Annotated in this window: 48 protein-coding genes, 1 tRNA gene and 1 pseudogene (1 of these 50 running past the window's edge); 27 read left to right on the top strand and 23 right to left on the bottom strand. The window is 60.3% G+C overall.

Annotation, left to right across the window (positions count from 1 at the left end):
- Positions 1 to 772: the 3' portion of an HlyD family secretion protein gene (locus P792_RS34625; protein ID WP_023979869.1), read on the top strand. 305 nt of this gene lie to the left of the window's left edge; 772 of the gene's 1,077 nt are visible here — the last part of the coding sequence; its start codon lies off the left edge, out of view; the stop codon is at positions 770 to 772.
- A 5-nt stretch (positions 773 to 777) separates the two neighbouring features.
- The gene (locus P792_RS34620; protein WP_023979868.1) at positions 778 to 2,277 is read left to right on the top strand and encodes an efflux transporter outer membrane subunit; all 1,500 of its coding nucleotides are present in this window, start codon (positions 778 to 780) and stop codon (positions 2,275 to 2,277) included.
- A 44-nt stretch (positions 2,278 to 2,321) separates the two neighbouring features.
- Here P792_RS34620 and P792_RS34615 read toward each other — a convergent pair whose 3' ends face one another.
- Together P792_RS34615 and P792_RS34610 are read right to left on the bottom strand one after the other, a co-directional pair.
- Positions 2,322 to 3,458: a hypothetical protein gene (locus tag P792_RS34615; RefSeq protein WP_235075543.1), complete on the bottom strand. Its 1,137-nt coding sequence runs from the start codon at positions 3,456 to 3,458 to the stop codon at positions 2,322 to 2,324.
- Positions 3,459 to 3,632: 174 nt separating this feature from the next.
- Entirely contained in the window at positions 3,633 to 4,481 is an 849-nt protein-coding gene (locus P792_RS34610) for an SDR family oxidoreductase (protein WP_023979866.1), read from the bottom strand.
- Positions 4,482 to 4,536: 55 nt separating this feature from the next.
- On the opposite strand from P792_RS34610, the gene P792_RS36235 reads away from it, so the two are divergent.
- Positions 4,537 to 5,445, top strand: coding sequence for a tetratricopeptide repeat protein (locus tag P792_RS36235; protein ID WP_023979865.1), 909 nt, complete (start codon positions 4,537 to 4,539; stop codon positions 5,443 to 5,445).
- A gap of 36 nt (positions 5,446 to 5,481) precedes the next feature.
- Here the strand turns inward: P792_RS36235 and rbsK are convergent, their stop codons facing one another.
- On the bottom strand, positions 5,482 to 6,438 hold the full coding sequence (gene rbsK, locus P792_RS34600) for a ribokinase (protein WP_023979864.1): 957 nt from the start codon (positions 6,436 to 6,438) through the stop codon (positions 5,482 to 5,484).
- Between the two features lie 123 nt (positions 6,439 to 6,561).
- Between rbsK and P792_RS34595 the strand changes: the two genes are divergently transcribed.
- From P792_RS34595 to P792_RS36230, 4 genes are all read left to right on the top strand, one after another.
- Positions 6,562 to 7,473 carry a glycosyltransferase family 9 protein gene (locus P792_RS34595; RefSeq protein WP_023979863.1) on the top strand — a complete coding sequence of 304 codons (912 nt, stop codon included), beginning with the start codon at positions 6,562 to 6,564 and terminating at the stop codon, positions 7,471 to 7,473.
- 39 nt (positions 7,474 to 7,512) lie between these two features.
- Positions 7,513 to 9,447: a threonine--tRNA ligase gene (gene thrS / locus P792_RS34590; RefSeq protein WP_023979862.1), complete on the top strand. Its 1,935-nt coding sequence runs from the start codon at positions 7,513 to 7,515 to the stop codon at positions 9,445 to 9,447.
- A gap of 195 nt (positions 9,448 to 9,642) precedes the next feature.
- A complete protein-coding gene (infC, locus tag P792_RS34585) occupies positions 9,643 to 10,164 on the top strand; it encodes a translation initiation factor IF-3 (protein ID WP_023979861.1) in 522 nt (173 codons plus the stop codon).
- A gap of 709 nt (positions 10,165 to 10,873) precedes the next feature.
- Complete coding sequence (locus tag P792_RS36230; protein ID WP_023979860.1) at positions 10,874 to 13,267, top strand: hypothetical protein; 2,394 nt, start codon at positions 10,874 to 10,876, stop codon at positions 13,265 to 13,267.
- 234 nt (positions 13,268 to 13,501) lie between these two features.
- On the opposite strand, the gene P792_RS34580 is transcribed toward P792_RS36230, so the two are convergent.
- The 4 genes from P792_RS34580 to P792_RS34565 all read right to left on the bottom strand — a co-directional run bounded on the left by P792_RS34580 (position 13,502) and on the right by P792_RS34565 (position 15,418).
- A tRNA-Ser gene (locus tag P792_RS34580) sits at positions 13,502 to 13,592 on the bottom strand.
- Between the two features lie 17 nt (positions 13,593 to 13,609).
- On the bottom strand, positions 13,610 to 14,308 hold the full coding sequence (locus tag P792_RS34575) for a phosphoribosylanthranilate isomerase (protein ID WP_023979859.1): 699 nt from the start codon (positions 14,306 to 14,308) through the stop codon (positions 13,610 to 13,612).
- Positions 14,305 to 15,009: an orotidine-5'-phosphate decarboxylase gene (pyrF, locus tag P792_RS34570; protein ID WP_023979858.1), complete on the bottom strand. Its 705-nt coding sequence runs from the start codon at positions 15,007 to 15,009 to the stop codon at positions 14,305 to 14,307. Before pyrF ends, P792_RS34575 begins: the two co-directional genes overlap by 4 nt.
- Before the next feature lie 64 nt (positions 15,010 to 15,073).
- On the bottom strand, positions 15,074 to 15,418 hold the full coding sequence (locus P792_RS34565; RefSeq protein ID WP_023979857.1) for a LapA family protein: 345 nt from the start codon (positions 15,416 to 15,418) through the stop codon (positions 15,074 to 15,076).
- A gap of 178 nt (positions 15,419 to 15,596) precedes the next feature.
- Here P792_RS34565 and P792_RS34560 point away from each other — a divergent pair, with 178 nt between their 5' ends.
- From P792_RS34560 to P792_RS34540, 6 genes are all read left to right on the top strand, one after another.
- Entirely contained in the window at positions 15,597 to 15,887 is a 291-nt protein-coding gene (locus P792_RS34560) for a hypothetical protein (protein WP_023979856.1), read from the top strand.
- Between the two features lie 193 nt (positions 15,888 to 16,080).
- Positions 16,081 to 16,581, top strand: coding sequence for a protein-export chaperone SecB (locus P792_RS0120320; protein WP_023979855.1), 501 nt, complete (start codon positions 16,081 to 16,083; stop codon positions 16,579 to 16,581).
- A 34-nt stretch (positions 16,582 to 16,615) separates the two neighbouring features.
- A complete protein-coding gene (locus tag P792_RS34555) occupies positions 16,616 to 19,591 on the top strand; it encodes a hypothetical protein (RefSeq protein ID WP_023979854.1) in 2,976 nt (991 codons plus the stop codon).
- The gene (locus tag P792_RS34550) at positions 19,584 to 20,975 is read left to right on the top strand and encodes a M20/M25/M40 family metallo-hydrolase (protein ID WP_023979853.1); all 1,392 of its coding nucleotides are present in this window, start codon (positions 19,584 to 19,586) and stop codon (positions 20,973 to 20,975) included. The genes P792_RS34555 and P792_RS34550 overlap by 8 nt, the downstream gene beginning before the upstream one ends.
- A 14-nt stretch (positions 20,976 to 20,989) precedes the next feature.
- Complete coding sequence (gene pdxA / locus P792_RS34545; protein ID WP_023979852.1) at positions 20,990 to 21,976, top strand: 4-hydroxythreonine-4-phosphate dehydrogenase PdxA; 987 nt, start codon at positions 20,990 to 20,992, stop codon at positions 21,974 to 21,976.
- Entirely contained in the window at positions 21,973 to 22,704 is a 732-nt protein-coding gene (locus tag P792_RS34540) for a pyridoxine 5'-phosphate synthase (RefSeq protein WP_023979851.1), read from the top strand. Before pdxA ends, P792_RS34540 begins: the two co-directional genes overlap by 4 nt.
- Here the strand turns inward: P792_RS34540 and P792_RS34535 are convergent.
- The gene (locus P792_RS34535; protein WP_051757643.1) at positions 22,685 to 23,275 is read right to left on the bottom strand and encodes a hypothetical protein; all 591 of its coding nucleotides are present in this window, start codon (positions 23,273 to 23,275) and stop codon (positions 22,685 to 22,687) included. The genes P792_RS34540 and P792_RS34535 overlap by 20 nt on opposite strands.
- 104 nt (positions 23,276 to 23,379) lie before the next feature.
- On the bottom strand, positions 23,380 to 23,865 hold the full coding sequence (locus tag P792_RS34530; RefSeq protein WP_023979849.1) for a hypothetical protein: 486 nt from the start codon (positions 23,863 to 23,865) through the stop codon (positions 23,380 to 23,382).
- 171 nt (positions 23,866 to 24,036) lie between these two features.
- On the opposite strand from P792_RS34530, the gene P792_RS34525 reads away from it, so the two are divergent.
- Both P792_RS34525 and P792_RS34520 read left to right on the top strand, forming a co-directional pair.
- A complete protein-coding gene (locus P792_RS34525) occupies positions 24,037 to 24,261 on the top strand; it encodes a DUF3126 family protein (protein WP_023979848.1) in 225 nt (74 codons plus the stop codon).
- A gap of 413 nt (positions 24,262 to 24,674) precedes the next feature.
- Positions 24,675 to 25,724 (top strand): glycosyltransferase family 2 protein, encoded by a 1,050-nt coding sequence (locus P792_RS34520; protein ID WP_023979847.1) that lies wholly within the window; start codon positions 24,675 to 24,677, stop codon positions 25,722 to 25,724.
- Between the two features lie 132 nt (positions 25,725 to 25,856).
- Here P792_RS34520 and P792_RS34515 read toward each other — a convergent pair whose 3' ends face one another.
- Positions 25,857 to 26,414, bottom strand: coding sequence for a DUF2939 domain-containing protein (locus P792_RS34515; RefSeq protein WP_161630867.1), 558 nt, complete (start codon positions 26,412 to 26,414; stop codon positions 25,857 to 25,859).
- Positions 26,415 to 26,677: 263 nt separating this feature from the next.
- On the opposite strand from P792_RS34515, the gene P792_RS34510 reads away from it, so the two are divergent.
- From P792_RS34510 to pyk, 4 genes are read left to right on the top strand one after another with little or no spacing between them, the layout of a single operon-like run.
- A complete protein-coding gene (locus P792_RS34510; protein ID WP_023979845.1) occupies positions 26,678 to 27,460 on the top strand; it encodes a HesA/MoeB/ThiF family protein in 783 nt (260 codons plus the stop codon).
- A complete protein-coding gene (locus P792_RS34505) occupies positions 27,457 to 27,834 on the top strand; it encodes a hypothetical protein (protein WP_023979844.1) in 378 nt (125 codons plus the stop codon). Before P792_RS34510 ends, P792_RS34505 begins: the two co-directional genes overlap by 4 nt.
- 49 nt (positions 27,835 to 27,883) lie before the next feature.
- Entirely contained in the window at positions 27,884 to 28,876 is a 993-nt protein-coding gene (locus P792_RS34500) for an SH3 domain-containing protein (RefSeq protein ID WP_023979843.1), read from the top strand.
- Between the two features lie 42 nt (positions 28,877 to 28,918).
- Positions 28,919 to 30,391: a pyruvate kinase gene (pyk, locus tag P792_RS34495; RefSeq protein ID WP_081866759.1), complete on the top strand. Its 1,473-nt coding sequence runs from the start codon at positions 28,919 to 28,921 to the stop codon at positions 30,389 to 30,391.
- Positions 30,392 to 30,701: 310 nt separating this feature from the next.
- Here pyk and P792_RS34490 read toward each other — a convergent pair whose 3' ends face one another.
- A complete protein-coding gene (locus tag P792_RS34490) occupies positions 30,702 to 31,589 on the bottom strand; it encodes a prephenate dehydrogenase/arogenate dehydrogenase family protein (RefSeq protein ID WP_023979841.1) in 888 nt (295 codons plus the stop codon).
- Complete coding sequence (locus P792_RS34485; RefSeq protein ID WP_023979840.1) at positions 31,586 to 32,644, bottom strand: lysylphosphatidylglycerol synthase domain-containing protein; 1,059 nt, start codon at positions 32,642 to 32,644, stop codon at positions 31,586 to 31,588. Before P792_RS34485 ends, P792_RS34490 begins: the two co-directional genes overlap by 4 nt.
- A gap of 270 nt (positions 32,645 to 32,914) precedes the next feature.
- Here P792_RS34485 and hpnA point away from each other — a divergent pair, with 270 nt between their 5' ends.
- The 3 genes from hpnA to hpnC are packed head-to-tail and all read left to right on the top strand — an operon-like array spanning position 32,915 to position 35,957.
- On the top strand, positions 32,915 to 33,916 hold the full coding sequence (gene hpnA, locus P792_RS34480) for a hopanoid-associated sugar epimerase (protein ID WP_023979839.1): 1,002 nt from the start codon (positions 32,915 to 32,917) through the stop codon (positions 33,914 to 33,916).
- Entirely contained in the window at positions 33,913 to 35,082 is a 1,170-nt protein-coding gene (locus P792_RS34475; RefSeq protein ID WP_023979838.1) for a glycosyltransferase, read from the top strand. Before hpnA ends, P792_RS34475 begins: the two co-directional genes overlap by 4 nt.
- Positions 35,082 to 35,957 carry a squalene synthase HpnC gene (gene hpnC, locus P792_RS34470; RefSeq protein WP_023979837.1) on the top strand — a complete coding sequence of 292 codons (876 nt, stop codon included), beginning with the start codon at positions 35,082 to 35,084 and terminating at the stop codon, positions 35,955 to 35,957. The genes P792_RS34475 and hpnC overlap by 1 nt, the downstream gene beginning before the upstream one ends.
- Before the next feature lie 230 nt (positions 35,958 to 36,187).
- Here the strand turns inward: hpnC and P792_RS34465 are convergent, their stop codons facing one another.
- Both P792_RS34465 and P792_RS34460 read right to left on the bottom strand, forming a co-directional pair.
- A complete protein-coding gene (locus P792_RS34465) occupies positions 36,188 to 37,369 on the bottom strand; it encodes a pyridoxal phosphate-dependent aminotransferase (RefSeq protein WP_023979836.1) in 1,182 nt (393 codons plus the stop codon).
- Between the two features lie 92 nt (positions 37,370 to 37,461).
- Entirely contained in the window at positions 37,462 to 37,947 is a 486-nt protein-coding gene (locus tag P792_RS34460) for a cupin domain-containing protein (RefSeq protein WP_023979835.1), read from the bottom strand.
- A 124-nt stretch (positions 37,948 to 38,071) separates the two neighbouring features.
- Between P792_RS34460 and hpnD the strand changes: the two genes are divergently transcribed.
- From hpnD to P792_RS34435, 5 genes are all read left to right on the top strand, one after another.
- Entirely contained in the window at positions 38,072 to 38,941 is an 870-nt protein-coding gene (hpnD, locus tag P792_RS34455) for a presqualene diphosphate synthase HpnD (RefSeq protein ID WP_031241613.1), read from the top strand.
- A gap of 3 nt (positions 38,942 to 38,944) precedes the next feature.
- Positions 38,945 to 40,225, top strand: coding sequence for a hydroxysqualene dehydroxylase HpnE (hpnE, locus tag P792_RS34450; protein WP_023979833.1), 1,281 nt, complete (start codon positions 38,945 to 38,947; stop codon positions 40,223 to 40,225).
- A 163-nt stretch (positions 40,226 to 40,388) separates the two neighbouring features.
- A complete protein-coding gene (gene shc / locus P792_RS34445; protein WP_235075548.1) occupies positions 40,389 to 42,311 on the top strand; it encodes a squalene--hopene cyclase in 1,923 nt (640 codons plus the stop codon).
- 1 nt (position 42,312) lies between these two features.
- A complete protein-coding gene (locus P792_RS34440) occupies positions 42,313 to 42,942 on the top strand; it encodes a phosphorylase (RefSeq protein WP_023979831.1) in 630 nt (209 codons plus the stop codon).
- Positions 42,943 to 43,733: 791 nt separating this feature from the next.
- Complete coding sequence (locus P792_RS34435; RefSeq protein ID WP_023979830.1) at positions 43,734 to 44,897, top strand: iron-containing alcohol dehydrogenase; 1,164 nt, start codon at positions 43,734 to 43,736, stop codon at positions 44,895 to 44,897.
- Between the two features lie 26 nt (positions 44,898 to 44,923).
- Here P792_RS34435 and P792_RS34430 read toward each other — a convergent pair whose 3' ends face one another.
- The 9 genes and pseudogenes from P792_RS34430 to P792_RS34390 form a co-directional block, all read right to left on the bottom strand.
- On the bottom strand, positions 44,924 to 46,102 hold the full coding sequence (locus P792_RS34430; protein WP_023979829.1) for a M20 aminoacylase family protein: 1,179 nt from the start codon (positions 46,100 to 46,102) through the stop codon (positions 44,924 to 44,926).
- A 231-nt stretch (positions 46,103 to 46,333) separates the two neighbouring features.
- The gene (locus tag P792_RS34425) at positions 46,334 to 47,692 is read right to left on the bottom strand and encodes an NCS2 family permease (protein ID WP_023979828.1); all 1,359 of its coding nucleotides are present in this window, start codon (positions 47,690 to 47,692) and stop codon (positions 46,334 to 46,336) included.
- Between the two features lie 201 nt (positions 47,693 to 47,893).
- The gene (locus P792_RS34420; protein ID WP_051395969.1) at positions 47,894 to 49,135 is read right to left on the bottom strand and encodes an ectonucleotide pyrophosphatase/phosphodiesterase; all 1,242 of its coding nucleotides are present in this window, start codon (positions 49,133 to 49,135) and stop codon (positions 47,894 to 47,896) included.
- Positions 49,136 to 49,210: 75 nt separating this feature from the next.
- Complete coding sequence (locus P792_RS34415) at positions 49,211 to 51,268, bottom strand: AsmA family protein (RefSeq protein ID WP_235075542.1); 2,058 nt, start codon at positions 51,266 to 51,268, stop codon at positions 49,211 to 49,213.
- Between the two features lie 280 nt (positions 51,269 to 51,548).
- Entirely contained in the window at positions 51,549 to 53,063 is a 1,515-nt protein-coding gene (locus P792_RS34410; protein ID WP_023979825.1) for a glycosyltransferase family 2 protein, read from the bottom strand.
- Between the two features lie 60 nt (positions 53,064 to 53,123).
- Complete coding sequence (lepA, locus tag P792_RS34405) at positions 53,124 to 54,926, bottom strand: translation elongation factor 4 (RefSeq protein ID WP_023979824.1); 1,803 nt, start codon at positions 54,924 to 54,926, stop codon at positions 53,124 to 53,126.
- Positions 54,927 to 55,032: 106 nt separating this feature from the next.
- On the bottom strand, positions 55,033 to 56,040 hold the full coding sequence (locus P792_RS34400) for a peptidoglycan -binding protein (RefSeq protein WP_023979823.1): 1,008 nt from the start codon (positions 56,038 to 56,040) through the stop codon (positions 55,033 to 55,035).
- Positions 56,041 to 56,055: 15 nt separating this feature from the next.
- Entirely contained in the window at positions 56,056 to 57,228 is a 1,173-nt protein-coding gene (locus tag P792_RS34395; protein WP_023979822.1) for a hypothetical protein, read from the bottom strand.
- Positions 57,225 to 57,671 (bottom strand): annotated as a pseudogene (locus P792_RS34390) (OmpA family protein); the annotation flags it as partial. The pseudogene P792_RS34390 and the gene P792_RS34395, both read right to left, overlap by 4 nt.

Genomic DNA, 57,671 nt, shown 5'->3' with positions numbered 1-57,671 from the left:
TCTTGCAGCAGCGCAGCGGCGTCAGTCGGCCCTGATCGACGCGGCGCTTTCCACGATCGAGGCCGATGAGGCCGCCCTGCTTTTCGCGCGGCAGAATGCGGCCCGTTACCGCGCGCTTTCAGCAGGGGGAGCGAGCACGATCGAGCAGCAGCAGGGGGCCGAGGACCGTCAGCGCGAGGCTGTTGCGCGGCTGGCCCGTGACAAGGCGGCTGTGAATGCCGATCGCGCCGGGCTCGCCGTACTCGCTGCAGAAAGCGAGCGTGCGCAGGGTGTCCTGATCCAGACGCGAAGCCTTGTGCGGCAGGCTGAACTCGATCTGTCCTATTGCACCATCACGGCCCCGGTCGATGGGGTAGTCGGGGCGCGCGACGTGCGTGTCGGTATGTATGTCCATCCCGGTACCGGGCTTCTGGCCGTCGTACCGGTGCGTCAGGCCTATGTGATTGCCAATTTTCAGGAAACGCAGATGGCCCGTATGCAGACGGGGCAGAAAGCCGAGATTCGGGTCGACAGCTTTCCCGATGCGGTGCTCCATGCCCATGTCGATAGCGTGGCACCGGCGACGAATGTCGCCTTCGCCGTGATCCAGCCGGACAACGCGACCGGGAACTTCACAAAGGTGGTGCAGCGTGTCCCGGTGAAGCTGGTTTTTGATGACGGGCAGCCTCTGGCACGGCGTGTTCGTGTCGGTATGTCCGTCGAGGCCATGATCGATACGGCCTCGCCGCGAGACGGCGCTCATGGCACCGATGCGCGTTTCGTGTGGGAGTGAGGGAGATGAGACATTTGTCCCGCACGGCAGCGCTGAGCCTTTTCCTGATCCTCGGGGGCTGTTCGGTCGGTCCTAATTTCCATAAACGCGACCCGGTGGCAGCGTCTCACTGGCATGAAAGTGTGACACCCCGGAGAAGCCATCCGGATGAAACCGCGCCGATCGAGGCGCAATGGTGGAAGCTCTACAAGGACCCTGTGCTGACGGCGCTTGAGCAGGATGTGCTCGATGCCAATCTCGACCTCAGGGAAGCGGCCCTTCATTTCGAACAGAGTCGCGCCGAGCGCAGGATCGCAGCCGCGGCGCGTCTGCCCCAGGTGCAGGGCGCCGGCTCTTATGCGCGCGAACGCGCCAGTACGAATGGCATCCTGGGCCTGCTCGGCACGGAAGGGAACCGCGACCCGGCACAGATCGCGGATGGAACACAGGGGTTTGGGCCCGCCGCTGCAGCCGGGCCAAAGGGTAATCCTTCCTTCAACCTGCCCCAATATGGCCTTGGTGCGTCATGGGAGGTCGATTTGTGGGGGCATGTGCGCCGTCAGGTCGAGGCCGCGACAGCCTCCATGCAGGCAATGCGCGAGATGCAGCGCGATACGCTGGTTTCGCTCATGGCGGAGACGGCCCAGAACTATATTGCTCTGCGCAATGTGCAGGCTCAGACCGAGATTACCCGACAGAGTCTGGATATCGCTCGCCACAGTGTCGATCTGACCGTCTTGCGTGTGACCCAGGGTACGGCGACAAAACTCGACCTGGCCTATGCGCGTGGTCAGCTGCATGGTTTCGAGGCCCGTTTGCCGCAACTGCATCGTGAAGAAGTGCATCTTCTCAATGCTTTGGCGTTTCTGATGGCACGCGAACCGGGAACCCTGTCACGGCGTCTTGCAGGTACGGGCAATATTCCACCGCTCCCTGAAACCATTCCGGTTGGATTGCCCTCGCAGCTTGCCGAGAGACGCCCGGATATACGGGCAGCCCAGGCGCGTCTGCATGCAGCGACGGCCACGATCGGGGTTGCTGTGGCTGATTTCTTTCCTCGTATCACGTTGTCCGGCAGTCTGGATGTCCAGGCGCTCCAGTTCAGCGGCCTCGGGTCATGGGCATCGCGTCAGTATGGTTTTGGTCCGACCATGACCATTCCGCTGTTCGAGGGCGGGAAGCTTGCGGGGCAACTTGCCTTGCGCAGGCTTCAGCAGAAAGAAGCGGCCATCGCGCTCCAAAGAACGGTTCTTCACGCATGGGAGGAGGTCGATGATGCCATGGCCGATCTGGGCACAGCCCAGGAGCGCCACGATCGACTGGCTGAGGCGGTCACTGAAAGTGAGACCGCTGTACGGGTGGCGCAGTTGCAGTATGCCCAGGGCGCCGGTGACTTTCTCAACATTCTGACGACGCAGAACGGGCTGCTTGAGAGCCGGAGTGCCCTTTCGGATGCGCGGGCCGATGTCTCGGCGTCGATGGCGCGGCTCTACCGGGCTTTGGGCGGTGGGTGGGCCCGATCATAGCTGAACGGCGTGACGTTTTTTCAGATGCCCCCCGTACACCCAGCCTAGCCTGCGGGAATTGTAATGACGGCGCCGGGCGAATGACTGGTGGCGGCAAGGGCAGCAAGGATCTGCATCATGGTGAAGCTCAGCTTGCTGCGGAAATCGTCATCGCTGATCCAGTACCAGCGGTCCCGGTAGTGCACCTCGTCGTAATTATGCTCGGGTGCGGATTTGCCGGAATGGATCACCACATCGGGGCGTGTCTCGATACCGACCGGGCTGATGGTGGGCAGCGTGCGTCTGGCTCTCACATCCTCCTCGGGCACATCCATCTCATAGGCGATCTGCGACAGCATGGCGAACATGGAGCGCGTGAGGATGGCGATCTGTCCCGGCACCTTGGGATAGGGGCCGTAAACGATTTCGGCCTCTTCAGCATGGGGGTCGAGATGCAGCAGACGGCGCACCTCGGCCTGGATGGTGGTCAGGGCCGGATCCGAGGTGGCGGTCAGAACCAGATAGGCGTGTTCGGGCTGTGTCCCCGCTGGTTTGTTGGCGGAGCCCGAGGGGGGCTGGTCACCTGAAGGTTTGGGGGCATCGGTCGAGATGCGTATGGTCATGGCGCCCTGGATCTGCAACTGGCGCAGATCATGCAGCAGCAGGTAGAATCGTACGGAACCACCGCCCGTAGGGCCAGCGCCAAGAGCGCGGACATTGGACAATCCATCGATCGACTGCGCCGTCAGACGCAAAAGCGTGTCGATGGGCAGGCCGCCAAGACTGAGCGGCATGATGACCACAGGCGAGATGGGCCGGATGACGTTTTCGGCATATTGCTGCCCGGTCTCGGGCTGGTAGGTAAAGGTCGGGCTTTCCTGCAGCGTGGCAGTGCCGCTGCCGAACAGATAGCTTCCTACGCCAGAGGGGAAGGCGTTGAACCCGCCATTGACCGAACGATTGAACTGATAGCCTGCGATGACTTGCGTGGTATCGAGAAAGGTCGGCGGGTCGGCATAGCGTATGCGTATGATGTTCAGCAGCATCGCATGCTTCTCGGCCTCACCCAGAGCACGCGAATAATCGAGCTGATCATGTGACAGGCGTGTCGGCCCGATGGTGATGCAGCCCGTCAGCAGGCAAGGCAGCATGATAGCGCGAAGCGCAGGCAGAAGCGGGAGGAGAAAACGGAGCATGGTCATGGGCGCTTCCGGCTTAGCGTATCCGTGAACAGGGTTGCCAGTCCGGAATGACTTTTTTGCCGGAAATAGAATTTTCAAAGCGGATGTCTCATCGACGCCTTCAGCATCTCATCTCCGGGGGTGGTGTGTGTCACAGGGTATAAGGGACATACCATGTGCAGAGCCTTTTGCCATTCAGGGTGTTTCAGAGGCGTAAATGGCAGCCAGTCCTTCGCGATAGCTGGGGTAAAGCCAGGACCGCCTGAGATGTTGCTGCGTCAGTCTGCTTTGAACAACACGCCTTTCTGACCAGAAACTGCGGGCCATCGGGCTCAGCTCTGCCCAGGCGGCCTCAAAGCTTACTCTGGGGGGAAGGGGATGATGGCTTAGGCGTGCGGCTTCCTCGAACACATCGGCCTGAGGGCTGGGACAGTCATCGACAAAATTCAGGATGCGGGAAGAGGCAGGAGAGGCGGTGGCCATCGCTGCAAGTGTGGCACCGGCGATATCGTCGCGGTGGATACGGCTGAACAGGTGACCGGGTGCATCGACCAGCTTGGCCTTGCCTGAGCGCAGCGTGTCGAACGCCGAGCGCCCGGGGCCATATATGCCGCCAAGCCGCATGATATCACAGGCGATCTGGCGGTCGCGTGCAAGCGCCTGCCAGTCCTGCTCGGCCTGCACACGGGCACGGCTGCGCGACTGACCGGGAGCGACGGGTGCGGTTTCATCAACGCTGCCACCCTGACGGTCGCCATAGACGCCGGTGGTCGAGTAATAGCCGATCCAGCGCAGATGGGGCGCCTCGCGCAGCACGTCTTCATAGCGAAGCAGTGCCGGGTCGCCTGCCTCGGAAGGCGGCGCGCTGATCAGCACATGGGTCGCCTTATGCAAAGCCTCTCCGGCGGCATCGAAAGCGAGCAGAGTCGAGTCCGGCTCGGGCGCGCGTTTCGTACCGGTCACGTGCCAGCCCTGGGCCTTGGCGGGTGCGACAACGGCACTGGCAGAATAGCCCTGACCCAGAATAACGAGGTGAGGTGGCATGAAAGCTCCCATTCGCGCTTGACCGCTGGCGCGATGCCGCGCCAATTCACAAGGTATGAAACATGCTTTTGGTGCCTTGGCGATAGGGAGTGGCCTTTGGGCAGGGGGGGCGCTGGCCTATTCCCCGCCGCAAACCCTTGCGCATTGCCTGGCACCGTTACCCGATACCCCCGATCTGGTGCAGGAAACGGCGCAGGACTGGCTGCATCATGGCGGGGCGCGCAGCGCGCATGAGTGTCTGGCGCAGGCTGATCTGGCACTTGGCGCCTATCGGGATGCTGCGACGGAGTTCGAGGGTCTCGCAGCGCCGGAGGCCCCCCCCGCCATTCAGGGTGGAAAAGGCCAGCAAGGGCATGGCGCGTCGGTGCCGGAAGGGCCTGCCTTGCCCTCGCATGCCGCTACCGCGCAGGACGGGCATGGTGGGGACACCGGTGAGCGTGCCGTTTTTGCCGAGCAGGCGGCCGCAGCCTGGTTGCTGGCAGGGGACGGAAAAGCAGCGGAACGTGCGGCGCGGCAGGCATTGTCGCATGATTCCGGGCCGCTTGGGCGCAGGGTGCTTCTGGCCCGCAGCCTGTCGATGCAGGGGCATTTTGCAGAAACGATCACCGCTCTCGGCGCTCTGCCGGGTGACGGTCTGGCTGTGCCACCAACGGCAGCGGCGGTGGCAAAACCGGAGGCTCTGCCAGACCCCTATCTGGTCGGTGCTTTCGTGGTCCGCGCCACCGCCTATCGGTATCTAGGGCAGAGCTTGAAAGCGATGGCAGATGCCAATCGGGCGCTAGCCCTGTCGCCCGATGATGTCGAGGCCCTGCTGGAGCGCGGGATCCTGAATGTGCGCCTGCGGCAATACGGGCAGGCGCGCCAGGACTGGGACCGTGTGATTACCCTCGCCCCGGACGGCCACGAAGCCTATCTGGCAAGACAGGACGAGGCCGTTCTCGACGCTGACCCCGATCAGGACTGACCTGGCGTCAGCCTCGGTGGTCGGATTTTGTCCCGGTCAGGAAGCCAGTCTGCTTTCGACCATCGTCGTGACATCGTGCCAGTGGGGTGCTGATTCGGCAGCGCCAAGCTGCGTGGTCGCGAGCGCACCGCAAGCTGCAGCAAAATGCACAGATTCGTCGAACGGCTTGCCCAGGGTAAGGGCCGCGGCGAGACCGGCGTTGAAACAATCGCCTGCTGCGACAGTGTCGATAGCCTTGACCGGATAAGGGGGGACAAAGCCTTCCCGACCACCGCTGAGATAATACACCCCTCTTGCCCCCATCTTGACCAGTGCATGGGTGGCACCGAGGGACTGCAATTTGCGCGCAGCCCGCGCAGCGTCTTCCTGCGTCTCAGGGTAGATGCCAGTCAGAAGGCGCGTTTCGGTTTCGTTGGGGGTGACGATATCGAGAGCGCGCCACAGGGCCTCAGGCAGGCCATCGGCTGGGGCGGGGGCCGGGTCGACAATCACAAGCGTTCCTGCGCGCCTTGCGGTCTCGGCGATTTCGATTGTGAGGGCGAGAGGAATTTCGAGCTGAAGAAGCAGCACCGATGCCTGTTCGATCAGGGATCGATGGGCGGCGACATCACTGCTGTCGAGCGCCATATTGGCACCGCCTGCAACGGTAATGATGTTCTCGGCCTTTTCATCAACCGTGATCAGCGCAACGCCTGTCGGGTGAGCGGGGTCCTCTCGCAGGGCTGTGAGATCGACGCCAAAAGGGATGAGAAGCTTGCGCGCCATGGCACCGAAATTATCGGTGCCGGTGCGGCCCGCCATGAAAACGTTCAGCCCGCAGCCCTGTCCGAGACGCGCTGCGGCAGCGGCCTGATTGGCTCCCTTGCCACCAAGCCCAATGGCGTAGCTTGCGGCATGAACCGTTTCGCCCGGATGGGGGATGCGCTCGGCGCGGGCGGTGATGTCGATATTGACGCTGCCGAAGGAAAGGATGTGGGAAGGATTGTCGGACATGGGGGGTTCCTGCACCGGATTCTGGTCCTGCTTGCGGGGCGACACGGGTCCGGGCATGGCCTGACGCCGGGAGAGCAGACAGATGGCGTATCATCGCAGCGCGCCCTCGGCTAGGATGGCCGGATGTTTCGTATACTCGTGATCAAGCTCGGCGCGCTGGGTGATTTCGTGCAGGCCTTCGCCCCCTTTGCCGCCATCAGGGCGCACTGGCCCGAGGCAGAGATCACCCTGCTGACCACCACGCCGTTTGCACCGCTGGCCAAGGCCAGCCCGTGGTTCGATCACGTAACCGTCGATGCGCGACCGCGCTGGTCGGACCTGCGTGGCGTGATGGCCCTGCGTCGCACCCTGCGCGGGCATGATCTGGTGATTGATCTGCAGACATCAGGGCGCAGTACCCGGTATCAGCGTCTGGCCGGGCAGAAACGCTGGTGCGGGATTGCGCCGGATGGGACATTCTTTCACGACAACCCCTATCGTGATGTCATGCACAGCGTGGCGCGACAGCGTGATCAGCTGGCGCGGCTGGGTGTGTCTGAATTGCCCTGCACGGATCTGGAGTGGCTGGGGCGTGGTGGCCCCGATCTGCCTGCCCCCTATGCGGTCATCGTGCCGGGGGCGGCCCCTCATCGGCCCGCCAAACGCTGGCCGGCCCGCCATTATGCGGCTCTGGCGCATGAGCTGCTCGCATCGGGCCTGCATGTCGTCATGATCGGCGCAGCCAGCGAATCCGGTTTGGCTAAAACGATCAAGGCTCAGGTGCCCGCCATGCTCGACCTGACAGGACAGACGGATCTGCTGGCGCTGGGGGGGATCCTGGCGCGCGCCGCTCTGGCGGTTGGTAATGATACAGGCCCGATGCATCTGGCGGCTGCGATGGGTTGCCGGTCTCTTGTTCTGTTTTCTGGTGAAAGTAACCCGCGTCTGACGGCGCCGGTCGGGCGCGCGCCAGGTCAGGTGCGTATTCTGGCCGTTGATGATCTGCGCAGGCTTGACGTTTCCAGGGTTGCGGCCTGCCTTAACTGGGGCCATTAGAACAGCTCAACTTATCTCTTACGCCAGGAGCGCATCTCCATGCCTGCCATTACCCTGCCCGATGGTTCCGTTCGCACGTTCGACGGTGCCACGACTGGCACGGCAGTCGCGGCTTCGATCGGTCCCGGTCTGGCGCGTGCTGCCGTTGCGATGAGCCTGAATGGCAAGCTGGTCGATCTCTCGACGGCCATTGCCGAGGATTCAGGGCTGCGCTTCATCACGCGCAAGGATGATATCGTTCTGGAGATGATCCGCCATGATACCGCCCATGTGCTGGCCGAAGCCGTGCAGGCGCTCTGGCCCGGCACGCAGGTGACGATTGGCCCCTCTATCAAGGACGGGTTCTATTACGATTTCTTCCGCAATCAGCCTTTCACGCCCGAGGATTTCGAGGCGATCGAGGCCAAGATGCGTGAGATCATCGCGGCCAATGCGCCGTTCGAGCGTGAGGAATGGGATCGTGACGCGGCCATTGCCTTCTTCGAGGAGAAGGGTGAGCGCTTCAAGGCGGAACTGATCCGTGATCTGCCCGAGAGCGAGACCATCTCGATCTATCGTCAGGGGGCATGGCTTGATCTGTGCCGTGGGCCGCATATGCGCGGCACCGGCGATATCGGCACGGCGTTCAAGCTCATGAAGGTGGCAGGCGCGTATTGGCGTGGCGACCATCGTAACCCCATGCTGACGCGTATCTATGGCACGGCCTGGCGCGATCAGAAGGAACTCGACGCCTATCTGCACCAGCTGGAAGAGGCAGAGAAGCGCGACCATCGCCGTATCGGCCGCGAGATGGATCTGTTCCATATCCAGGAAGAGGCGGTAGGCCAGATTTTCTGGCACGCCAAGGGCTGGCGTCTGTACACCGTGCTTCAGGACTATATGCGCCGTATCCAGACGCGCTATGGCTATGAGGAAGTGCGTACGCCGCAACTGGTGGACCGTGCCCTGTGGGAAGCCTCGGGCCATTGGGACAAATATCGCGAGCACATGTTCATCGCGACGGTTGAGGATGAGGAAAAGACCCTCGCCCTCAAGCCCATGAACTGCCCCTGCCATGTGCAGATCTTCCGCCATGGGCTGCGCTCCTATCGCGAGCTGCCGTTGCGTATGGCGGAGTTCGGCGCGTGTCATCGTTACGAGCCCTCAGGGGCGCTGCATGGCATCATGCGTGTCCGTGGCTTCACGCAGGACGATGCGCATATCTTCTGCACCGAGGAACAGATTGCAGCCGAGACGGCGACGTTTGTTGCCATGCTCGATGAGGTCTATCGGGATCTGGGCTTCGAGAATTTCCGCGTGAAGTTCTCCGACCGTCCTGACGCGCGTGCGGGTGACGATGCGACCTGGGACAAGTCGGAGAAGGCGCTCAAGGAAGCCTGCGCGTTGGCGGGTGTGACATTCGAGACCAATCCGGGCGAGGGCGCCTTCTATGGCCCGAAACTCGAATTCGTGTTGACGGATGCGATCGGTCGCGACTGGCAGTGCGGCACGTTGCAGGTCGATTTCATCCTGCCCGAGCGTCTGGATGCTTCCTATATCGGTGAGGACAGCGCGCGCCACCGCCCGGTGATGCTGCATCGCGCCATTCTCGGTAGCTTCGAGCGCTTCATCGGCATCCTGATCGAGCAGTTTGCCGGCAAGTTCCCGCTCTGGCTGGCCCCGACGCAGGTTGTGGTGGCAAGCATCGTGACAGATGCTGAGCCTTACGCGCAGGAAGTGGCTGCAAAGCTGCGCCGCGCCGGGCTTCAGGTTGAGGTGGACGGGCGTAACGAAAAGATCAACGCGAAGATCCGCGAGCATTCGCTTGCCCGTGTTCCTGTCATTCTCGTCGTGGGACGCCGCGAGGCGGAAGAAGGCAAGGTGGCCATGCGTCGTCTGGGCGGCGCAGCGCAGGAAATTCTGGGCCTTGAGGAAGTGGTCACACTTCTGGGCGAGGAAGCCAAGGCACCCGATATGCAACGCTTGCAGGGCTGAAACGCAGCAGACAGGCGCGAAAACCTTGCAATCCCGGTGCTTCGTGACTATGTCGGGCACCGGCCTTCCCGCGAACAAGCCGTTAATTTCGTCACGCTAAGGTGATGAAATTTTTGGCCGTATTGCGCGTATTGAAGTGCCGACAAGCACAAGATCTGAAAACGTCGACAGGAGACGACCATAGCTAGACCACCGATGCAGGCCGCACCCACCCGTGAAGGGCCCCGAGTTAACGAGGAAATCCGTGTTCCTCAGGTGCGCTTGATTGACGCCGACGGCGAAATGGCTGGCGTCATGACAACGCGCGATGCTCTTGCACGCGCCTATTCGGTCGGACTCGACCTTCTGGAAATCAGCCCGACGGCTGAGCCGCCGGTCGTCAAGATTCTCGACTACGGCAAGTTCAAATACGAACAGCAGAAGAAGAAGAACGAAGCGCGCAAAAAGCAGAAGGTTATCGAGATCAAGGAAGTCAAGGTGCGCCCCAGCACCAATGAAAATGACTACCAGGTGAAGCTGCGCGCCATGAATTCCTTCCTGGCTGAAGGCGACAAGGTCAAGGTTTCGCTGCGCTTCAAGGGTCGCGAAATGGCCCATCAGGAGCTCGGCATCAAGATGCTTGAGCGTATCCGCACCGAAATGGAAGACAAGGCCAAGGTTGAGCAGATGCCCAAGCTTGAGAACCGTCAGATGATCATGGTGCTCGCACCACGCTGATACTCGCTCTGTCAGTCATCGCCTATGGAAAAGCCCCGGTTCTCACCGGGGCTTTTTTTTGTCTCGCATACGGAGTCGCCATGACTGGTTCTGCCATTACAGGTCATGGCTGACGGGAGACTCTCTGAATGCAGAGGAGGGCGCGCGGTATTCCTGTGGGCAGGCGTCGTGTGCAGTTGGGCAGGCCCTGCCATGAGCCTTGCGGCGGCGCACCCTGAGCGCCCTCGCAAGGCCTTCCTTGCCATTTGACGGTGCTAAACGATCCGGGGACCATCAGAGGATCGCTGGTCATAATCCAAAATGGGCCGTTTCAGTCACTCAAATCAGTACAGAACTCGGTGAGTGTAACATTACGGTCGGAAGGGATGCTCCGACGGATGCTCATATATTGAGTGTATTGATCGCCGATAACGTCTGTAGAGACGGCTCTTAACGAAGTTTGACATCTGTTACGGCTTTATGTCAGCGATTATGGCGATCTTCATATTTTTTAGGCTGGTTCTATCGAACTATATCGATGATTATAATTTTCTACAAAGTAAATCCCAAGAACAGAGCGGTATCATTCTATGTTCGTGATGTATTTTAAGATCACGTTTGAGTGAGAATTTTGTTTGGAAATTAAGACAATTTAAATGCTCAGGGTGCAGACTAGTCAACATACAGAGCATAAAGTCTATTTTAACGACGAAAGAGGGTCGGATTAACGATGAATACGAACAGTACTGGCTCATTGACCAATATCTACACCGACCCTAGTGTGAGTGGGCCCAACCTGCCCATGAATACCCAGCAGGTTGTGAACGGGCAGATCGTCTATAATGCGTCGTCGTCCCAGCTTGATGGTGGTCAGTCACCTGACTGGGCCATCATCCAGTGGAATCAGGAGACAGCGTTCGATCCGACCACTGGCGACGATACCCGCGTATGGGACCCCAATTTCGGCTATTCCGTCGGGCACTGGACGCAGGGCTCCGCAACATCGGCAGCGGGGAAGACAAGCTATAATGTCTTTAAGGACCCGGATAACGGCCATTACATCTACCAGATGGCCGCACAGGGCGGGAACCTGCTCGACGTACAGCTTGCCGCCGTCAAGGCAGTAGACGGGCAATATTCATTCAATCATCAGATCACAGCGTCGTTCAATCAGGGAATCAGCAATTATTCCGGAACGACCGGCGTCTATCAGGCCGGCATTAATTTCACGATCAATTTCCACAGCTCGACCATGAGTTTCGGTCTGTTCCTGCAGTTTGAGACCGTCGACTACAAGGGCGTACCAGAGACCTATATCTCAATACCTAAATCTCTCGGTGGATCCATTTATAACTTCACCGGTATTCAGGCGGATTACATCAACCCCAAAGTCGCTTCGAATAACGGGGTCATGTATCAGACCACGGTTGATGTGAATCAGGGGCTAATGGCCGCGATCAAGGCCATTGTCGGGCTTTACCCCAACCTCGCCAGCGAGGTCGAGAATCTAAGCAACTGGTATCTGAGCGGTTGCTATATCGGTGTCGAGACGATCGGTACGGGTCAGGCGACCGACGTGACCGGTAATTACAATGTCGAAGACCCGACCATTACCTACGACACCAGCAAGACCCTGAGTTATGCCGACCGTTCGACCACGGCTAAGGTCGTGTCCATGACACCTGAAAACAGCGTAACAACAACGACAACCAGCGAGGTTTCCATGCCCAATCTTATCGTCAAGGGTGTCAACAACACCGTCAATGTGGCGTACACCTCCGGCGATACGGCCGGCATGATGGCGAAGTCCTATGCTTCGAGCATTCAGACGCTGCTGGCGGCAGGAACACTCGATAACAGCATTCTCTCGACTGGCTCGAACACCTTCGTGTCTTCCCAGAAGGCATCCCAGGCCATTGTGGATACCGCTGGCACGTATGGCGTGTCGGGTAATTACACCAATATCGTCGTTGCCTCGACCGATACCAGCACGCTCAATGGCGCCACCACGCTTGATACCACACAGAATACTGCCAATTACCTGAATATCGTCTCGAGCAACCAGTATGGCTCGACGGTCAAGGTTGGAAATAATTCCGGCAGTTTCGCTGCCACCCAGGGCAATAACGTGTTCAACGCCGCCGGCTCGACGGGCAAATGGAATATTGCAACGGGCGCAGGCAACGACACCATTTATGGTGCCCAGGGTACGAACACCATCACCGGTGGCACGGGGAACAACCTTATCTATCTCGGGGGGTCGAACAACTTCGTGAATTCGGTCGGGCAGGACACGATTTATGGTGCTGCTGGAGCCATCGATACTGTGTCATTGCAGGGGGGCAATACAACGGCCTCGCTCAAGACCAATGCGGCCGTAATGGATTTCTCCAGCAACAACACGATCACCGTCGGGGACAACAGCACGGTGTACGGAGGCACGTCCTCGGTGGTCAATGTAAGTTCGGGCTCGGCCACAGTGACCGGCACCCAGGGTGATACGATTTCGGCAACGGGAAATCTTCAGGTCGTGCACGGCAGCAATCAGTCGATCAGTGTGAGCGGTGCGCTGAATTTCATCTCCGGCACCGGCAATACGGCCATCTCTGCCGGAAGCGGTACGATCTTCGGTGCTGACGGACTGACTGCGACGCTGAGTTCCTCCTCGCGCCTTCTGTTTACGGCCAACCAGCCCTACACCACAGGGGCACAGACCATTGACGGCCGCAACGTTGCTGGCGGCCTGTCGGCCTGGACCGGTGCTGGCCAGCAGACGGTTATTGGCGGCACGGCCTCCGACCAGTTCTACTTTGGCACGGCTTTCACTGGTACGTCTGACAGCGCGGCATCGGCAACGGTGACGGGCGGCTCCGGCGCAGGCAATCTGTTCGGTATGCTGAGCAACCACACCGCAGGCAGCTTTACGATTACCGATTTCCGGGCAGCCGATAACAAGTTCTTCCTTTATAACTACAAGCCGTCCTCCTCGGATGCCGCAGCTCAAACCATCCTAAGCACCGCAACGGTGTCGGGCGGCAATACTTCCGTCATGATCGACGGGAATGCCAAGATCACGTTCATTGGCGTCACTGACCTCAAGACAAGCGACTTTACCATCAGCTGATGACCCATTCCCGCATTGTCCGCCTTCTTCCCGACACTACGGGATAAGGGCAGGCAGCGCTTTAACCGGCCACACGAGGGGATCGCCTGGTTCTCCTGTGTGGCCGTATTCATGCCGGGCAACTGAACAAGTGTCCGAGAGGGCCAGTTCTGTGCAAGCGCAGAATACAGGACACGACCCATCTGTATGGGGCCATGATGTCATGTGTCCAGAGAGTCGGTTTTTTGGTGGGGGTGGCGGAGAGAGTGGGATTCGAACCCACGGTACGCTATTAACGTACACACGCTTTCCAAGCGTGCGCCTTAAGCCGCTCGGCCATCTCTCCAGCGCGGGCGGACCATATCAGTTTTTATGGGGTGCGCAAGGGCTGCGATACGGAGTACGGGCGTTTTTGATGAAGTTTCGTATCAGCGAGGCTGATTTCTGGCCGGGCGCGGTCTCGACGCCGGATGAGACATCCACGAAGCGTGCGCCACTCTCGGCAATTGCCTGGCCGACATTCTCAGGAGTGAGGCCGCCAGCCAGCATCCATGGAGAAGGCGCGAGCCAGTCACGAAGAACGCTCCAGTCCAGACGCAACCCATTCCCGCCAGGATTGGCTGCCGAGGCTGGGGCACGTGGTTCGATCACGAGTGCGTCCACGTCATTGGCATGAGGGAGATCGTCCTTCGTCGTAACCGGGCATGAAAGCCAGACCGGCCGTCCGAATTTCTCTCTTATGGCAGAGGCACGCTCTGGCGTATCGTAGATCTGCAGGACATCGAGCGCACACGCATCAAGGGCCGCCTCGATAGCTCTGTCATCCGGTTTGACGAACAATCCGACAAGATCGGGCGTGGCACCCTGATGTCGCGCCAGGAGGTTTCGTGCCGATCCGGGCATGATATGGCGTGGTGAGCGGTCATAGAATACGAAGCCGATCCAGTCAGCCTGCGCCGCGCAGGCGGCCTGAAGGGCGAGTTCAGTCGTGATCCCGCAGATCTTCACGCCGACTGACGCCTTACCGTCAGTAGCGCCCTGTTCAGCCCTGCCGGGCTTCATGCCGTGGCCAGCTCGGCCTGGATCGCAGCGGCTGCAGCAACGGGATCGGCGGCCTGGGTAATGGGGCGGCCAACAACAATCCAGTCTGCCCCTGCCTGCGCGGCCTGACGGGGTGTCATGATGCGTTTCTGGTCATTGGCCTCTGCCCCTGCAGGGCGGATGCCGGGCACGACCAGAACGGGTGCGTCACCCAGCGCGTCACGCAGGGGGGCAATTTCCTCGGCCGAGCACACGAGGCCGTCCGCCCCTGCCGTCATGGCCAGACGCCCAAGACGTACTACCTGCTCACGGGGTGTGGCGGGCACACCGATTTCCCGCAGGGCGACCTCATCGATGCTGGTCAGTACGGTCACGGCAAGCAGTACCGGACGGTGGAGCGGCGGGTAACTCGCATCGATTGCCTGCCGCGCTGCCGCGATCATGGCGGTGCCACCACTGGCATGGATGGTCAGGAGCGACGCCCCGATCGGGGCGAGGCTGCTCAGGCCCTTGGCAACTGTATTCGGGATGTCATGCAGCTTGAGATCGAGGAAAAGCGGATTGCGGCCTGCGACCTCACGCAGGGCGGAAAAGCCCTGGGCATAGGTGAATTCCATACCAAGCTTGATCGCATCGACATGACCATCGAGCACGCTCGCCCAGTCACGCGCCTGGTCGAGGCTCTGGGTGTCGAGGGCGGCGATCAGGCGGGTACGTTTCATGAAACTGTCTCGATGCAGGGGCTTGGAACGGGGCAGGCCGCCCGGATCGGGCGGGCTGGTCAAATCAGGGGGCAGGCGGAACGGTGCTGGTCTGGGTCTCGTAGGGCGCGCGGCTCGGGTCGGTTGCGATTGTCAGGCGGTCAATACGCTGGTGAAGGTCAAGCACTTGCGTCTCGAGGGCACGCACCTGCTGCTCGGCCTTGCGGGCTCGTGAGCGCTGCTTGATCTCGCCGATGAACATCACAAAACCGCCAATGAGGAAGCTGGCAGCGCCTACGCCCAGGACGAGCATCCCGACCGAAAACTGCCAGCCATAGGAAACAATCCATAGAGGCTGTGCATCGGGGTTGCTCAAAGCAAAAGTGATGAGAATGACAAGAAAAACGACGATAACGAGCAGGCGAACCATCACAAAGACCCCTTATTTCCGGGTTATCGGCGCAAGAATTTCGTGCCGCGCATTCATCGTATCGCCTTAGCCCGGGTTCCTGTCAGCGGCAAGGTTTGTTGCTTTTTCTTGACCCCAAGGCAGATGGCGTGGTGGCGTGGCAGGCCGCTCATGGTCCTGAGGGAGGCTTAACCCCATCATGTCCCAGCTTATCATGTTCCGACCGCCCCTGCCGAATACGGATCGGTTATGGGCCGTCATGGCCTGGCAGGGGCGGCGCAGTCGTATCGCCAATGTGCATGCCACGCGTGAAGCCGCCCAGGCCGATTGTGAGTGGCGCAGCCGTCAGGTCCACGAATACCGGCATTTTCTGGCTTCTGAGCAAAAGGCACCGCTGCGTTACGATGTCAGGCAAATCGGTCGTGCTGAACTGCCTCGAAGCTGGTCGCCGCTGCCGGCTCTCGGCTTCCTGCGCAATCAGTCCTTTTGACAAGAGCGGATCAGCCTGTTCGTGGGCGGGAGCGTGCAGGGGCGTTAGCCGGATCTGTTTTAAAATATGAACAGAGCCGTGGTTTGGTCTGGTTCATCTGGTCTTGATCGCCAAGTCATGACAGAAGCACTGGCGCGCTATGCTTGTTATTGGCAAGCATAGTCATAGAAAGACATCAAAGGAACGAGACGTCATGTCAAAAAGTGAGAACAAGGAGCAGTCTGGACGTGCAGATCAGGCTGCCTTGGAGACATTGCTCGTCTCTGGAATGCAGTATCTGAAATCTTCCACGATTGCTTCTGTCGGGGCCCCCGAAGTATTTTTCAATCTGCCTGCCAGACCGCATATCGGCCTGCGTATTGATGTGAATGCCCGCCAGCTTGCCGAAGATCAGCCGAATTTCGAAGTCAGCCTGGCACTCCAGGGGCTTGGCTATCGCACGGCCCCCACGCCCGAAACGCCCGAGCCCGAGACGCTGTATAAGATCGAACTGGTGTATTCGGGTATTTTCACCGTGCAGAATGCCAGCCCCGACATGCTGGAGGAACTGCTTCTGGTCGAAGCGCCGCGTCGGCTTTTCCCCTCTGCGCGCCATGTGCTGCTGAGCCTGATCCGTGAGGCGGGTTTCCCGGTGGCCAATATCCAGCCTGTCGATTTTCATGCTCTCATGCTGAGCCGCCGCGCCCAGTCCTGAGACACGTGCGCCCTGATAAGCCCGGACCGGAACGATGACACAGACCCCCGATATCCCCTCTGCGTACGGCCCTGGCGACGAGCCGCGCGCCCATGTCCCGCTCTGGGCCGTTTTCGATCCTGACTGGTATCGGGGGCGGTACCGGGATGCAGTGATCGGCATGGTGGGCAACATGCCGGATGACCGGGGACTTTATGAGTTCTGGCTACGTGACGGGGCTCGTTATGCTCATTCGCCCAACCGGTATTTCGATGAAATCTGGTATCGCAGGGCGCATTTCGATGTTGAGAACGGCATCCGGATGGGGGTGTTTGACTCCGGTTTTCAGCATTATTGCGAGACGGGTCATCGCGGCCGCTCCTGCCACTGGCTGTTTTCAGAAGGGGGATATTTCAGCCTCAACCCCGATCTGACCCCGTCGCTAGTGCGTGAATTGGGCTTTGCCAATGGCTACGACCATTATCTGGCGATTGGGCAGGTGGAGCGGCGTGCCAGTTCCGCGTTCTTTGTCCCCGATCTGCTGCGTGCAGGGATCTTCCAGAATCGCTTGCCGTTCGATCCGGCTACGGGGGAATTCTCCCGTCTGCTGACAAGCACAGATCTCGGAGCCCTGCGTACGTCCTGGTATTTCGATCCGGTCTGGTATCTCGACCAGTACCCCGAGGTCTCGGCGCAGATCGCAAGCGGGGAATATGCTTCGCCCCTGCATCATTATCTCTCCAACGAGACACCTACGGCCTACTCCCCCACCCCGTATTTCGATGAGACTTTCTATCTCGCGCGCTACGAGGATGTGGGCAGGCAGGTCGCCGCGCGTGCGCTTCGGAACGGCTATGAGCATTTCGTGCGCTTTGGTGTATTCGAGGGACGTCGTGCGACCAAGGAGATCGCTTTCCCCCCCTTCTCCTGTGACGGTGACATGCCGGACTGGAAGGCGATCTGCGACAACCCGTACACGGCCTTTGTTAAGCGCGATGGCGAAGCAAACGAAGCGGACATTCCGGAGCTTCCCTCACTGCGCGCGCTGGCATCCCTGCAGGCCTTGCGCGGTGAGAGTCTGTTGCCGCTTCTCGCCCGGACACCGCTCGATTTTCGCTATGTAGGCCAGCCTGCCCTTAGCGTGATCATCAATGCCCCTGAAACATTCCTCGATCTGATCCAGACGCTTGCGTCGCTGCACGATGTCAATTGCGGGGCAATGCAGGTCATTCTGCTCAGTGGTCATGCGCGGGATGAAACGGCCAATGTCGCGCGCTACGCCTACGGTCTCGAGGTAATTTCCTCCGAACAGGGCAATCTGCAGGGGGGCTGGCGACGGGCTGGCGCTGCGATCGCAGCACCTCAGGTTCTTTTGATCGATCCGGGTACCACACTATTTGCCGGGGCACTGAACACAGCTATCGCCCGTCTCGCGCAGCCGGGTGTCATTGCTGTCGCACCGCAGATACTGGGACTGGATCTGCGGGTCGTCGAGGCCGGTGTGAGTGTTGCACGTGATGGGAGTTGCACGGCTCATGGTGCGGGTGAGGACGCTTTTGCCCCGATCGTGAACTTCGTGCGTACTTGTGACGGTGTCGGGGGCGGCGCCCTGCTGTGTCGCACCAGTGTACTACGTGCCATACCCGCAATCGATGACGGGCTTGGTGCGCTGCGTATCGCCGCGCATTCATGGGCTGGCCTGTGCCTGACCCTGCGCCAGATCATGCGTTCCGGTCGTATAGTCTACGATCCTAATTTTCTGATTCGTGTGCCTGAACGCGAGATAGCCGGCGAGGCGCTCGTAGCGCAGGAGGCGTTGATACTGCGTCGCCATTTTGCAGAAGTGCTTCGTGGAAATCAGCCGCATCGCCCTGGCAGTGCGATCATGTTGCACAAGCCGGTTCGCTGGGGGCAGCGCATCCTTCTTGTCAAAAGGGCAATTTCAAGCGCTCAGCCCACGCAGCGCGAGCGCCTGCAATCCCTGTGCCGTGCTTTCGTGGCGCTCGGTCTGCAGTCTACGGTTTTTGCCCTGGATGAGCAGCGCCCGCATACAGAGACGATAAGCGCCACTCTGCCTGACGAAATTGAACACCTTCAGGGGGGTATTGAGTGTTTGGGGCAATTGATCGAGCAGCGCCCGCGCGGCTTCGATCAGATCTGGATCATGGGCGGCCATACGCTCAATGCCGTGTTCCAGCTCTTCAATGACAAGGCCGCCCTTCTGCCTGAGGAAGGTGTGGTTCTGGATTTGCGGTCGCTGGATGCTGTCCAGGCCCGGTTTGACGCCCGCAAGGTGCAGGCGGTTCGCGACAGAATTGACGAGGCCGATTTCGATCAGGTACTGGCGGATGAAGTCGCCAATGCCTGGTTCTGCCAGGACATTGTGGTTGCCGACGTGGCTCAGGAGCAGGTGCTTGGCAAGGTTGGTGTCACCGGCGTGACAATTCTTGGGGATGATCTGCCCCTGCATGACAGTCCGGACTTCGATAACAGACACGGCCTGCTTTTTGCCGCTCAGCCCGCGACGGCGCCGGGTTACAGCGCAACCTTTCTCAAATGGTTCGTGCGCAACGTCATGACGCGCCTCAACGGGCGTCTGGCCGAACCGGTCAGACTGGTTCTGGCCTGTGAAACCACCCAGTCGCATGATCTATCAATGATCACGCATCATCAGAATGTCGCGCCATTGCGTGATGGTCAGGCAGATTTCGCGGCACTCGCTGCGCAATGCCGCCTGTTGATTACACCCGATCAGGTTGAGGGCCATGTGGCATTCGACCGTCTTGCCGCCGGAGCTTGCGGACTGCCTGCCGTCACGGGCGGTGAGGCAGCATTGCAAGGCGCCGCGTCAGCGCCGTTCGATCCAACAGCGTTTGCAGAGGCGATCATCACCCTTTATCAGGATCGGGAGACGTGGCAGCGTCTGTCCGATGAGGCGAGGCAGCAGGCACGAGCGATGACGACCGTCTATCGCGACACGCTTGCCTCCTTGTTGCGACAGAGTTTGGTAAAGGAAGAGATGCGTGACTGACAGCACGGCAGCGGTATTGCAGCAGGTCGACCGGGATCTGGAAAAAAGTCTGGATCGTCTTTTTGCCTTCCTGCGCATACCGAGTGTTTCGGCCCAGCCGAAACATGCTGCCGATTGCAGGACCGCCGCCGAATGGCTGCGTGAGGAGCTCTCAGCCCTCGGGTTCGATGCCAGCGTGCGTGAAACAGCCGGGCACCCGATGGTTGTGGGTCATGAACAGACAGCGTCATCCGGCCCGCATGTGCTGTTTTATGGCCATTATGACGTTCAGCCCACGGACCCGCTCAATCTGTGGAAGAGCGATCCCTTCGACCCCGCCATTGTGACCGAGGCCGATGGCCGCAAGATCATCGTGGCGCGTGGTGCATCGGACGATAAGGGACAGCTGCTCACCTTCATCGAAGCCTGCCGTGCCTGGAAAGCGATCAAGGGCGATCTGCCGTTGAAGATCTCGATCCTGATCGAGGGTGAGGAAGAAAGCGGCGGGGCCAATCTGATGCCGTTCCTCAAGGCCAATGCCGCAGAGCTCAAGGCCGATGTGGCGCTGATTTGCGACACCGGCATGCCCGATCGGCGCACGCCGGCGATCACGACGGGGCTGCGTGGGCTGGTTGGTGAGGAAGTGGTGATCGACTGCGCCACGCACGACCTTCATTCAGGCATGTTCGGCAATGCCGCGCGCAACCCCATCGAACTGCTCTGCAAGGCGCTGGGCAGTGTGCGTGACGACAAGGGCCGTGTGATGCTTCCCGGGTTTTATGATGGGGTGGTGGCACCATCCGACACGGTTCGCGCGCAGTGGCGAGCCATTTTCCCCGATGACGCGGCGACACTTGGCCCGGTGGGGCTGTCGAGCGCTGCCGGTGAGGATGGCTTTACGGCCATCGAGCAGATCTGGGCCCGGCCGAGCTACGAGATCAACGGCATTTCAGGCGGGTATGAGGGCGATGGTTTCAAGACCGTGCTCCCCGCCCGGGCAATGGCCAAGGTTTCGTTCCGCTTAGTACCGGGGCAGAACCCGGAGCGCGTGCGTGAGGCGTTCCGCGCCCATATCCGATCGGTCCTGCCGGTGGATGCCAAGGTCAGCTTTGCCGAGCATGGTGCATCGAGCGGCTTTGCCGTGCCGGAAGAAGGGCCATTTCTGCAAACGGCCCTGGCCGCGCTGGGCGAGGAATGGGGTGTTCCTGCCGTATCGATCGGTTGCGGTGGATCGATTCCTGTCGTTGCCGAGGTCAAGGAAGCGCTCGACATGGACTCGCTTCTTGTGGGGTTTGCCCAGGATGACGATCGTATCCACTCGCCTAACGAGCAATATGGCGTCGAATCCTTCCATAAGGGAATTCGCTCTTGGGTTCGTATTCTGGATGCCTTTTCCACCAAGTGACCCTTGAGGGGGGCATGATGCTGCCTGCACTCACGATGGGCGATCCCGCCGGGATTGGCCCTGAACTGACCGTCAAGGCCTGGGAGCAGCTCAGAACCCAGGGCGAAGGGTTTGTGTGGATCGGTGATCCGGCTCTGATCGAGGGGATCCCCACGCAAATCGTGGACGAACCTGTGCAGGCAGAAGCGGTATTCCCCCATGCCCTGCCTGTCCTGCCCGTGTACCTTCCCGGCCCTGTTTTGCCGGGTCAGCCAGATTCCGCAATGGCAGGTCAGGTGATCGCCTCGATCGAGCGCGCGACCCGGCTGGCGCTTGAGGGGCGTGTCAGTGCCGTCGTGACCAATCCGATCAGCAAGGCGGTGCTGAAAGCTGCCGGTTTCGGCTTTCCGGGTCATACCGAATTCCTGGCCTCGCTTTGCGGCGTGCCGGGTGAGGAAATCATGATGCTGGCCTCGCCACAGCTGCGTGTGGTGCCGGTCACGGTGCATGTCAGCCTGCGCGAGGCGCTGGACAGTCTGACGACGGATAAAATCGTGCAGGTTGGCAAGGCACTTGCTCAGGCTTTGCGCCGTGACTTCGGGTTTGAGGCGCCACGTATTGCCGTGGCTGGCCTGAACCCTCATGCGGGTGAGGGCGGGGTGATGGGCTTGGAAGAGCAGGTCATGATCGAGCCGGCCATCAGGATTCTGCGCGAAGCTGGCATTGATGCCAGCGGTCCGTATCCGCCCGATACGCTTTTCACGGATCTTGCACGGCCACTCTATGACGCGGCACTGTGCATGTATCACGATCAGGCCCTGATACCGCTCAAGACGCTCGACATGGCCAGCGGTGTGAATGTGACACTGGGCCTGCCCATTGTCAGGACATCGCCCGACCACGGGACAGCCTTTGCGATTGCAGGCAAGAACAGGGCCGACCCGACGAGCCTGCTTTCAGCCTTGCGTCTTGCGCGCGATCTTGGCGTGAGACGTGCCTCAGGCAAGGAAAAAAGACCATGATCCGACTTGGCGTGAATATCGATCACGTGGCGACCGTCCGTAATGCCCGGGGTGGCACGCATCCTGATCCGGTCGGGGCAGCCCTTCTGGCAGCCATGCATGGCGCTGACGGCATTACGGCCCATCTGCGCGAGGACCGGCGCCACATACGTGATGAAGACATGCAGAGGCTACGTCGTGAACTGACCGTGCCGCTCAATTTCGAAATGGGCGCGACGGAAGAAATGGTTGGTTTGGCCTGCGCCTTGCGCCCTCATGCCTGTTGTCTTGTGCCCGAGCGACGCGAGGAAGTGACGACCGAAGGCGGCCTCGACGTGGCAGGTCAGATGAATGATCTACGCGCCAAGGTGGCACGGCTGAGAGACGCCGGTATTCGTGTTTCGCTTTTCGTCGACCCTGACCCTGTCCAGATCGAGGCTGCCGCCGCAATTGGTGGACAGGTGGTGGAACTCCATACCGGCGCTTATGCCCATGACGACGGCGAGGCGGAGTTCCGGAGGCTTTTTGCAGGTGCGCAGGCCGCCACGGCGAATGGGCTGGAGCTCCATGCCGGTCATGGGCTTACTTACGCCAATGTGGGACGGGTGGCGGGTCTGCCCGGGCTGAAAGAGCTCAATATCGGACATTTCCTGATTGGAGAGGCAATCTTCAGCGGATTGCCCGCCGCGATTGCCCGCATGAAGCAGGAAATCGCGACCGGAGCGCTGTTCAGGGCCGTGGTACGATAACCGGCTTTGATTTGTCGGTGTAGTTCGGCACGGTCTCGCCGGACTGCTTGTTGTAGGTCGCACTCGTGCTCTGATTAGGCGCCGCAGGGGAGTGGAAAGCGGAGACTGGCCCGAATGGACCACCGCTGACTTTGCGCATGCTGGCCTCGGGCTGTCTGGCGCACCCACGGGTGATGATCGAGCAAATACCGTCGGAGCCGATGATCTCGTCATCATCACCGGCGTAATGGACCTCGGAGACCCGGTCATGGTCGAGGCGGATGATCGCCTTACAGGTCGTGCCTGCCCCGCCGAGGGTGACCTGCGTCATGTTCAAGAGTTGTTGAACTGGGATGATGGTTGAATCGCTTGCCGTGGGCAGGTTCATGGTCGCAGTATACTGATAGATCTGCGTGGTGTCGTTCAGGGTCTTGGTTGATGCCGGAATGCCGGCACAGGCCTGAAGATCGTTCGATGTCATGCCAATCATGGCAAGCTGTGCCCTGTGGGCTTCGCGAGAGTCGAAATAGCCGCAGCCAGTGAGGCCCACGAGCGGTAGAACGCCGAGGGCGAGACGCAGGGTGGAAGTCAAAGATTTTCCTCGATGCGAAAAGGGAGCAGGGAACCCGGAAGGGTTTCGTTATGACAACAGAACTCGAGGGAAGAAGTTCTGTGTGCCTGCTCACGCCACGCGATTCAACGCCTGGAATGTAACCTTAACGCATTTAAACATGCCTCGCGTTGCAACGCATAGACAATGTCGTGCGTCGCCATGACCATGGGCGCAACCTGATGCTTCCAGCGTGCTTCGCCAGCACCGCATATGGCGCGGCCTGAGTAAGGGCTGCGCGAAACCGGCGACAGCACTGCAAGCCCTGACAGCGCATCATTCTGGAGTCTTGCCCGCAGGGCGTGCTGCATGGCGGATCGCTCGAACCGGGGGGTATAATCGAGCAATGCGCGCAGCGTGGCCGAGCTCAGCGCCGGGTCATTTGCTGCGATATTCTGTTCCACCTTGGCCCAGTCATGACTGAGCGTAAGCGACCATGCCACGGCACGGGGGCCGTCGCTTGAAATCTGTTGCGAGAGCGCTGATCCGAAATGGGGCGGCACGGCAGCAGCGAGGCTCGACCCGGTCGAGGCAAGCGCGAGAAGCGCAAAGGCAAAGAGGATGCGGCGCATGGTTCTCCCTGTCTTGAAAGTGCCGGTTCAATGACGAAGGCGTGAACCGTGCCGATCAATCATGGCAGCATCGTGGCCCAATCCGGAATTTTCGACATGCGTTAAAGGTGGTTTCACAGGGGGGCGGGATGTTCTACAGATCGCACAACCTGCCAAATTCCAGGAGTTATCATGGCTGCTATTTCTGCTTCGGAGCTGTCCCGTCTGCAAACGACCCTGCGTCGTCTGCTCGGTTCCCAGCAACTGACGATCAATGCCCCGGCACGCGCTGGCCACACGGTTGAGCTGGCCGTCAATGGCGAAGTGATTGGCACCGTGCACCGGGATGATGATGAAGGCGAGGTCTCCTATGCCATCCACATCACCGTTCTCGAAGAAGACCTTCCTCCGGCCTGATTAAGGGCGTTATCGGGGACGTGATACCCGGCATCGGCTTTTCTTTCTGCAAGGTCGTGCATGAAAGGCAGGCCGTGTCCGTCCCCAACGGGTCCTGACCTTACAGGCAGGCGCAGGGTCACTCCCTTTCCGAAAGATGCCGGATTACCCCGGAGCGTATGAGGGCGATGCCGAGAGGGCAGTGACGCCCAGCATTTTCCTGCCTCAGTTTGGCCTCTGTCCCCACTCACATTATGCGCAATGTCTGAATCATCAGGGCAGGGTTCCCGGCAACGGCAGCGCCTGCACGGTCTGTACGTATGAAAAAAGCAGGTCGGGGTAGCGTATGTGCAAGCAGGGTGCGGAGCCGGGTACTATGCCGCCATGTGCTTGCGTAGCAATGCACGGGCCTGGAAAGTAAGGATTGTTTGTCCATGGCCGATGCAAGGCTGAATTCTGTCGCCGTTATCATCCCTTTCTACAATGGCGCGAAATATATCGAGCGGGCGATACAAAGCGTCCTGTCGCAGACTGTTCCCGCCGACGAGTTCCTGATCATCGATGATGGATCGAGCGAGGCGGAGCGCACCGCCCTGGCTGAAATCGCTGCGAGATCCGGTGTCACGGTGCATCGCAAGGAAAATGGCGGGCAGGGAAGCGCACGCAATCTGGGCGTATCGCTTACTCAATCGGCCTATATCTGCTTTCTCGATCAGGACGACTTCTTCCTGAAGAGCCATATCGAGTTGCTGCTCGAACAGGTCAGGACGAAAGACCCCCATTTCGGCTGGGCCTATGGTGAATTGATGGAGGCCGATGAGGAGGGGCATATTGTCGCCACCTCGATCGCCGCGCGTTACAGCAAGCACCCCAAGATCTCGATTGAGGATCTGCTCGAGCGTGACATGCATGTCCTGCCTTCAGCCTCGATCATCAGCCGGACAGCGTTCGAGGCCGTGGGCGGTTTTGATCCTCAGTTCATGGGTTATGAGGATGACGATCTTTTCCTGCGGATTTTCCGCAAGGGCTATACAAACTACTTTTTCCCGCAAGCTGTAACCGCCTGGTGCATCAACAAGAACAGCACCTCGTACAGCATCCGCATGAGCCGCAGCCGCATGCGCTATATCAGCAAGCTTTGCGGCATGTTCGACTCGGATCCTGAGCGACGCAGCGTGTATGTGCGTGATCTGATCTTTCCGCGCTTTTGCAATCTGATTGCCGGGGAGGCTTTCAAGTCGATCTATTTTTCGCGCTACGAGCACGAAAAGCGCATGGCGCAGCATAGCGACGAACTGGTGGGGATGCTCGATACCTTCGCATCTCTGGTGGCGGCCAATACGCGGTTACGCCTTGAGGACCGTCTCAAACTGCGGCTCTATCAGCTGTGCCTGAGACAAAGGTCGCGCCGTATGCTGGTCGTGCCCTACACGATTGCCCGTGTGCTGCGCCGTCTCGGTTTGGGTTTTCGCGCCAGGCGGTGATCCCGCCGGCGTATAGGAAGTCACCGTCTTGGGTTTGGTGGCGTGCCGAGCGCGATAAGACGGTCAGTCGGCAGTGTCAGGCACAGCGCACCCTTAGCTGCCGCCGGTAAAACCGCGGCAGCGCAGAGGGCGTCAGACTGCCTTGGGAAGATCCAGCTGGGTGATCTTCCAGTGCCACTGCTCGAATTTCATATGCACGATGGCCGGTTTCTGGCCAGGCGTCGTGACGAGCCCGGCCTCGAAGCGCAGAGGCGACACGAAATGAGCCGAGAGCCTGCTGTAGAGTTGGCTCATGCTCAGGGAAGCCGCAGGCTGGTGTCCTGTGACCATCTGGGAGGCGAAGGTCATGAGCAACTCAGGCGTCAGGCGGGTATCGATCGCATGTGAGACGGCGCTGGTCGCGAAAGATGAGCCGAAATCCGGCAGATCGTCAGAAGCTGGTGGCGGTCCGATCAGGGCGTCGATCGCCTCGGTTTTCAGGCTGGTCGTCAGCGCACTCCAATCGATATGCTGGGCAAGGGTCGTCGTATCGTGCGTGCGCAGGGCAGAGGAGAGCGACCAAAGCGCCAGATAAGGCGAGAGCGCATAGATGCAGACGACGGCAACCATCAGGGCGCCAGCGATATGAGGCAGCTTCCTGCTGGATGGCCATGACAGCCTGTCCGGGAACGTTGCGAGTTCTACGGGCATTCCTGCCGGGGGCGATCCTGCGGGGTCTCTCATTTCTTTTCTCTGCAACTGGCGAAAGGGACGTGAACACGCAGCCTATGCGTGCCTTTATCGATCAAGCCGGTAACAAGCCTGGTTCCGAATGGCAGATGCCTCTGTTTTCTTCACTCAACATCACTATGCTATGGGATCACGCAGGCTTTTGTCATCTAAATCCTGAAAGCCGATGAAGTTTTCTTTCCAGCTCGGATTCCCTCTTCGCAATGTCGTCCATCTTGTCTGATCTGACCTTCACCGACGAGGAACTGCACCGCTATTCACGCCATATCCTGCTGCCCGAAGTGGGCGCATCAGGGCAGGCAAAGCTGCGCGACTCGTCAGTGCTCGTGATTGGTGCAGGGGGGCTCGGAAGCCCGCTGTCTCTTTATCTCGCCGCGGCGGGTGTCGGTCGCATCGGGCTGGTGGATGATGACAGGGTGGAGCTGAGCAATCTGCAACGGCAGATCCTGTTTTCCACGCAGGATATCGGGGGTGGAAAGGCCGAGCAGGCAGCTGGAAGGCTCGGCGGACTCAATCCGGGTATTGAGGTCATACCGCATGACCTGCGGGTGGATGCCGATAATCTGCCCTCACTTGTCAGCCAGTACGACCTCGTTTGTGACGGCAGTGACAACTTCACAACCCGATACGCGGTGGCTGATTGCTGTCATGCCTTGGGCAAAACGCTCGTTTCGGGCGCTGTGCAGCGCTTTGAGGGGAGCCTTTCCACCTTTGCTCCCCAACGTGGTGGCCCCTGCTATCGCTGCCTTTATCCCGATGCCGATGAAGACGCGGCGCTGAGCTGCGGTCAGGCGGGCATTTTCGGCGCTGTTACGGGGGTGATTGGTACGCTGATGGCGACTGAGGCCCTGAAGGAAATCCTGAATTTGGGGCGCAGCATGAGTGGTCGTGTTCTCATCTGGCACGCGCTGGAGGCGAGTTTCCGCAGTTTCGAGCTCCCAGCCGATCCCGACTGTCCGTGCTGTGGCCGAGGGGCAGGGTCCGAGAGCGGGATTGAGGGCGTATGATGCGTGTCATGGGCATTACTCTTGCGGATCGCTCGTTCGAACGGGCTCATCACGCTTTTGTGCTCGCCGCAGGGGCTCTGGCTTTGGGGCGCGAAGTCGTCCTCTTCGGTGGGGGGCTGAGTGTTGCGGCGTTATGCCGGGACTGGTCCTCGCTCGACGACGTGGGGCTCGATCAGATGTTTCAGTCGCGCGGGGTTGCTGGCTTCGAAACGCTGCGTTCCGCCATTTTCGAGCTGGGCGGTGAGGTGCTGGCCTGCGAAGCCGGTATGAAGGCCTCAGGTCTGACGCAGGCCGATCTGTGCCCCAGCGTGCGTATCTGTGGGGTGACGACGTTTCTGGAACGCACGATCGATGCCCAGATTCTGAGCCTGTGAAACGGCCCCCCTCTTGCCCCGAACGCCACAACTTGGCACCCATGCACCCATGAAGACATTCCGCATCGTCTACGGCATCGGGCTGGCGATTCTGCTGCCGCTTGGCGCACAGGCAGAAGCCGCGCCCCAGACGACCAAACACGCGACTCACCATCACAAACATGGCGCGGCGCCAGCTTCCGCCAGTGGCAAGAGCTCAGCACACGGTGCTTCTGCCCATCACGGTAAAACGAAAGCGACCGCGGCAAAGGCGACAGACGGAACGACCGCGGGTAGCCGCAAAAAGCGCAAGGCCGCACGTGCGGCGGAGGAAGCCCGGGCGGCTCATGCGCATCATGCGGGCAAGCATCATGTGCGCACGGCCGCAGGTGTCGCTGCCGGTGCCGCTGTAGCGGGTGCGGCGACAGCTGCCGCCCAGCCTGCCACGCCACCTGCCAGTGACGATGCTGCCGCAGCGCCCAATGCACCGCCGCAGGACAAGGGAACCAATACGGGTCTGCCCTTGCCGCGCTTTGCCGCAATGCGTGCCGACAAGGTGTTCATGCGCAAGGGGCCAGGTCAGCGCTATCCGATCGAATGGGTCTATCATCGCCGCGGTCTGCCGGTTGAGGTCGAGCGGGAGTTCGATGTCTGGCGTCTGATCGAGGATTCGGACGGTATGAAGGGCTGGGTCCATCAGGCGACGCTCGTCGGACAGCGCACTTTCGTGATTCCGGGGCAACCACCCGAGGGTCATGCGGCCGCGGTGGGTGAGGCCTCGGCCAAATCAGGCGACGTGATTGGCAAGGCCGATGCCCGCGTGCTGGGCTATGTGCCGAACGAGACCGAGGCACGCCAGCGCCAGGGCGATACGCTGCTCTACAGCCAGTCGGATGAAAACAGCGCTGTCGTGGCTGTGTTGCAACCCGGGACAGTGGGCACCCTCAAGCTGTGCCCCCAGGGGTCAACATGGTGCAAGGTGGTGGTCAAGGGCTATACGGGATGGCTTCCCAGACGTGTGTTCTGGGGGCTGTTGCCAGGAGAGACGCTTCAGCCTAGCTGAAGCTATGATATGCAACGTGCAGCAAATGGATCGGAGATCAGTATGACGTCCTCACCTCAAGCAGCTTCGGCTCAGGGTACGGGAGTGAAGAAAGAGGCCGAACAGCGCCGCACGAAGATCGTTGCGACCCTCGGCCCGGCCTCCTCCACGCATGAGATGATCCGTACCCTGGCGCTGGCCGGGGCTGACGTGTTTCGCCTGAACTTCTCGCATGGTTCGCATGAAGACCATGCCAAGCGTCACGCCACCATCCGTGATGTTGAAGCCGAACTTGGCCGCCCGCTGGCCATTCTGGCCGACATGCAGGGGCCCAAGTTGCGCGTTGGCACCTTTGCCGATGGCAAGGTGGAACTGATTGAAGGCGCACGCTTCCGTCTGGATCTGGATCGTACGCCGGGTGATGCCCGTCGCGCCTGTCTGCCACACCCCGAGATCATGCGCGCCGCCGAGCCCGGCAGCCGCCTGCTGCTCGATGACGGCAAGATGCGTCTGCGCGTGATCTCCTGCGACGAAACGCATATGGAGACCGAAGTCGAAGTCGGTGGCTGGCTGTCAGAGCGCAAGGGCGTGAACGTGCCTGACGTTGTGCTGCCCATCCCGGCCCTGACCGAGAAGGATCATAAGGACTTCACTTTCGCGCTCGACCTTGGTGTCGAATACGTGGCCCTTTCCTTCGTGCAGCGCCCCGAGGACGTGCAGGAAGCCAAGGACATTGCCAAGGGTCGCGCCTGGATCATGACCAAGCTCGAAAAGCCGCAGGCCATGGAGCGTCTAAGCGACATCATCGCGCTTTCTGACGCTGTGATGGTGGCGCGTGGCGACCTTGGTGTCGAACTCCCTGCCGAGGAAGTGCCGATCGAGCAGAAGCGTGCCATTCGTGAAGCGCGTTTCCAGGGCAAGCCGGTGATCGTGGCCACGCAGATGCTGGAAAGCATGATCACCTCGCCCACGCCGACGCGCGCTGAGGTATCTGACGTCTCGAACGCCGTGTTCGACGGCACCGATGCCGTAATGCTTTCGGCCGAGAGCGCTGCGGGCAAGTATCCTCGCGAAGCCGTCGAGGTGATGGCGCGTGTGACGCGTCGCGTCGAGAATGATCTCGAATGGCGCATGCAGGAAGAGGCCCTTCGCCCTGACAGCGACGGGACGACCGGCGGTGCTATTGCTGAAGCCGCCTGGCATGTTGCCCAGTCGGTCTCGGCTGCTGTGATCGTGGTTTATACTCAGAGCGGCCGTGGCGCCCTGCAGATTGCCCGTGAGCGCGCCGATTGCCCGGTTCTGGCGCTGACGCCGGATGATGAAACCGCACGTCGTCTGAACATGGTCTGGGGCGTACGCGCCATGTCCGTGGGTCAGGAAACGCCGGTTTACGGTGTTGAAGGCGTGGTCGATCAGGCGGTCGGTCTGGCCGTTTCCGAGGGCTATGCCGAGAAGAGTGACAAGCTGGTTCTGCTCGTCGGCCTTCCCTTCGGGCAGCAGGGTTCGACCAATACCCTGCGTGTTGTCACGATCTGATCAGGATCAGGTGCGGGGCTCTGCCCCGCGCCCGGGACAGGGCGCAGTCCCTGTATCCCGATTGGTACAGTTAGACGTCCGAAGGATGAGTGTTCGCCGGTGGCGTGTGGGGCAAAGCCCCACGACTGCCAAATGTACGAGCCCTACACTCCTGCGATGACATTGTCCCACATTTCGACAAGAGCCACTCCCCCTCAGGGCCTGATTTATCCAAACAGGTTTCCAAAGGACGACCGTCCTTTGGTGGGGTATGGGGCAACGCCCCATGACTACGACCCACCATCCCCTACACTTGCCAGCAGGCAGAGGCTCAGGCCTGACGATTTTCGAGCAGGGAACGACGGATGCGTCGACCGCGCGAAATCGTATCGACAATGGTTTTCTCGTCGCCCTCGCGAATGGCCTTGGCCATGGCGGCGGCATCCTGGCTGAAACGGTCCAGAACGCTCAGCAGGGCGTCGCTGTTGTTCAGGAAGATGTCACGCCACATGGTCGGGTCTGAGGCGGCGATACGGGTGAAATCGCGAAAGCCCGAGGCGGCGAAGTCCAGCACTTCGGCACGCATGTCTTCTGCAAGCGTATCGGCGGTGCCGCAGATGGTGAAGGCGATCAGATGAGGCAGGTGGCTGACCATCGCGCAGATCGTGTCGTGATGATCGACATCCATGATCCGGATACGGGCCCCCATTTCACGCCAGAAAGCCGCGAGACGGTCGATATCGGTCTGCGGGGCGTGAGGGTCCGGCGTCAGGAGGCACCAGCGATCCTCAAACAGGCTGGCAAAGCCAGCATCCGGGCCTGAGTGTTCGGTACCGGCCATGGGGTGGGCCGGGATATAGGCAATATCGTCGCGCAGATGGGGTGTCAGGGCGTCAACCACGCTGCGGCGCGTCGAGCCGACATCGGTCAAGATCGCGCTCGCCTTAAGGTGAGGCATGATGGTCTCGGTCACCGGGGCGATAGCCCCGACGGGTACGCAGAGCATGACGCAATCCGCATCGGCGACAGCCTTGGCGAGATCGGCTGTGATCTCGTCGCCGAGATCGAGGGCGCGCACCCGATCGAGCACCGCGGGGTCACGATCGGCGACGACGAGGTGATTGACCAGACCGGGACGCTCGCGCAGCCGGCGCAGGACGGAGGAGCCGATCAGACCGGGACCGATGACGCAGAGCGTCTCGAACAAGGGCGTGGTCATGAGGCTTCGCTCCGTGAGGATGTGTCAGCGTAATCAAGGGTCGTATCGGCGGATGTCGGGCGTTTGGGCTGACGCAGGCGGCGCATTTCGGAAAGCTGCCACAGGGCCATAACAGGGATGCCGATGGCGATGTCACGGCCACGACGCAGCAGCGACAGACCCAGCGAGATTTCGGCATCGACGCCGAAGAAATAGCCGAGCGCGACATAGGCGGCTTCCTGAACGCCCAGAGCGGCTGGCACAAGGAACGAGGCGGACATGAGGCCGCAAACGACACCCTCAATGGCGATGGCGCCGACAACACCGATATGGGCGCCCAGCAATTCGAGTGACAGCCAGGTGATGGCGGCACCGCCGAGCCAGCAAAGAAGGTGGATGGTGGCACCCAGAGCGATGCGACCGGGGCGTGACCAGAGCTGATCGAGTTCGGCCTGGAAATTGTCCATGTTGTCGATCAGTGAGGTACGCCAGCCATCGGCAATATGACGGCCCAGAAAGCGGGCGGCATAATGGATGGCAGCCCCGCCACGCTGCTGTGTCCAGATGAAACCGGCGATACCGAGCGCCAGAAGCGCCATGCCGCCCAGAACAGGCCAGGTGAACTTGTTGGTGCCCGCATGGTCGAACAGGCAGGCGAGGGCGATGATCACGAACACGATCTGACCCAGCACCTCGGTCGTGATATCCACGATGTTGGTGGCGACAGCAGCAGGCCACTGGAGCGGGCCGAGTCTGCGGGTAAGGGTAGGGATGCTGCATGTGGCGCGTATGCCAATCACCATGCCGCCAAGCTGGGAGAAGGGCAGGCAGTTCCCGGCGGCGTCACGCACGGCGCGTGAGGCAATGGCCCGAAAGAGCCCGAGCTCGGGACAGGCACTGAACCAGGCAATGCCGAGACCGATATCAACCAGCGCCTGACCACCGACGATGGATGCAAAGCCCCCTATGCCGATACGCTGCATGGCGCTGAAAACATGACCGATGCCAAGCCAGGCCATGATTCCCGTAAGAAGGGCAAGGCCCATGAGGGCGAGAACAAGGGTGAGTGTTTTCAAGGCCAGTCGGTTCCGAACGTCGCAGGGTTGCGGAGGCGCATTGTCTGGCCAGGAACAGGCCCGGCAATGCGGGAGGTTGGACAAAGCTCCTGCGGCAATTTGCGAGTATGTGCGCTGTCGAGTGCTCGCGGCTGTCTACACCAGACAGTCAGTTTTCGCTACTGCGCGGCTCAATATGACGAAAAAGCCATCAGGCGCAGGTTGCTTGTCCTTGCGCGAGCGGTATGGTGCGGTATCGATTTGCAATAAATGAGAGCATCAGGGCCTATCATGGGTGAATACACGCTGATTACCGGCGCGACCGGCTTTGTTGGCTCGGCAGTGGCGCGTATTCTCAAGCAACGGGGCCATCGCATCAGATTGATGGTCCGTGCCGGGGCCGATCTTTCCAACCTTGAAGGGCTCGATGCCGATCTGGTGATTGGCGACCTGACGGCCCCCGAGAGCTTCGGGCCGGCGCTGGAAAACTGCCGCTATCTCTTTCATGTGGCGGCGGATTATCGCCTTTGGGTGCCGGATCCGGCTGTGATGATGCGGGCCAATGTCGAAGGTACGAGGCGGCTCATGATGGCGGCACTCGATGCCGGGATCGAGCGGGTGGTTTATTGCTCATCCGTGGCGGCGCTGGGGCTGACGAAGGATGGCAGCCCGGCCAATGAACTGACGCCGGTGACCGAGCACGATGTGATTGGCGTGTACAAGCTCTCCAAATATCGCGCCGAGCAGGAAGTGCTGAAGCTTGTGCGCGAGCGCGGTCTGCCTGCCGTGATCGTGAACCCTTCCACCCCGGTTGGACCGCGTGACATCAAGCCCACGCCCACCGGACAGATGATCGTGGATGTCGCGTCGGGTAACATGCCGGCCTATGTCGATAGTGGCCTGAATATCGTGCATGTGGATGATGTGGCCGAGGGTCATGCTCTGGCGCTCGAAAAGGGCGTGATCGGCGAGAAATATATTCTCGGCGGCGAAAACTACATGCTGGGCGATCTCTTTGCCCTGATTGGCGAGGTCGCCTGTGTCAAACCGCCCCGGATCAAGCTCAAGCAGTCATGGCTGCAGCCGGTCGCTGTCGTATCCGAATGGATGGCGCGAGGGTTTGGTATCGAACCCCGTGTGACACGGGAGACCCTGGCCATGTCCAAGAAGATGATGTTCTTCACCTCGCTCAAGGCCCAGGAAACGCTTGGCTATGCGCCACGTCCGGCGCGTGAGGCGGTGGCTGATGCCGTCACGTGGTTTCGTGAACACGGACGGATTGCCACGAAATGATCAGACATTTCATGGCAGCCTCGGCTCTGGCGGCATGGGGTAAACTGCTTTTCGGGCATGGGCGTTTCTGGCGTACCGGCGAGCGTCTTGCGCCGGGGGCAGGAACGACGGCGCTTAAATCCGATGAGAAGGTCTGGCCGGATGTGGCCATTGTCGTGCCTGCCCGAGATGAGGCTGAGTCGATCCAGGCCTGTGTGGCGACGCTGGTGCAGCAGGATTACCGCGGCAAGCTGAGCGTGATTGTCGTGGATGACGGCAGTACCGATGGCACGGGCGAGCTGGCCCGTCAGGTCGCTGATCCTCATGAACGTCTTACCGTACTTACAGGCAAGGCACGTCCCGAGGGATGGAGCGGCAAGCTTTGGGCCGTGCATCAGGGGGAATGCCTGGCGCGTGAAAAAATCGATGCCAATGGGTTCGTGCTGCTGACCGACGCCGATATCCTTCATTCCGCCCTTCATCTCGAGACGCTGGTGGAAAAGGCGGAGCGCGACGGCCTCGACATGGTGTCTGAGATGGTCGTGCTGAACTGTGAAAGCGCAGCAGAACGGCTGCTTGTGCCAGCCTTCGTCTATTTCTTTGCGATGCTCTACCCGTTCGAGAAGGTGAACGACCCGGCCTCGCCGGTGGCGGGGGCTGCAGGCGGGACGATACTTGTCCGTCGGTCCATGCTTAAGCGCATTGGCGGAGTCGAGTCGGTACGTGGCGCACTGATCGATGACTGCTCATTGGCTGCCGATATCAAGAAGGCGGGTGGCAAGCTGTATCTGGGTCACAGCATGCTGGCATGGTCGATCCGACCCTATCGGGGGGCTGGTGATATCTGGCGGATGATTGCGCGCACGGCCTATGTGCAGCTGCGCTATTCCCCGATCATTCTGCTTTGCACTGTGCTGGGGATGACGCTGGTCTGGCTGGCGCCCGTCTATTTTGCCCTGTTTGGTCGCGGGCGTGTCAGGGTCATGGGGGGCGCGTCGCTCTTTCTGGCCGTGATCTCTTTCCTGCCCACATTGTCGCGTTTCAAGCTTTCGCCGGTCCGTGCACTGGCCTTGCCGGTGGTTGCTGCCTTTTACATGGCCGCGACCCTTGGATCAGCCGTCGACCATCATCGTGGTCGGGGCGTGCAATGGAAAAGTCGTTTCTATACCGAGGAGACACATGCCTGATGAATGCGATCGGCAAACAGGTTGATCCCGTCTGGGGTGAAGCCGGTGTGACTTCGGCCAAGGGCGCAGCTGACGAGAATTTTCCTGTCGGGTCGCTTCTGTTTGCCAAGGGTAACAGGGCGCATGTCACGGCCTACTATAATTTTGCACGGGTTATCGACGATATGGTCGATAACGAGCAGCTCTCTTCCGAAGCCAAGATCGCGCGTTTGCGTGGCATGGAAGAGGTGGTTCGCGGTGAGCGTGAGGCGCCCCAGCGGGCAGATGCCCAGACGGCCGTTATTCTGCGCCGTCATCTGCTTCAGACAAATGTGCCGCTGGAGACAGCCACAGACCTGATCACGGCATTCTGTCAGGATGCTGTGAAGAACCGCTATCAGAGCTGGGACGAGCTGCTCGGTTATTGCCGGTTCTCGGCCAATCCGGTGGGGCGCTTTCTGTTGCTGCTGCATGGTGAGCGCGCGGAAACGCTGCCCTTGTCGGATGCGCTGTGCAGCGCCCTTCAGGTAATCAATCATCTGCAGGATGTAACGGCAGATCTGAAGACGCTCGATCGCTCCTATCTGCCGCAGGACATGCTGACGGCGGAGGGCGCCAAGGTGGAGGATGTTCTGCTGGCGCGCAGCAAGCCGGGGCTGCGTCGTGTGTTCGATCATCTGCTGGATGAGGTTGATCATCTCAATCGACAGGCAGCGGCTCTGCCGGGTCTGGTGCGCGATCGTCGCATGCGAGCTTATTGCGCTGTAGTGGTCACGCTCTCGCATCGTCTCGCTGCACGTCTGCGCCGGGAGGATCCTGTCGCAGGGCGCGTCAAGCTGGGCCGTATTGATGCCCTGCAGGCGCTTTTGCGTGGGGTGCTGGCCCTGATACGCTAGACGGTATCATGCCAGTGCGGCTTGCTGGGGAGTGAGTCACTCTGGCTTTGCCAGGCGGCGTTGCACATGACGCCTATCCTTCGAAGGGGGCAGGGGTACAGCTTCTAAAAAGTATGGATTTTCTGCGGGGAGGCGGGGCTCTGCCCCGCGTCCCGGAAGGGGGATTGCCCCTTTCATCCCGGGCTTTCGCCCGGGCGCTCGTGGGGCGTAAGGCCCCATGAGGAAACGCGTCAGGCCAAAATCTGGTCGAGCGCGGCGCAGAATGCTTCCATGTCCTTCATGGAACCGACGCTGACGCGCGACATGGTGGGCCAGATGTCCCAGTTGCGGCCGATTTCGACCTTCTTGGCGGCGAAGGCCGTCTTCATCTGAGAGGCAGGCTTCTTCCAGTCCACGAGGAACATGTTGGCCTGGCTGCCGGGCACGATACGGATATTGCGCTTGGCCAGATGATCGAAGGTCATGCTGCGGGCAGCGATCATTTCATCGCGTCGCGCCTTGATCGCGTCGGCCTGGGTCAGGCTGACAGCGCCGGCGGCGAGGGCCACGATGTTCAGCATGGAGATCATGTTCGGACCGTCATAGCGCATCATGCGCTTGTGCAGGTCCGGACGGGCGAAGGAGAGACCGAGACGCAGGCCAGCCATGGCGAACATCTTGGAGAAGGTGCGCAGAACGATCACGTCCTTGCCCTGCTTCACCAGAGAAATCGCGCTCGGCGCACCCGAGAAATGGATATAGGCCTCGTCGACAATGATGACCGAGCCAGCAGGCTTGTTATCGGCCAGCCAGGCAATGTCTTCCAGCGGGGTGACAGTGCCGGTCGGGTTGTTGGGCGAGCAGATGTAATAGGCGCCCGCATTGGGGTCAGCCTTGAGCATGGCGCGGACATCGGTGGCGTAGCCGTTATGGGCCGAGAGCGGCACGCGCGTCAGCTTGATCTTCATCCAGTCGGCAGTACGCCAGGCTGCTTCATAGGTCGGGTTGGCCGTGACCAGTCCGCGTTCGGGTGAGCAGAAGGTCACGACCGATCGACAGAGCGGATCGCTTGACCCGGGCCAGGGCAGGATGTGCTCTTCGGAAATGTTCTCGACGGAGGAGGCGGTACGCAGCAGGGTTGAGCGCAGGTGATCGGGCTCATAGCGGTTGCCGAAAGGTACCTGGGCCTGACCGGCGGTGACGGCGCTCGGGAACGGGCCGGTCCAGCACTCATTGCTGCCGATGCGGATCATGTCGGGGTGGCCCACGAACGGGTCATCACCCGGCGCCTTGATGGCGGCGAAGGCAGATGAGCCGAACTGGGTCAGGGCGGCGCTCATGCCGAGCAGGCTTGTCAGGCGGCCAAAATGACGACGTGAATATCCACGTTCGAGCAAATCTTCCTTGGCTTCCTGGGTGAGGGGCGCGGTCATGAGCGTGTCTCCGGTGGCTTTGATACCGGCAAGGTGACGGCTATTCGTTACGCTTGTCAAATCATTTTCGACACGGAATTGCGTCCTGCCGGTCAGTATTCGTTCTTTTCCCCCTTCAGGGGGATGGAAGTCGGAAGATTATTGCCGCCTGCATAGGTAAGGATCAAGATTGTTGTCGTGTCGCCCGAGACTCCACGATGGGCATCGTTCACACTTTCCGCAAAAGCCTCGCCCTGATGGAACACATGGCTGGCGCCACTGGCCTTGTCCTGAATCGTGAGCTGACCCTGCAACACATAGCCTGCATTGGGCACCGGATGGGTATGCCAGGGCAGAGCCGTGTGGGGCGGTATGGTCAGGCGTATCATGCTCAGCGTCGGCGCACCGGGGGGATAGGCTGTATAGGGCTTGCCGTTCCATGAGCGGTCGGCCTTGAGCAGGTGATCGGCGTGGGCTGAAGCTGTTTCCTGCGCGTGGGGCTGACCTGCCACGAACAGCGAGGTCGAGACGACAAGGGTGAACCCGAGCAGGGCGCGTGCGCGTCGGCGGATGGGTGGTCTGACGATGGAGAAGGACATGGGGCGGGGCTCCGGAGGATGGGATAAGGGACGCGAACTGAACGTCTCCCGGGCCGCACGGATTTTGCTGTTTGACCTTTTGCAGGTAAAAGGCGCTGCACTTGGATGATACAGGGATGAAGCGGTGAGCGGGTTTCAACAGGAAGCGGTGCTGGGCTGTTCCACGGCCGATCTTGAGCACGTCCGTGCCATTGTAACCCGGGCTGGCACATCTTTTGCCAAGGGCATGAAGATCCTGCCTGCCGAGAGGCGTTTTGGCATGTTCACGGTGTATGCCTTCTGCCGCGAGGTTGATGACATTGCCGATGGCGATGTGCAGGTGCCTGATCGCGCACTGGCCCTGAAGGAATGGCATGCCCGTATCGATCGCCTTTATGAGGGCGAGACGCGCGATGCCCTGGACAGGGCTCTGGTTGCGACAATCACCCGCTTTGGTTTGCGCAAGGAAGATTTTGCTGCGGTAATCGATGGCATGGCCATGGATGCTGCAGGCCCGATCGTCGCCCCCGATGAGGTAACCCTCGACCTTTATTGCGATCGTGTTGCCTCTGCCGTCGGGCGTTTGTCCGTTCGGGTCTTTGGTGATTCATCGCCTGAGGCGGATCGCGTGGCGCATCATCTGGGGCGTGCCCTGCAGCTGACGAATATCCTGCGTGATATTCAGGAAGACGCCGATCGCGGTCGCCTTTACCTGCCGCGCGAACTGCTCGTGCGTTACAATGTGCCGACCGACCCGCAGGAAGCGGTGTATGCCGTCGGGCTCGACCCGCTGGCTCGTATCCTGGCCGTGCGCGCCAAGGATCATTTCCGTGAAGCAACACGCGCGATGAAGCGATGTGATGGTGTCGCGATGCGCCCCGCGCGCATCATGGCAGCCTCCTATCGCCCCATTCTGACAGCTCTGCTGCGCCGCGGGTGGCGTCATCCGGACCAGCCCGTGAAAATCAGCAAGGCAGCCCGTATCCTGCGCTCCCTCATTGCCTATTATCGCTGACCCATGACGCATGTGCATATCATCGGAGGCGGGCTTGCCGGTCTCTCTGCTGCAGTCGATGTGATCGGTCGTGCCGGCGTGACGGTCTACGAGGCGGGGCCAGCCTGTGGCGGGCGGGCGCGCTCCTATCACGACAAGGCGCTCGATGCGCGTATCGACAATGGCAATCACCTGCTGCTGTCTGCCAACAAGGCGAGTTTTCGGTATCTCGGGCTGATCGGGGCGGAAAAGACCCTTACCGGACCCGGAGCCCCGATATTCCCGTGGTTCGATCTCGAGGCGGGTCTTGGCTGGACGCTGCGCCTGTCGCGTGGCCGGTTTCCGTTCTGGGCGCTGTCCAGGGCGCGTCGGGTGCCGGGCATGAAGCTTGGCGAACTGTCCATGCTGGCCCGTATTCTCAAGGCGGGTCCGGATGAGACGGTCAGTGCCTTCATGGGCACGGGTATGCTGACCCATCGGCTTGTCGAGCCCTTCGCCATTTCGGCCCTGAACACACCTCTGGAGACCGCCAGCGCGTCGCTGCTGGCCGCGATCGTGCGCGAAACGCTCGCTCTTGGTGGCGAGGCCTGTTGCCCCTGGTATCCGGCCGAGGGGCTTTCGGAGAGTTTTGTTGATCCTGCCATCGCCCATCTGACCCGCCTGCAGAGCGAGGTTCGGTGTGGTACGCGTGTTTCTGGCCTCGACGTGGCACAGGGCCGTGTCACCGCGCTGCGTATTGGTAGCGAGACGGTAGCACTCGGGCCGGAAGACAAGGTGGTCTTTGCGGCCCCTTCACCCGTCGCACGCACCCTGCTCGGGCCGCATCTGCCCGGTTTCACAGCGCCCGATGCCTACGAAAGCATCATCAACGTGCATTACCGTCTGCCCGCGCCTGTTCAGGCACGAGGGATGCTGGGCAGGGTCGGTTTCGTCGGGCTGGTGGGTGGTGTTGCGGAGTGGATCTATCTCAAGGGCGAGATACTTTCCGTCACCGTAAGTGCCGCGAATCGCTATGCGACCCATGATAATGAGGCGCTGATTGCGACGATCTGGTCGGAGATCCGCCAGTCTGTCGGGCCGGTTGTGGCGGGTGGACTACCCGAGGCCGTGCCGCCTGTGCGGCTGGTCTGTGAGAAGCGGGCGACCTTTGCCGCAACACCGGCGCAGGACCGCATGCGGCCAGTTGCTCGTACTGCACTAGACAATCTGGCTCTGGCCGGAGACTGGACACAGACAGGGTTCCCTTCGACCATTGAAGGGGCGATCCGTTCAGGCGTCGAGGCGATCAGGGTTCTGGATCTCTGATAACCTGTATGCAGACAATGCTGTCTGTTGCGCGGAAAACTGTGATACGGGCATCTGTCATATCAACGACATATTCAAGCTGGGAAAAGGACAAGGGCGGACAATGTTGATCTATTCCGACGTTCTGGAGCGTCACGAAGCCGAAATTCCGGCCGAGGCGGATATGGGCCAGGTGCGTCAGGCTATCGATTCAGCCCATGCCGCCCTGTCGAACCGGCAGAATGATGATGGCCACTGGGTGTTCGAGCTGGAAGCCGATGCCACAATCCCGGCTGAATATGTGCTGCTTGAGCATTATCTCGATCGTATCGATGATGAGAAGCAGGCCCGTATCGGCAATTATCTACGGCGCACCCAGGGCTCACATGGTGGCTGGGCGCTTTATCACGATGGCGGATTTGACCTCTCTGCTTCCGTGAAAGCCTATTTTGCCCTAAAGGCGGTTGGTGATGATATCGAGGCGCCGCACATGAAGCGCGCCCGCGAAGCCATTCTCGACCGGGGTGGCGCGGCGCGCGCCAACGTGTTTACCCGTATCCAGATGGCGCTGTTCGGTGAAGTGCCTTGGCGCGCCACGCCGGTCATGCCGGTCGAGCTGATGCTGATGCCCAAGGCGGCACTCTTCTCGATGTGGAACATGTCGTACTGGTCACGCAGCGTCGTGGCGCCCATGCTCGTTCTGCGCACGCTCGAGCCACGTGCGATCAACCCGCGCAATATCCATATTCAGGAGCTTTTCATCACCCCGCCTGAGGAGGTGAAAGACTGGATCCGTGGGCCTTACCGCTCGATCTGGGGGCATGTGTTCAAGAAAGTGGACACCATGCTTCGACCGATCGAGCCCCGTTTTCCTGCGGCCTTACGCAAGAAGGCCATCAAGGTCGCACTCGACTTTATCGAGCCCCGCCTCGGTGAGGGTGGTTTGGGCGCGATCTACCCGGCCATGGCCAATGTGGTGATGATGTATCGCGGCATGGGCGTGCCCGATAACGACCCGCGCGTGGAGCTCGCCTGGAAGGGTATCCAGGAATTGCTGGTCAGCAATGGTGATGAGACCTATTGCCAGCCCTGCGTCTCTCCTGTGTGGGATACAGGGCTTTCGGGACTTGCGCTGGCCGAGGCATCATCTGGTCCCGATGCGACACGCCCCAAGGAAACGCGTGAAGCGCTCAGGCGCAGTATGGACTGGCTTCGCAAGCGCCAGATTCTGAACGTCAAGGGTGACTGGGCCATCAACTGCCCGGATGTGCGCCCCGGCGGCTGGGCGTTTCAGTACGAAAACGACTATTATCCCGATGTGGATGATACAGCCGTTGTCGGCATGCTGCTGAACCGCGAGGACCCCGAGGGAAACCAGGAGGCCATTTCGCGTGCTCGTGAGTGGATCGTGGGTATGCAGAGCACCAATGGGGGGTGGGGTGCATTCGATATCGACAATGATCTCGATGCGCTCAATCATATCCCCTTCGCCGATCATGGGGCTCTGCTCGACCCACCGACAGCGGATGTCTCGGCGCGCTGTGTTTCTTTCCTCTGTGAACTGGGCTTCCCGGAAGACCGGCCCGTGATCGAGCGCGGTCTGGCTTATCTGCGTCGCGAACAGGAGCCGGAGGGTTGCTGGTTTGGCCGCTGGGGTACGAACTACATCTATGGCACGTGGTCGACCCTCTGTGCGTTCAATATTGCAGGCGTGCCGCATGACGACCCTGCGGTCGAACGTGCTGTAGCGTGGCTTGAGAGCGTGCAGCGTGAGGATGGCGGCTGGGGTGAGGATTGCGCCTCATACGAGGGTGCGACACCGGGAGAGTATGACAAGAGCCTGCCGACCCAGACAGCCTGGGCCATTCTGGGGCTCATGGCCGTCGGACGTCGTGAGACACCGGCGGTCAAGCGCGGGATTTCGTATCTTGTTGCCCAGCAGAACGGTCAGGGTGAGTGGGAAGAGCAGCCTTATAATGCGGTCGGTTTCCCCAAGGTGTTCTATCTGCGTTACCACGGGTACAAGCAGTTCTTCCCGCTCATGGCGCTTTCGCGTTTCCGTAATCTCGGTCTGAGCAATTCAGGCCGCGTCGAGCACGGTTTCTGACATGCTGGGTGTGTTGGCCGGGCTGGAGGCTGAAGCACGCCTGATCAGGCCCCATGTACCGCAGTCACCCGTTGCGCTCAGCGGGGCAACGCGTGACGGCGCTCTGCGCGGGATCGAGCGGCTGCTGGCCGCAGGGGCGACGGAACTGCTATCTTTCGGTTGCGCGGCGGGTCTGGCGCCCGATCTGATGCCGGGAGCGATTATCATCCCGCAATGGGTGATGGTCGACGGGCAGCGCCTCAAGACCGATTCCGGGCTTTCGCGGCAATTTGGCGTAGGGTGCGACGGGGTGCTGCATGGCGGTATCCTGCACAGCGACACGATTGTTGCGACCGCGACCGAGAAAAATAGCTACCATGCCCAGACAGGCTGCCTGGGTGTCGACATGGAGAGTGGCCTCGTGGCGCGCACCGGCCTACCTTTTGCCGTGCTGCGCGTGATCTGTGATGACTCCCGGCGTGATCTGCCGCCTGCAGCGCTGGATGTGCTTGATGGAGGGCGTATCTCTCCCATGCGATTGCTCGCCAGTCTGGGCCGACAGCCCGGGCAGATACCGGCCTTGATGGCGCTTGGACGTGATGCGGCCAAAGCGCGGCGGGCCATGGCAGGATTTCTATCCGGCCTGTCCTGAGCAGATCTCGTCGCCAGACAGTGCGATCTGCATGGAATATTGGATCACTCGCTATGAGTTATCAGGGCCCAAGGTATGGGATACGCCCCTGCAATAAATAATTGTATAGTTTCCGAGTGTGAAATAATTGGAAACAAACGTTAAGGGTGGCGATACCGGGGAAGTTTTGCATCACGCTCCCGGTATCGCCACCCTTATGAACGATAATACTATGGCCGAAAATAGGCACTGATTTGTAAAGGCATCTTTTTCCAGGTTTTTTTGGTACCGTTTCATTGGCGCGCTTTATCTTGGAGAAATTCAGGATGTGATAATGTCGGTCAGAAAACAGCGCTCAAAGTATCACTGCCTCTGTATCGTCTCTCACTGCTGCTTGAGGGAAGCTCGAGGGCGCTTTTTGCGCGCTAGCGTTAGCAGGCCACACTGATGGCGTCTCTCGGTTCACTTGCTGCACTCTCGACGTCCACCAAGTCTCGTTATGAGAGGGGATGTTATAGATAACAAAATTATGAGATGTGGCTGTTTCTTCTGGCCTCCTGTTTGTCACCTGTGTCACGGTCCTCTTATGAAGGGATGATCCGGCGTTCGTTCTAGGCGTGATCGGGTTGTCCCGCGGCTGCTGGAACGTCATCGGTTATCCGGGCCTATGACCCCACATGCCGATGAAGGTCAGGCAATGTCATGTCCCGGAGCACCGGCTAAGGCCGATTGCTTCTCGGGAGGGCTGTGAAGCGCGTCGAGCAAAACAGTGGGGACAGTTCAGGGCCGCTTTCAAGGGGGAGAAATTCCTGATGAATATGCCTGCATTCTGCTTTCAGACCGTACCGACAATCAGGATGGAATGGGGAGGGATCTCTGGCCTCGGGCAGGATCTCAAAGGCAGATTTTCTGTGACCTCCGTGCTTCTGGTGACGGATTGCGGTCTGGCCCGTTCAGGCTTGCTGGAGCCTGTTGTCGCCTCTCTTTCTGCTGCCGGTCTGAAGATCACGCTGTTCGATGGCGTCGTTGCTGATCCCCCCGAGTCCGTATTGCTGGAATGTGTGGCCGTCGGTCGGAAGGCCGCCGTGGAACTGGTGCTGGGGTTGGGCGGCGGGTCATCGCTCGACGTTGCCAAGATGGCTGCGGTGCTGCTCGGCACGACCCATCAGCCTCTTGCAGACATGTATGGTGTGGATCGTGTCGAGGGCAGGCGGTTGCCGCTCGTCCAGGTGCCGACCACTTCCGGGACCGGGTCAGAGGTGACGAATGTGGCAGTCATCACCCTCGATGGAACGAGGAAGAGCGGTGTGGTCGCCTCGCAGCTTTTTGCCGATTATGTACTGCTTGATGCCGAACTGACGCGCGGTTTGCCGCCTCTCCAGACGGCGGCGACCGGACTGGATGCGATGGTCCATGCCATAGAGGCCTATACAGGCAAACGACGCAAGAATCCTGTGTCGGATCACCTCGCCCGATCGGCCCTGCGTTTGCTGGGCAGGAATCTGGTTACAGCATGCCGGGAACCCGAGAATCGCCCTGCGCGCGAGGCAATGTTGCTCGGCGCCATGCTGGCCGGGCAGGCCTTTGCCAATTCACCGGTTGGTCTCGTTCACGGCATGGCTTATCCGCTTGGCGGGTATTTCCATGTGCCGCATGGTTTGTCCAACGCACTGATGCTTGCTCATGTGCTCCGGTTCAACATGCGTGAAGCGGCCAGGCTCTACGCTGAACTCGGCGATGATCTTGGCGTGACGCAGGGCGGTACATCCGCCGAAAAGGCAGAGACATTCATTCGCTTTCTGGAAAATCTGATGGATGAAAGTGGTCTGCCGCGTCGTCTGCGCGATGTCGGGGTCACCGAGGAGTCGCTGCCCGCTCTGGCCGCGGATGCGATAACCCAGACCCGTGTTCTCGTGAACAATCCTGTCCCGATCACCGAGAATGAGATGATCGGGCTGTATCGTCAGGCGTTCTGAAAAGCGCAGAAATCTCGTTCTGTGCCTCAGGCGGCCGGAGCGAGATAACGTTCCACGAGGCCGATGAAAAGAGCTGCGCCGGGGAGGATGTTGTCGTCGTTGAAATCGAACCCGCCATTATGGAGCGGGGTGCCGTTGCAGCCCTCGGTACCATTGCCGATGAACCAGTAGCAGCCATTGGGATGCGCCTGCAGCATGAAGGCAAAATCCTCGCTTCCCATGAAGGGCGGGCTGTCATGGCAATGATCTGCTCCGAACAACGCGGCGGCGGTGCTGCGGGCAAAGTCGATGGCCTTGCCGTCATTGACCAGTACAGGGCTGCCATTCAGATGCTCGACCATGGCTGCGCAGTCATTGGCGGCTGCCGTATTGGTGGCGATGTCCGTAACGCGTTTGAGAACCAGCTGGCGGACTTCATCGGTCATGGTGCGGATGCTCAGAAGCAGCTCGGCCTTGTCAGGGATGACATTGGCCGCACTGCCGGAATTGAGCGCACCAATCGTGACCACGGCAGGCGCGAAGGGATCGACATTGCGCGAGACGATACTTTGCAGGGCCAGTACCAGCTGGGCAGAGGCGACGACCGGATCATGCGACTTTTGGGGAAAGGCACCATGACCGCCCGTACCCTTGAGCGTAATGCGAACGGTATCCGAGGACGCCATGCTGGCATTTTTATGGAAATAGAAATTACCGCTGGGGAAGCCGGGCATGTTGTGCTGGGCAAACAGGATATCGCAGGGGTATTTCTTGAACAGCCCGTCATCGATCATGCGGCTTCCGCCACACAAAAGTTCTTCGGCAGGCTGGAATATCAGATGCAAAATACCATCGAAGGGCTTTTTTTCGGCAAGATAGCGTGCGGCGCAAAGCAGCATCGTGGTGTGGCCATCATGGCCGCACATATGGGAAACGCCTGACTGGGCGCTCTGCCAGGGCAGATCAGTCTTTTCGAGAATGGGGAGCGCATCCATTTCGGCACGCAGCCCGACAACCTTGTTGCTGGTTCCATGGCGCAGCGTGGCGACAAGACCAGTGCCGGCAAAGCCACGTTCGATCGTATAGCCCCATGACTGGAGCTTTTCAGCAACGATATCGCTGGTGCGTTTTTCATCAAAACCGAGCTCGGGATGAGTATGCAGATCATGCCTCAGGCCAACGAACTCATCCTTGAATGACGCAAGATCCTTGAGAAGGGTAGACACTGTTGCAGCCTCTTTCATTCATGCGGGCCTCTGGCAATGGGGCCCTGCTTGACTGAGTCAACGATTATCGAGGCGGAGTGGTTGGCGCTGGCGGGGTATCACAAGATGACGATCCGCCAGTCTGTGCCGGTTTGCCGTGCCGACGGGACGGCGAGGGGTACGGATCACACAGCACATCCTGTGGATGGGCTGTGTGATGGCTGAAGGCCAATGGCTGATCAGGTCTGGTATTCAGCCCTGACCGAGCCCCGTTCGGCTGATCAGGATGAGATAGAACAGGAATACGGCATCGAGCCCGAGCACCATTGGGGTGAGGCGGACAAACTGCCGCGTGACGACGAGCATGAGGGAGTAGAACAGCAGCCCGAGCGCAAGGCTGATCATGAAATTACCGGTGAGCACGGCAATGAGCAGCATGAAGGCCGGCGTCAGCAAGGCCTCCTGCGAATGGTTGGCGGCCTGCCCCAGAGCAGAAAGCATCGAGAGGCCGACGAGGATGAGCACCGGTGCGGTAGCCTCGGGGGGAATCATGACGATGAGCGGCCAAAGTACAGAAGAGGCAGCGAAAAGCAGTGCCACGACCAGCGCTGTCAGCCCCGTCCGACCGCCAGCCTCGACCCCCACAAGGCTTTCCACATAGGCCGAGACCGTGCTGGTGCCGAGTGCCGAGCCGATGATGCTGGCAGACCCGTCAGCCGCAAAAGCGGCGCGCCCCAGCAGGGTGGTGCCATCAGGCTTTGTCAGACGTGCCCTGTTGGCGACACTGTACATGGTGCCTGTCGCATCGAAAAAGTCGCTGATCAGGAAATAGAGCGTGATGGGCAGCAACAATTCAAGATGGGAGAAGAAATCTCCGAAGTTGAACGGGAAAAGCAGGTGGGTGGGATAATGGGGCCACTCGACCACCTGGCCTGGCAGGCTTGCCATAGGATGGCCGTTCTTGTGCACAAACAGGCTGACAAGGGTGACGGCCAGAATGGTGATAAGCATCCCGGCAGGGACGCGCATTACCATGAAGACACCGGCCAGAAACACGCCGAACAATGTCAGCAGCACTGATGGGTCGCTGAGGGCGCCAAAATGAAATCCATCGCCTGCCGGGACGGCAAGCCCACCTGTCACCATGCCGATACGGGCAATGAAGATTCCGATAGCGACCTGAATGCCGAGCACGATCGGTTCGGGAAAAGCCTGGATGATGCGATGCCGGAGTTTCGTTACGGATAGCGCGGTAAATGCCACGCCTCCGAGCAGCACGATGGTGAACGCCGTGCGCACATCGACATGCATCTGTTTGACCACGATCTGGGCAAAGATTGCATTGCTGCTCATGGCGGGGGCCAGCGCAATGGGCATATTGGCAAACAGGGCCATGAGCAGCGTGCCGCAGATGGCTGCGGCAATGGTGGTCATGATCATGTCATGCTGGGCGAGCCCGGCATTGGCCATGATGGCAGGGTTGACCGCCATGATATAGGCCATGGCACCGAATGTCGTGAGACCAGCCAGCACTTCGCGCTGAATGGTCGAGCCGCGCTGACCGATACTGAAGCGACGTTCCAGCCAGGAGGAAAAGGGAGAGGCAGACACGTAGGGCGGGCTCCGGGCAGGAAAGGGGCGTCGCGTTCTTCTAGGTGGGCAGGGGGCGTGACGACAAGGGGTATGAGGCGTCTCCCGCCGGTTCCTGCATCACGACCGGTGCGTCCTGTTTCATCTCACGACCGGGATGCCATCCAGACGGCTAGGCCATCAGACCGGTAGCTCACCCGCAAAGCGGTTTGACGAGCGAAGTTATTGGATCGCGCGATAACTGTCCCGCAGGCCGCTCTGCAGGGGAGTGAGCGTGCCGTCATTGTTTTCAGGCAGCAGGCCAAGAAGCATCATGACCAGTGGATAGACATCGACATTGTCGATGGTGGGCAGGGTCTTGTGCGGAACGAAGGCCGGGCCTGCTGCGATGAAGGTGGCCAACATGTCCGGGGCCTGGTTGTCGTAGCCATGCCCGCCCTTCGAGATATGATCATGGGCATCGCGGGCAAGCGTCCAGCCATTTTCAGCCAGGCAGAGCCAGGCAGGTACGCGTGGATTGGTGCCGTAATGCAGGCGGGGCGGGATCTGGGTCTTGGGCCAGCAGGTTACATGCTCATGAGGCGCGGACAGGGCGCGGGCAAGCTCGCGTTCGTGCCCCGGAACAGGATTGATGCCAGCATAAGGGCCTGCTGTGACCACGTTCATGGCCTGTGCCGGCGCAAGAGCACCAAGGGAAATAACGCGTTGGGGGCTGAGCGCCGTCATGCCGTGATCAGAAACGATAATGAGATTGGCTTGGACGTGACGTTGCTTCAGGCCAGCGATCAGGACTCTAAGTGCGTCATCGACTTCATGAATGGCCTGTCTGGTTTCGGGCGCAAAGGGGCCATCCACATGGCCGTGATGATCGACCCCGTCGAAATAGAGCAAAGACAAGGCCGGACGCTTTTCAGCAGGGCGGTCGAACCATGAAAGGACTGTCCCGACGCGCTCTGTCGGCGTGATCTTATGGTCGAAATGGTACCAGATTTCGGGGCGCGTGTTGAGAATGGGGACATCCGAACCCGGCCAGAAAACAGAGGCACTCATCAGACCATGCATCTGGGCCGTGACCCAGGCCGGTGTGCCGTTATTCCACCATCGTGGATCATCGACGCCGGTATGATGCCCCACACTGAAGGTCTCGCCGGGGATATCCGGGTCCGTCATGGTGTTGCCAACCACGCCGTGATGATCCGGGCGCAATCCAGTGACCAGCGTATAGTGATTGGGGAAGGTGATTGACGGGAAGGAGGGGCGCATCGGCGCGAACACCCCCTCATCCGTCAGACTGTCCAGCACCGGCGTCTCGCCATGATGAAGGTAATCGGGCCTGAAGCCGTCGATTGAGACCAGGATAACGGGTGGCAGGCCGCTCTGGATGTCTGTTTTGGCAGGTGTGGCGGGAGTCTCGCAGCCAGCCAGACAGAACAGAGCGGTGAGGAACAGGGATTTGCGCGCCATCCATGCAGACTGGCAGGATGGCGCTTGCTGATCAATCGTGATGATGCGGGTGACGCCCGATATCACGCCCCTGTCTCAGTTCTGCTTGAGGCGTTCCTTCCAGACAGAATGGATCTGCTTGCGACTCAGCTTCTTGCCTTGGGGCTGCGACGCGGGGGCATTGGGCTGGACGGTTGCAGCGCCAGCGCCGGTCGTGCTCCCCGGCTTGATCCCGGCAGCCGGGTTGGCGTTGGCCTGACCCAGCGCATCCTCACATGCACTGCCCTTGCCGACACCAAACTGGATGGTGGGCAGGAGGGCCGCCGGAGGGAAGGCGATGGCCAGCCCAGCCGTGGCAGCGGCACGGCCGATGATTTCGGCCCCCGGCATGATCGTCGGGCTCTTGATCGGGCCGCTGATATTCACGCGCCCGGGGAACGAGAGGATGTTGAACGAGGTCGAGCGGGTCGTGACGTGATAGTCCAGCGTCTCGTTGCGCAGATTGACGGTTCCGCCACCCAGCGTGCGGGTATTGTTTGTCATGAGCAGCAGGGAGTTGGTGCTCAGGATACCCTGACGCAGCGGCATGTCCGCAATGAAGCATTTCAGGTCGGAGCGCTGGGGGATGCCGAGTGCCGAGAGAATGGCACTGCCCACCTTGAGCCCCATGAGGTCGGGCAGAAGCGCAGAGACATCACCACCATGATCGACCACCAGCGTGACGCCACCATCACCATGGCCGAGGAGCGAGGCAATGGAGTTGCCGGTTGCGGCAAGGGTAATATGGCCACCAAGCGTGCCCTCACCCTTGAAGGTTTCTGTAGCCTTCATCAAACGCTGGATCGACAGGCGCGACACGTCGACCTTGAAATGGGTCTTGAACTGGCCATTCGCGACGGGATCGAGCGCACCGGACAGGCCCAATGTGCCGTTGCCCACGGCGAAATTGAGCTTGTTGATCGTGATCGCACCGTCCTGCACAACGATATCGGCCACGATATCGTCAAGTGGCATATCCTTGTTTTCGATATGGTCGCCCTTATAGACGAGATGCGCATTGACCGAGTTCAGCTTCGGGACGTTGATGGGCGTCGAGGGAAGGATACGGTCGCTTGTCGCGGCCTTCTTGCTCTCTTCATGACCGGGCTTGGCTCCAATGAACCCGCCGAGATCCTTCAGATCCACATTGTGCGAATGCAGGTTGGCATCGACCGTGATGGGCTTGGTTTGAGGATCGACAGCAATCGTGCCGCCGATATCCGATGAACCCATCTTGCCGGCAAAATTGGTGAAGCGGATATGGGCCGCCGTGTAATCGAGATTACCCGAGATGCTGTAAGACGGCGTTTGTGGGATGGGAATTCCCGTCAGGGCGTAAAGCAGCGACATGTCAGGACCTGCGAAATGCAGGACGAGTTTCGTGCCCTTGAAATGCAGGGGGTCATCAACCGAGCCGCGGAGCGTGACATAAGTGGGTCCGTTTTCCAGTCGGGCATCAATAGGATAGGGACGGGTGGAATTGGTGAGCGTCAGGAGCGAGCCACCCACAATATGGCCGGAGATCGGTGCCTGCGCATAGCGCCCCTTCAGATCGACGACGATGGTACCATCCTGATCACCCTTGGCCGGCGTCGTATGAAGCAGGACATGCATATCCGTCTTCAGCTTGGCCATGGCGACGCGGATATCGCCATCGGTGATCGTCACCGTGCCGATTTTGGGCAGAGGGGTAGATTGCTGCGGCGATGCGGGCTCGGGCTTGGCGTTCGGATCGGTGAACGTATAGTTATTGCGCCCGTTGGCCAGCGCGACGATATCGCCCTTGGGCGTGTCGAGCGCGATCAGAGGCACCTCAAGCCCTTTATGGGTAATGTAATGCCAGACATTGACGGCCACCGTCGCTTTTTTGGCGCTGGCGAACAACTCTTTTTCTGACTCGAAACCTTCGGGCTGATGGATCTGAAGGTCATCGACCGCGACTGTTGTCGTCAGGCCAAGTCGGACATGCAGGTGAGCAATGGTGACGGGACGGTGCAGGGCTGCACTGGCACGCCGGTTGACCAAGGGTACGAACCAGTCCCAGTTCCACAACAGAATGAGCAGTACGAGAATGACTGCAAGTGCGCCTGATATGATGGCAAGCGCTCTGTGCACAGGGCGTCGCCGTGGCGGGTTCGGGGGGTTTCCGGTTTCTGCCACGGTCTGTGCCTTTCTGCTGCCTAGGGACGCCGATAAGAACAGAGGAGGCAGAAGGGCGTATCGTCGGAGCCGTTTTCCCGGCACCCGCGATGCAACAACCAACACGCCACCCCTGTCCGGGGTGATCCGTTGATTACGAGATTGGCAGAAAGGAGTTCCGGAGAAGCCTTATGGCGGCTTTGTCAGGTAGCCGGGAAAACCCGCTGGTCAGTCGCCCGGGATTCGCGTTTCGGTCTCAGGCCTGGGCGAGCCACGGCGGAATCAGGCCGGGATAACGGGTCTGGAGCAGCCCCCGCTTGGAGGTGGGCAGGTGGGCAATGGCACAGGCTATGGCATCGGCCTGAGGCGCCCGCAGCAGATCGAGCCCGAGGCAGAAATCATGAAGCGTGTCGCCATAACTGCGCAGGGCATGGAAGGGGCGGATGCGCGATAGGATAGATTGCGCGGGTGTTACGGGCTGGGGGGTGAGCCTGAGCGATGCCGTCGGCTCGAGCGCCATGGCGCCGGTTTCGTCACGCGAGAGCCATTGCGCACTGGCTGGGAGGAAGAGGGCCATTGCCTGCGCGTCATCATCGCATGCGTCTGAATGGACGGGCACCCAGTGGGTGAGGAACGCACCCGGCGCTGTGGGGGCTGTGTCGATGGCGGAGGGCAGGAGAAGGAAGCCATTCGGCTGAGACAGATCGTCATCCTGACGGGCCTCGACATGCTCCATGACGAGCAGGACCTGCTGCCCCTCACTCGTGACGTCACCAGCCGGAAGGAAGGTCAGGCAATGCGAGAGGGGATCATAAGCCAGTGTCTCACCGGCCGATGTGACGAGTGAGGCAAAACGCAAGGGACGTGGCGAGGTCATGCTCTGATGACTGCGTATGCTCAGCGAGGTGTCAGGCATGAAGCTCAGGCTGTTCTCCTGAATATCCTTGCGCATGCGCCAATAGAACGTATCGAGCATGACCCGCCCGAGACGGGCCGCGTATTCGCGAGTAGCCGCCAGGAAACGCCGGGGTTCGAGATCCTCGACCTCGTTGCGGTTGAAATGCGACCACAAATCGGGTGTTGCCTGACCTGGAGTGGGGAGTCGGGCAAGGCGGCTGGTGTAGTGTGTCAGATTGCGCGTCAGGTAATGCAGGATACGCGCACCCTGCCAGTTTACCGGGGCCTCGGGGTCGAACAGGGTGCCATCGGCCCGGTAATAACGCTCCGACGCAATAGCCCAGTGACAACCATCGATGAACTGCCCGGTGAAGCAGTCAGGGCGAATGAATGTCTTGCCTGGACGATGATCCGCGAATTCCAGCGGCGCACGTCGCGTATAGGCAGAGGTCGGCGACTCGGTCGGGCGGGTAACATGGCCGTTGGAGCCGAAAATGGACCAGTTGAGAAAGATGCCGTCGGCCTGATCGAAGCGGGACAGAAAGCTGCTCATATCGGGAGCGGATTCAGGAGAGACGTATTCGTCGCTCTCGAGGCAGATCACCCAGTCGAACCGGTTCCGGCAGGACTCGATGGCAAGGCCGTAAGCATCGGATCGACGCTCGGCGTAAGAGGATTTGTCGTCAGGGCGAGTGCGCTGCGGCTCGACGGGCAAAATAGACGCTGCGTTCTGAATGACATCCCATGTGCCATCGGTGGAATGATCGTCAATCACGATCAGCGCATCGAAGCCGACCGCCAGATGATGGGCCATCCACCAGCCGATATCGTCAACATCATTCTTGACGAAAACGATCGCAGCAGTGGAGGCCATCGGAGAAATCCTTCTTTTCTTGTTATTCCTGCGGCAACCCTGGGAAGGGTCAGGGAAGTCTCAATCCATTTTCAGCGCGGCGAGGAAGGCGCTCTGCGGAATTTCCACCTTGCCGAACTGACGCATGCGCTTCTTGCCTTCCTTCTGCTTCTCCAGAAGCTTGCGCTTGCGCGAGATATCGCCGCCATAGCACTTGGCCGTCACGTCCTTGGACAAGGCACCCAGTGTCTCACGCGCGATGATGCGTGAGCCGATGGAGGCCTGAATAGCGATCTTGAAGAGCTGGCGGGGGATCAGATCCTTGAGCTTACCGCAGATGGCACGGCCACGCGTTTCAGCAACGCTGCGATGGGCAACGAAGGCGAGGGCATCGACGGGTTCCTGATTGACCAGAATGGAGATGCGCACGAGATCGCTCTCCTCATAGCCATCGATCTGATAGTCGAAGCTGGCATAGCCGCGCGTCAGTGACTTGAGGCGGTCATAGAAATCGAACACCACTTCGTTGAGCGGCAGGCGATAGACAGCCATGGCGCGGTTGCCGACATAGGTCAGATCCATCTGGATGCCGCGACGTTCGCTGCAAAGCGTGAGCACGCTGCCGAGATATTCGTCCTGCACCAGAATGGTGGCCTTGATCCACGGCTCCTCGATCTTCTCGATCTTGCCGGGGTCGGGCATGTCTGCCGGGTTATGCAGATCTTCCTGCGTCCCGTTGGTCAGGTGCATCTTGTAGACCACGGACGGCGCGGTTGCGATCAGGTCGAGATTGAACTCGCGCGACAGGCGCTCCTGGATGATCTCCAGATGCAGCAGGCCAAGAAAGCCACAGCGGAAGCCGAAGCCAAGGGCCGCCGAAGTCTCTGCCTCGAAATGGAACGAGGCGTCGTTCAGGCGCAGTTTAGCAAGCGAATCGCGCAGCTTCTCGAAATCATCGGCGTCGATGGGGAAGAGACCGCACCACACCACAGGGATAGAGGGCTTGAACCCGGCCAGAGGCTTGTCGGCAGGGGTGCGATCGAGGGTAACGGTATCACCCACCGCCACATCGGCCACCGTCTTGATGGCGGCATTGATATAGCCCATCTCGCCCGGGCCAAGGGTTTCGACTGCGGTCATCTTGGGCAGGAACACGCCCACCTGATCGACGTGATAGGTCGAGCCAGCCTGCATCATGCGGATCTTGTCGCCACGCTTGAGCGTGCCTTCCATGATGCGCACGAGAATGATGACGCCGAGATACGGGTCATACCAGCTATCGACCAGCAGAGCCTGGAGCGGCTTGCTGGCATCGCCCTTCGGTGGGGGCAGACGTGTCACGAGCGCTTCGAGCACGCCTTCAATGTTGAGGCCGGTCTTGGCCGACACCTCGACAGCGTCATCGGCCGGGATGCCGACCACTTCCTCGATCTGGGCGCGCACGCGCTCGACATCGGCGGCAGGCAGATCGACCTTGTTCAGAACCGGAACGATCTCGTGATTGGCGTCGATCGCCTGATAGACATTGGCCAGTGTCTGGGCCTCGACGCCCTGCGAGGCATCGACCACCAGAATGGAGCCTTCACAGGCCGCAAGGGAGCGGCTGACCTCATAGGCAAAATCGACATGGCCCGGTGTGTCCATGAGGTTCAGGATGTAGGTCTTGCCATCCTTGGCCGGGTAGGTCAGGCGCACGGTCTGCGCCTTGATGGTGATGCCGCGCTCCTGCTCGAGCTCCATATTGTCGAGCACCTGCTCCTTCATTTCTCGTGCCGTAAGCGCACCGCAGGCCTGGATCAGACGGTCAGCCAGCGTGGACTTGCCGTGATCGATATGGGCGATGATCGAGAAATTGCGGATCTGGGAGAGGGGCGTGCCGGTCATGGCGCGATACATAAGCGATTGCGCCGTTCTTGTCATTGGGGAGAAACCGCCGCCATACGATTTCTCCCTGACGTTTCATTGCCTGTTCAGGTCTGCTTTGAGGCCTTCAGCGATCGGTCAGACGGAATTCGATGCGGCGGTTACGGGTATAGGCGGCTGCCGTATTGCCTTGGTCGAGTGGCTGGTAATCCGAAAAGCCGGTCGCTGCGAGATGATGCGGGTCCACGCCCTCGCGGATGAGCACCTTGACCACGGTAATTGCACGTGCGCTGGACAGCTCCCAGTTGCTGGGGAAGGCGGTATGAATGGGCTGCTTGTCGGCATGGCCATCCACGCGCAGAATCCAGGGAATATCGGCCGGGATCTGGCTTGAGACCTGCTTGAAGGTATGGGCCAGCGCCGCAATTTCCTTTTCACCCTCTGGCGTCAGATCGGCGCTACCCTGAGGAAAGAGAATGGAGCTCTGGAAAACAAAACGGTCACCAACGATCTCGACGCCTTTCTGATTTTTCAGGACATCCCGAAGGCGACCGAAAAACTCCGAGCGGTAGCGCTTGAGCTGATTGACCTTGTCGGCCAGCGCCACGTTGAGCTTGTTGCCCAGATCCGTGATCTGCTGGTCGCGTGCCGTGACATCTTTCTTGGCGATATCCAGCGCCTGGCCAATGGCGAGCAATTGCTGGTTGAGCTGTTCGAGCTGTGATTTGAGTTCGGCAATAGTGGCCTGATCGGATTGCGTGGCCTGACCGGCAGCGGCGAGCGCCTGCTCCTTTTCGGCAATGGTGCCATTTAGTGTGGCCAACTGCTGTGTGAGCACATCAGCCTGACGGTTGGCACTGTCGCGATCGGTCGTGAGGCTCGCTACCATCGAGCTAAGCTGCGTGTTCTTGGCCTCTGTCATCGACAATGTCTGCTGCAGGGCAGCAAGTTGCTGGCGCAGGGCATCGAGCGAGTGGGTGCGTTTGCTCAGGGCCACGGACAGGAATTGCTGGCCCAGCACAAAAACCAGCAAAACGAAGGTGACCACCATGAGCAGCGTGGAGAGGGCGTCCACATAGCCGGGCCAGGCATTGAGTTCTCCGCCGTGGGAGCTGCGTCTTGAGCGTCGTGCCATGAGAGCCGCCTCGCCTTATTGCGCCGAAGGGGGGACGACCGTTGACCCGCCGGGGCTGGTGGCGGCGATGGTGCGCGCCAGAACGCGCAGATCATTGCGGATCTCGCCAGCCATCTGGGCACGGCCGCTGTGAAGCTCGTCGATCAGCCGTACGATATGGCCCTCGATTCGGCTGAACTGCTCGCGACTGTCCCTGGCGTCGTTGAAGGCTGCCGTGCCGGGTGTCGCTGCCTCGCCGACATGCTTGAGGAACGGACCAAGGAGGGCCTGCCCCTCCGCCACACGGTTCATCATCTTCTGGTTCGACTGGAGCAGGTCCGTCATGGCCTTGAGGCGCTCCTGCAGCCCGTCCATGACCTGAAGCTGCTGCATGCGGCTCTCTTCGCTGCGCGAGACAACATTCTGTAGGGTTTCGAGATTCTCGGCAGTCTGTTCCAGCAAGGCCTGCACATAGGCGGGCACGGAGGCATCGCTCCCTTCGATCAGGGTGCCGCCCTGCTTGGTGATACCGACCAGCCATTCCTCGACTTCATTGAAGAACCGGTTCTGGGCCTGACCGGCATTGAGATCGAGGAAGCCAAGGATGAGCGCTCCGGCAAGACCGAACATCGAGCCTGAGAAGGCGGTGGACATGCCCTTGAGCGGCTCGGCGAGGCCGGTTTTGAGCTGGCCAAACATGGCGTCGAGATTGCCATCGCCCACACTCATGCTGCCAATCACCCCGGCGATGGAGCTGACCGTGAGCAGCAGGCCGTAAAACGTGCCAAGCAGGCCCAGATAGATGAGCAGGCTGGTCATGTAGCGCGAGATGTCGCGGGATTCATCAAGGCGGCCCGAAAGACTGTCGAGCGTGGCCTGAGCCGACTGGTGCGACAGGCTTAGCCGACCTGTCGCCGTGCGGGCCGCGAGATTACGCGCCAGCGCCCCAAGCAGGCGAGGAGGCTGGGGCTGGGCGAGGCCGGTGCGGTTCACACGCAGCTGATCGACCCATTTCACCTCGGGCATCAGACGCAGCACCGTGCGCAGATTCCACAGGATGCCAATGACCAGTACACCGAGAATCAGCCCATCCAGCGCCGGATTGGCAAAGAAGGCGGCATAGAGCGTCTTGCTGAGCAGGGCGGCTACGGCTGCGACGAGGACCAGAAAGATCCCCATGCGCAGGAGGTAAAGGGTGGGGCGGGTCATGGCGTGGGGGTCCTCGATGCGGTTCCGAACTGGGCTTCAGAAATCGGGGCCGGTACGGCACCCTCGGCGACGATGTCGAGACGGTCTGCCGGTGCCGTGCCGGGCTTAGCCAGACCGGTGGCACGCGGATAGATGCGCGTAGTAGCCACGCCTTCGCGTATCAGAATGGAGCGCACGACCAGTGCTCGGGCAAGCGCAATACGGCGCGGGGTGGAAAGATCCTCATTTGTGCCGCTGGCCGAGGCCCAGAGCGTGACACGCAGGGTGGGCTTGCCTGCCAGCACCCTGGCTTCATCGCGCACGGCATCGATCATGGCCTGACTCATGCCGCTGCTATTGGTATCGAACAGCACACGCAGGCCATTTGCCTGCTTCTCGACCTTGCCCTTCGATGCCGGGTCGGGTTTGACCTCCTCCGGCGGGACAGGGGGGTGGGTCGGTAC

This window comes from Asaia sp. SF2.1, from assembly GCF_000505765.1.
Classification (GTDB): Bacteria; Pseudomonadota; Alphaproteobacteria; order Acetobacterales; family Acetobacteraceae; genus Asaia; species Asaia bogorensis.
Note: the sequence above shows the minus strand (reverse complement) of the source record. Positions and strands in the feature narration are given on the sequence as shown.

Coding starts and splice junctions, on each gene's coding strand:
- P792_RS34620 (WP_023979868.1), top strand. CDS start 778: ATGAGACATTTGTCCCGCACGGCAGCGCTGAGCCTTTTCCTGATCCTC.
- P792_RS34615 (WP_235075543.1), bottom strand. CDS start 3,458: ATGACCATGCTCCGTTTTCTCCTCCCGCTTCTGCCTGCGCTTCGCGCT.
- P792_RS34610 (WP_023979866.1), bottom strand. CDS start 4,481: ATGCCACCTCACCTCGTTATTCTGGGTCAGGGCTATTCTGCCAGTGCC.
- P792_RS36235 (WP_023979865.1), top strand. CDS start 4,537: ATGAAACATGCTTTTGGTGCCTTGGCGATAGGGAGTGGCCTTTGGGCA.
- rbsK (WP_023979864.1), bottom strand. CDS start 6,438: ATGTCCGACAATCCTTCCCACATCCTTTCCTTCGGCAGCGTCAATATC.
- P792_RS34595 (WP_023979863.1), top strand. CDS start 6,562: ATGTTTCGTATACTCGTGATCAAGCTCGGCGCGCTGGGTGATTTCGTG.
- thrS (WP_023979862.1), top strand. CDS start 7,513: ATGCCTGCCATTACCCTGCCCGATGGTTCCGTTCGCACGTTCGACGGT.
- infC (WP_023979861.1), top strand. CDS start 9,643: ATGCAGGCCGCACCCACCCGTGAAGGGCCCCGAGTTAACGAGGAAATC.
- P792_RS36230 (WP_023979860.1), top strand. CDS start 10,874: ATGAATACGAACAGTACTGGCTCATTGACCAATATCTACACCGACCCT.
- P792_RS34575 (WP_023979859.1), bottom strand. CDS start 14,308: ATGAAGCCCGGCAGGGCTGAACAGGGCGCTACTGACGGTAAGGCGTCA.
- pyrF (WP_023979858.1), bottom strand. CDS start 15,009: ATGAAACGTACCCGCCTGATCGCCGCCCTCGACACCCAGAGCCTCGAC.
- P792_RS34565 (WP_023979857.1), bottom strand. CDS start 15,418: ATGGTTCGCCTGCTCGTTATCGTCGTTTTTCTTGTCATTCTCATCACT.
- P792_RS34560 (WP_023979856.1), top strand. CDS start 15,597: ATGTCCCAGCTTATCATGTTCCGACCGCCCCTGCCGAATACGGATCGG.
- P792_RS0120320 (WP_023979855.1), top strand. CDS start 16,081: ATGTCAAAAAGTGAGAACAAGGAGCAGTCTGGACGTGCAGATCAGGCT.
- P792_RS34555 (WP_023979854.1), top strand. CDS start 16,616: ATGACACAGACCCCCGATATCCCCTCTGCGTACGGCCCTGGCGACGAG.
- pdxA (WP_023979852.1), top strand. CDS start 20,990: ATGATGCTGCCTGCACTCACGATGGGCGATCCCGCCGGGATTGGCCCT.
- P792_RS34540 (WP_023979851.1), top strand. CDS start 21,973: ATGATCCGACTTGGCGTGAATATCGATCACGTGGCGACCGTCCGTAAT.
- P792_RS34530 (WP_023979849.1), bottom strand. CDS start 23,865: ATGCGCCGCATCCTCTTTGCCTTTGCGCTTCTCGCGCTTGCCTCGACC.
- P792_RS34525 (WP_023979848.1), top strand. CDS start 24,037: ATGGCTGCTATTTCTGCTTCGGAGCTGTCCCGTCTGCAAACGACCCTG.
- P792_RS34520 (WP_023979847.1), top strand. CDS start 24,675: ATGGCCGATGCAAGGCTGAATTCTGTCGCCGTTATCATCCCTTTCTAC.
- P792_RS34515 (WP_161630867.1), bottom strand. CDS start 26,414: ATGCCCGTAGAACTCGCAACGTTCCCGGACAGGCTGTCATGGCCATCC.
- P792_RS34505 (WP_023979844.1), top strand. CDS start 27,457: ATGATGCGTGTCATGGGCATTACTCTTGCGGATCGCTCGTTCGAACGG.
- P792_RS34500 (WP_023979843.1), top strand. CDS start 27,884: ATGAAGACATTCCGCATCGTCTACGGCATCGGGCTGGCGATTCTGCTG.
- pyk (WP_081866759.1), top strand. CDS start 28,919: ATGACGTCCTCACCTCAAGCAGCTTCGGCTCAGGGTACGGGAGTGAAG.
- P792_RS34490 (WP_023979841.1), bottom strand. CDS start 31,589: ATGACCACGCCCTTGTTCGAGACGCTCTGCGTCATCGGTCCCGGTCTG.
- hpnA (WP_023979839.1), top strand. CDS start 32,915: ATGGGTGAATACACGCTGATTACCGGCGCGACCGGCTTTGTTGGCTCG.
- P792_RS34475 (WP_023979838.1), top strand. CDS start 33,913: ATGATCAGACATTTCATGGCAGCCTCGGCTCTGGCGGCATGGGGTAAA.
- hpnC (WP_023979837.1), top strand. CDS start 35,082: ATGAATGCGATCGGCAAACAGGTTGATCCCGTCTGGGGTGAAGCCGGT.
- P792_RS34465 (WP_023979836.1), bottom strand. CDS start 37,369: ATGACCGCGCCCCTCACCCAGGAAGCCAAGGAAGATTTGCTCGAACGT.
- P792_RS34460 (WP_023979835.1), bottom strand. CDS start 37,947: ATGTCCTTCTCCATCGTCAGACCACCCATCCGCCGACGCGCACGCGCC.
- hpnE (WP_023979833.1), top strand. CDS start 38,945: ATGACGCATGTGCATATCATCGGAGGCGGGCTTGCCGGTCTCTCTGCT.
- shc (WP_235075548.1), top strand. CDS start 40,389: ATGGGCCAGGTGCGTCAGGCTATCGATTCAGCCCATGCCGCCCTGTCG.
- P792_RS34440 (WP_023979831.1), top strand. CDS start 42,313: ATGCTGGGTGTGTTGGCCGGGCTGGAGGCTGAAGCACGCCTGATCAGG.
- P792_RS34435 (WP_023979830.1), top strand. CDS start 43,734: ATGAATATGCCTGCATTCTGCTTTCAGACCGTACCGACAATCAGGATG.
- P792_RS34420 (WP_051395969.1), bottom strand. CDS start 49,135: ATGGCGCGCAAATCCCTGTTCCTCACCGCTCTGTTCTGTCTGGCTGGC.
- P792_RS34410 (WP_023979825.1), bottom strand. CDS start 53,063: ATGGCCTCCACTGCTGCGATCGTTTTCGTCAAGAATGATGTTGACGAT.
- lepA (WP_023979824.1), bottom strand. CDS start 54,926: ATGACCGGCACGCCCCTCTCCCAGATCCGCAATTTCTCGATCATCGCC.
- P792_RS34400 (WP_023979823.1), bottom strand. CDS start 56,040: ATGGCACGACGCTCAAGACGCAGCTCCCACGGCGGAGAACTCAATGCC.
- P792_RS34395 (WP_023979822.1), bottom strand. CDS start 57,228: ATGACCCGCCCCACCCTTTACCTCCTGCGCATGGGGATCTTTCTGGTC.